The organism is Caldisericaceae bacterium, from assembly GCA_036574215.1.
Taxonomy (GTDB): domain Bacteria; phylum Caldisericota; class Caldisericia; order Caldisericales; family Caldisericaceae; genus Caldisericum.
Genome location: JAINCR010000046.1, coordinates 1 through 53,156, shown reverse-complemented (window position 1 = coordinate 53,156; position 53,156 = coordinate 1). Strand labels below are relative to the sequence as shown.

Below are 53,156 nucleotides of genomic sequence, written 5' to 3'. Positions count from 1 at the left end.
TTCTGGTAAACTGTATGATGGAAGAGTAATACTACTGAAATCTTCAACATCAGAAGATTTGGATAGTATAGAATGAACTGTTATGAACACTCCAACAGAAAAAATAATAGTTAAGATAGATAAAAATAAGACTATTCTTTTTTTCATTTTATATACCTCCTATTGCAATTATTCATTAACATTATAATATACAGCACTATCTTTGTTAGAATTTGTGAAGTAGAAATGATAATAACTATTACTTGTATATATAGTAGGATTTGCATTTTTAAAGCTATACCATCCTTCGTTCTATTTGAAGGGATGGTGTTTTTAAAGTTTTTTCCTTAAACATACGGCATTTGAAAAAGTTAAGCATGACAGAACTAAACTACTAGATTTATGAAAGACAACTTAAGCAAAAATTTCTTAGGAAGAAGATAAGATATTTTCCTCCTATTTTGTCTTTGCACCTTCAAAATCTTAGCTGTTTATGTGCCTATGAACTGATCCTTTTACCTTCACACCGTTATATATTTACTCTGGCTTTACAATGAGAAAAGTTTGATATCCCTTTAGTATGTCTTCTTTGCCAGGATAATCAAATGGTGGAGGAGGGTTAAATAAGGCATAAGGTGATTTATACATAAGAAATCTTCCTTCCATATCTATGTATTCTCCTAAGGAATCGTAATCGTAGTAAACTCTTTTCTCTTTATATGAATAGAAGGTTACACATTCTTCAGAGGTTCTTTCTTCACGATAGCTATATTGGATTCCTTTATTGCATAATGAGATCTCAGGTGGTGCAGAGGGGATATCTGAAGATGTCTCAGGCGGAAGGGAATGGGCTTCTGAATAGCAAATTTTTTCCAAACAGCTTATTTTATTTTCTTTTATATCCCATATCCATATGTCGTGACAAAGGCCATTCTTCACATAAGGCACAAGGGATAATTTACCATCAGATGAAGTTGAAACTAAGCGAAAAGGAGATCTTTCAATGACAGTTTCTTCTTCAAAGGTAGTTAAGTTTACTTTTATAATATCAGAGAGTATATACTCGTTTAAAATGTTTTTACTATTATCAAGATAAAATCTTTCTCCATATAAATAACCATTAATTGAGTATAGGGAGGGAGGATCCCACCAACTACGAAGATACTGCCTTTTATAACTATTACTTTCAAACTCTTTTGCAATTTTTCTTTTTTCTAAGTCATAAAAGATGATTTTATTTTTGAGTTGTCCCTCTTTATCATCGCCTGTGATATCTATAATTAGAATATTCTCTTCTTCAATTATATTGTAGTGTGGAATTTCAATAGGTTCGAAGTCTTTTTCAGCATCGTTGTGAGAATAGATCTCAAATATTGTATCATTAGTTATATCATATCCCCAGATTGTCCACTCTTGAGTAAATTCAAAAGAAGCACTACTCCATATTACAAATTTATCTGAAAGTTCTGCAAGTTGATTTTGAGGTAAGACGCCTTGCTCTTCTTCTTTATCAAGTGTCTTTATTAACTCAAAATCTGAATTTGTAATTGTTTTAGGAAGTGGAGCATTCAAATTCTTTCTCTTGTAAAGTTTATAGATAGGTTTTTTTGCTTTAGGGTGGGAAGGAGGGGCCTTAAAATTCCTATCAACAGTGCTTTCTAAGATGAAATCTCCTTTGAATTCTACAATACTAGTCTCTAAAAAGTCTGTAGGATTGGTAGGTTTTCCTACATACCATCTTAGTTCTCCATCAATCCAATTTTCAGGAATAGTTCTCTTATGAACAGGATAAGGTTTATCTGGAGGTGAAGCAGGTTTTACTTCAATAGGATCGTATGAAATCTTTATATCCTTTTTGCTAAAGATAGAAGAGAAATCTTTCACATATTGTGGTAGGTTATTTCTTTGAAGAACAGGATGACTTGTGCTACATGAGGTAAAAAGCAATATGGAAATAGCAAATAATATAGCTAAGGCGTAAAAAGCTTTGTTTATTTTTTTCATTACTACCTCACTAGATAATATATCCAGCGTTCCCGTTTATGCAAGTTGCCATATTTCTTGCATCAACTTCATGGTATCCAAGACAGTTTCCCCATCCGTAGTCATGATTCCAACTGTCGGCATAAAGTATTGTATGTTTTCCATCGGAGTATAGACGATAGCCATATCCTGTCACATAGTGTCCTAAAGAAACTCCTGCTTGTCCAGTCTGAGGGTCTCTATATCCAACTAACCCATACGCTTCTCCCCAAACATCTTTACCTGCTTGTAGCCAAGTATCAGTATGAAAAGCTAAAGCTTGATCATAGTTAGTAACATCCGATTTTACATAAGAATAAAGAGCATTTGCAGCATCTGTTTCATTAGATGGAAGTTTTGTGTAAACCCAATATGAAGCTTTATTTGGGTTTTTGAGCTCATTTAAAGCGTTTTTTAATCTGTAAACATAAGTTCCATTTGTTAAGTTAGTTCCCATATAATCGGCAAAATATGATTGAGTATAACAATTACTTGATCCTATCATTCCCCAGTCATAATTTAGGATTATTTGAGCAGTAGCAGGGCCGCAATAATAAGTCTTTTCTTGTTCTCGATAAAAAATTGACAACTCTCAAGATTCTTTTATTGAAGTTCCCATTAATGATAAATCGTTATTTGACAGAGGCATATCAAAATTCTTTGCATCTATTCTTGGTTGCTTTGAAAGCCATTCCCTAAACCTCTGTAATTTTTCTTCTTCCAATTTTTTCTCTTCAGCTGTTAATGGAGGGAAGGGTTGATGTCCTTTTTGAAAGTTAGGATTATCTAAACCTTCATTTTCTCCATCCGATTTGATTATTCCAGCCGGGAGTAAAACACTCACCACAAAAATAGCAATAATTAAACTGAAACTTAAAGCTTTTTTCATCTTTACCTTCTTCATTTTAGAATTTTTTTCAAATTACTTTATTTACATGATATTTTTTCTCTTTTCTCACCTCCCATCTACCTTCCTTTTTGCTCCAATATTACATCATTTCTTTTCTTTACAGTTTTTATTCCTTTTCTACTATATTTTATACTCTCTCTTGTCAACGCTTTTTAGAGGGAATTTTTTCAGTTTTTCTAAAAAATATATTTTGCTCTATTTTAAAAAGTGTTTAATCAAATTTGAATTTGGAAGTATCAAGAGAGTAAAGTTATTATTTTTATGAAGGAGATTTAAGAAGACTTTCACCCCTCGAATAAAGGATGAGATTCTTTATCGCTTGCTACGTTCACTTGTTAGAATGACAGCGCACTCAGTCATCCTGAGGAGCGATAGAGACGAAGGATCTCGTTATTTCGGGAGCATAGAGGAGGAACCTTTTATCCCCTCATATAGAAGATAAGATTTTTTGTCGGCAAAAGGCACTTCCCAGAATAACACCGTAGAGATACCTCGTAAGAATTATACCATAGAACAACACCTTGAATTTAAAAAAGAGGCCCAATTCTCTTGAGCCTCTTAAAGATCTTAAAGTAAACTTTTTACATGGTAAGAGCTAAAATTGATTTTACCGTATGTAATCTATTTTCTGCTTCATCATAAATTACAGATTTAGGACCATCGATTACTGCATCGGTTACCTCAAAACCTCTATCTGCAGGTAAACAATGCATATAAATTGCATTTTTCTTTGTTAAGTTCATTCTTCTTTCATCTGCAATCCAATCTTTATATTTCTCTGCAACTTTCTTCATTTCTTCAAAGTCGTTGCCTGCATAAACATACGCACCCCATGATTTTGGATAAACAATATCTGCATCTTTAAAGGCTTCGTCCATATCGTTTACAACCTCAAATTTTACGCCAGTCTCTTCTGCATTCTTCCTTGCAATTTCCATTGCTTCAGGAAGGAGTTCAAATTCTTTTGGCATTGCAAGAGTGACATCCAGACCAAACCTTGGCATTGCCATTATAAGGCCTTGAGGCACAGCAAGTGGTTTTGCATGACTTTTTGCATACGCCCAGGAGATTACAAACTTTCTTCCTCTTAAGTCATTATTGAATTTTTCTTTAATGGTCATAATATCTGCAAGAATTTGAAGTGGATGATCCCAATCTGATTCAAGGTTAATTACAGGAATTGTTGCCCATTTTGCAACTTCTTCCATATACTTGTGTCCAACACCTAAATATATATCGTCTCTTATTGCAATTCCATGGCCGTATCTTGAAAGAATAATACCAATTTCCTTTGCCGTGTCTCCGTGAGAAATCTGAGAGGATTCTTCACTGATATAATGTGCATGTCCTCCAAGCTGGGTCATTGCAGCTTCAGTTGAGTTTCTTGTTCTTGTGGATTTATCTTTAAAAATCATAAAAAGTGTTTTATAGAGAAGGTAAGGCGTTGGTTCTCCAAGAGCAAATTTCTTTTTGAATTCAAAAGCAAGATCTAAAACTTGCTCAAGTTCTTCAAGTGTCCAATCGTTTGTTGAGAGAAAATCTCTCCCTTTAAGTTTTGTATTCATAATGCCTCCTACTTAATTTTTTCTAATAATTTGAAAGGTAAAAGTGCATAAAATTCTGTTGCCTTTGGTAGATCTGATACTCGCACGTATTCATCAACGGCATGGGCTAACCATTCATCGCCAGGTCCAAAACCAATTGATGGTATATGGAATCTTCCCATAGATGTTACACCGTTTGTTGAAAATATCCATCTAGAAATTTTCACATCTTCATTTGGTCGGACAAGTTTTGCAGTTTCAAAACCTGCCTTAACAAGAGGGTGATCTTCTTCGAGGATCCACGTTGGGAAATACTTTTCCTGAGAAATGAGTCTGCCCTTCCATGACTTTGTTTCGTATGTAAGAACTCTAATCTCTGAATTGGCCTTATCTACAAGACACGACTCAAATTCTTTAATAGCAGACTCTTTTGTTTCACCAACCGTGAGCCTTCTATCAATAAAAATTTTTGCTTCATATGGAACGGAATTAATCGATGGAGCTTTAGATTCAATATGAGAAACAACTGCTGTTCCTTTGCCAAGGAAAAGGTCTTCTTTGAAGTTTTTGGTCATTTCTTTAATATTTAAAACAGTTTGTGCCATTTTATATATTGCGTTATCCCCTTTATCTGGATGTGCTGCATGGGAAGACTTACCTTTTGTAATAATCTCAACTTCAACTCTTCCTCTGTGTCCACGGTAAACATCAAGGCTTGTTGGCTCTCCTAAAACTACAAAATCGGGCTTAACAACCTCATTAAATGTGTAATACATGGAAAGGCCATCGCAATCTTCCTCCTGCACAGAACCCAAAATATAAAGGCTTATTTCTTTAGGAATACCAATTTCTTTTAGGATTTTTGCTCCATAAATCATACAACCAATTGCAACCTTTTCATCAGAAGAACCTCTCCCGTAGAGTTTACCGTCTTTGATCTCGCCAGAAAAAGGGTCAACGCTCCAATTTTCTCTGTCTTCTGCTTTTACTGTGTCAATATGCGCATCGTAGAGAAGTTTTACAGGGCCATTTCCTACTCTTCCAATGATATTACCAGTTTCATCAATTATTACCTCATCAAAACCAAGTTCTTTCATCTTATCCTCAAGGAGTTTAACTAATTCAGCTTCTTGAGAAGAATAAGATTTAGTTTGCACAATTTTTTTAGAAAAGTCGATAATATCACTTTCGTATTTTTTTACCAATTCTTTTATACGTTCTTCCATTTTTAATCGCCTACTCTCTTACAATTGTTGTGCCTGCTTTTCCTTCAAGGGTTTCAAGGTATCTTGAGGTAAGTGAAATATATGCCTTTTTACCACCGCCCTCAAGGAATTTTATACAGGCAAGAATCTTTGGTCCCATACTTCCCGCTGGAAAGTGACCCTCTTCATAGAGTTTTTTTGCTTCTTCAAGAGTAAGATGTCTTAAATCTACCTGGTTTGGTTTTTGATAGTTAAGTTTTGCTCCATCTTCTCCTGTAAAAATCGTAAGAGTTACGTCTAAATCTTCTCCGTGTTCTTTTGCCCATTTAATAAGCATTACTCCAAGAAGTGCTGAGGCAAGATCTTTATCAATTACTGCTTCAACGCCTCTGTATACTTTTGCGTTTTTGCCATTTTTAAAAACTATGCCATAATTAGCTTGGAAATTACCGATGTCATCAGGCTCAACTTCTACAACAGGAATTCCTCCACCACCAACTGTTATGGGGATAAAACCTGATTCAATTGCATTAACTATGGTTTCAAACTCAACAATATCAAGTGGAACTGGAGATGGAACGACCTTTCTCCATATCTCGTTACCCAATTCATCTTTTTTGTAAAGCTTCATTATCCAACCGTCTTCTTTCATTCTTTTCTCTGCTTCTTCCTTAGTGTAAGAGGGCCCTATGTATTTTGTTGGATTTTGAAAACCTGGATCGTTTTTGTCAACAACAACCTGCGTTACAATTCCTACAATTGTTTTATTTATACCTCTTGTTCTTAACTCATTTCCAAGGATTTGGGCAATCATGTATCCCATTGCACCTTGAGTATCTGAACCTGCAACATCAAGAGGAATTGGAGGAAGTATAGGTCTTGAATACTCGCTTCTTAAAAACACATTCCCAACCTGTGGCCCATTACCATGGGTAATTACATAGGTATCATTTGGAAATGATTCGACAATCTTTGCAATATGCTTTGATGTCTCATGGGTTCTTGACCATTGCATTGCAATATCAGGGATCACAGGTTTTCCTTTTTCATCAACAAGACCAACAGGGGAGACTTCATTTCCACCAAAGGCAAAAATTCTTACTTGCTTAGCCATATTTTCTACTCCTTTCGCTCTGTAAATTTATATACATTTTAACAAATTGGCAAGATTTAGTCAAATAAATTTAAAAACAAAATTAAAACTTTTAAAAGACTACCTTATAAAATCTTTAAACCAGTCAACTGCTTTTTAACCGTTTTTAAAAGAAACAATTCAACCTGTTGTAAATTTGTAAATAACGTGATAAAATTAGACAATTTAGGGGTGCAAAATGGACAGCAAGAACATTAGAGAAAGTTTTTTAAATTTTTTTGAGAGTAAAGGACATTTAAGGTTGAAAAGTTTTTCATTAATTCCGCAGGATCCTACTTTGCTTTTTACTGCAGCAGGTATGGTTCCTTTAAAGGCATATTTTTTAGGTGAAGAAACACCACCAAATAGAAGGATTACAACCGTTCAGAAATGTGTAAGAACAAACGACATTGAAAACGTTGGCAATACACCCAGGCACCATACCTTTTTTGAAATGCTTGGAAATTTCTCAATAGGAGATTACTTCAAAGAGGAAGCAATTGCCTTTGCGATGGAGTATATCTTAGATTACTTAAAACTACCCAAAGATAGGCTTTGGGTGACGATTTACAAAAATGACATTGAAACAAAAGAGATCTGGAAGAAACACGGCATTAAAGAAGAAAGGATAATCCCTTTAGGAGAGGAAGATAATTTTTGGATGATGGGTCCTGTAGGCCCATGCGGTCCTTGCTCTGAAATTTATTATGATAGAGGCGCAACAAACGAAAAAGAAGAGCATGAACTCCCAGGAAGTTCCGAAAGAAGGTTTCTTGAATTTTGGAACCTTGTCTTTACACAATTCAATAGACTTGAAGACGGCACACTAAAACCCCTTGCACGAAAAAACATAGACACAGGCATGGGCTTAGAAAGAATCACGAGTATTATTGAAGGTGTTGAGTCAGACTTTGAAACAGACCTATTCGTCCCAATCATCAATAAAATCGAGGAACTTTCAAAAGTTCACTATAGAGAAAGTGAAAAAAGCACTAAAGCGATGCGTGCCATTTCCGACCATATTAGAGCAATTACATTTCTCATTGCAGATGGAGTAATTCCGAGTAATGAAAAAAGAGGTTATGTTGTAAGAAGACTTTTAAGAAGGGCAATGCTTTTTGGTAGGTATATAAATCTCAATGAACCATTTCTCCACAAACTATCCTACACAGTAGCGGATACCATGGGTGACATCTACCCAGAAGCGAAAGACAGCATTAATATTGTCGCAAATACCATAAAAAACGAGGAAGAGCGATTCAACTCCACCTTAAAAGAAGGATACTTCTACCTTGAAAACGCTGTTGAAACCCTAAAGAAAAGAGAAAAAAACATATTAGATGGTGAAATTGTCTTTTACTTATACGATACTTTAGGTGTCCCTGTTGAAATCACGGAGCTATTTTTAAAGGAAAACGGTTTTTCATTTGGCAGAGAGAAATTTGAGGAACTCTTAGAGGAACAAAGAGAAAAGGCTCGAAAAGCATTTAAAGGCAACGAAGCCTTCCTTGAAAGGGTGTCGTTTAATAATATCAAAAAAATAGTTAACAAAGTTGAATTTGTAGGTTATGAGAAACTTGAAGAAGTGGGTAAAGTTTTGGCTATCGTTGTTGAAGGAGAAGTAGTAGAAGAAGCAAGTAATACGCAAGCAATGTTAATAGTAGATAAAACACCTTTTTATGCAGAAAAAGGTGGGCAAGTTGGTGATACTGGGATAATAATAGGTGAGAACTTTGAATTTATCGTGGAGGATACACAAACACCAATTGAAGGTATCATCGTCCACATAGGAAAACTTAATGGTTTTGTTAAAGTAAATGATACTGCAACACTAAAAGTTGATGCTTTAAGAAGGCAAGCAATAAAACGTTCACACACTTCTACGCATATTTTACAAGCAGTTTTGAGGAAGCATTTTGGAGAATATGTTAGACAGCAAGGTTCACAAGTAAAAGATGACGAGTTTAGATTTGATTTTAATTTTGGTGCTACTTTGGAGCAAGAGAAACTTTTAGAAATTGAAAAAGAAATAAACGAAATAGTCCTTAAAAACATACTCGTAAAAGTTCACACAATGAGTCTTGAAGAAGCAAAAAATTTTGGGGCGCTCTCCTTCTTTGAAGAAAAATACGGAAATATTGTAAGAGTAATAGAAGTTGAAGGTATTAGTAAAGAACTTTGTGGTGGCACACACGTTTCAAATACAGGAGAAATTGGTTTGGTGGCATTAGTTTCTCAAAAGACAGTTGCTTCACAAATTAAAAGAATAGAAGGCTTAACAGGTTTAAAAGCATACAACTATTTAACAGAAAAAAGAAAACTTGTGTTAACAATTGAAGATGTGCTAAAAACCCAAGAAGAAAAACTTGTAGATAAAATAAAAGAAAACCTCACTAAAACTAAAAATCTTGAAAAAAACATACAGACTTTAAGAAGTAAAATCTTTGAGTCTATTATTATGAATTTTAAACCCAACCTTACTTACAATGATACACCAATTTTTATACACAATTTCGAAAATGCGGATTTAAATGATCTAAGAAAAGCATACGATACTGCAAAAAGATACCTGAAAGTTGGTAGTGTGATATTTGTTTCAAACACGCAACAGAACTCCTTTATTCTAATTGGAAGCCTCGACGATAAGATTAAGCCTTTTGAATTGTTCAATAAAATAAAAGAAGTAGTGGAAATAAAAGGTGGTGGCAACGAAAGAATTGCACAAGGTAGTGTAGATGGTAAAGTTGATTTAGAGAAAATTATAAAACATTTATGGAAGTGATGGAAGAAAAAGCTTTAAAACCAGTTTTAGCGCTTGATATTGGTAATGTGAACATTGGAATTGCAATCTCTGATAAAGAGCAAATTTTTGCCATTCCTCTTGAGATAATTAAAAGAGATGGAAACGAAATTGAAAAAATAAAAGAGATAATCAAATTAAAAGATGTTGAAACTGTTGTAGTAGGCCTTCCTAAAAACCTTAACGGAAGTATTGGTCCACAAGCACAAATGGTCCTTAATTTTATTGATGCACTAAAAATGGAACTTCCAAATATCAATTTTATTTTATGGGACGAGCGTTATACGAGTGTTATAACTCACAAAATGTTAAAGTTTATTGGGATAAAATCTAAAAAGGAAAGAAAGATTAAAGACAAATTTGAGGCTCTATTTATTCTTGAAAGTTATCTTGAATATTTAAGGAGGAAGAAATAAAAAGGGTTTTTCTTGGATTAATTATTTTGTTAATACTTCTAGGAGTTTTAGGTTTTACCATCTTTGAGCCAACAATGATTTTTACAAGCCCTAAAACGATTGAAATAAAAGACGGTGCAACTCTTAACGATATAGCAAAAACTCTTCAAGATAACGGAATTATCCTTGAGTCTTACTCATTCAAAATATGGGCACATCTTACAGGGAATGAACGAACATTTAAAAGTGGTATATATGAAATTATGCCTGTAAGAACTGTATTTGATCTTTTCTCAACTCTATCAAAAGGAGTAAAACCAAAAGAAATACTTGTAACGATCGTTGAAGGTTTTACAACAAAAGATGTAGCAGAACGTCTATTTGATAAAGGAATTGTTAAAAACTTTGACGACTTTTATAATTTTATAAAAAAAGACGAAGGTTACCTTTACCCAGACACTTATTATTTCTATGAAAATGAAAGTTATGAGAGTATCGTCTCAAAAATGAAAAAAAGACTTTTAGAATTACTCCCTCAAAACTTCAAAGAACTTGCCCAAAGTAAGGGGCTAACAGAAGGAGAGGTAATAGTTCTTGCTTCGATTGTAGAAAAAGAAGCAAAATTTGATGAAGATAGATCTCTTATAGCATCGGTATTCTTAAATAGACTAAAGATTGGCATGCCACTTCAAGCAGATTCTACTATCCTTTATGCTTTGGGTTTGCACAAAGAATGGCTTTCAAAGGAAGACTACAAAATTGATTCACCTTATAACACGTATAAATATACAGGTTTACCTCCAACTCCCATATGCAATCCGAGTATAAAATCTATACTTGCAGTTTTACAGGCACCTAATACCAACTACTACTACTTTATGACAACTCCCGAAGGACATGCGATATTCTCAAAAACTCTTGAAGAGCACGAGAAGAATTTGAGGAAATACTATGGAAGACATTAATGAGGTGAAAAAAAGAGAAGTAGTTAGACGAATAAAAATGAAAAAAGAATGGATTTGGTTTGTTCAAGCAATCTTTGAAGATACACATATGGCAGCAATTACGTTGGGAGACTCAGAAAGTTTAACGTTTTTTTACGATAAGAAAAACGAAGATTTTATAAACGAGTATCTCTCAAAAGTTTTTGAATTCCTTGAAAGAATTGGTCTTTAAATTAGTATTCACCTTTTAAATGGATAAAGTCTGCTTCGGTAATCTTTACAGGAATAATTTCTCCTTTTGAAATGTTTTTTCCCGAACTTACTATGACAAGTTTATCTTGGGGGATACGCCCGTATGCAATGTTTCCTTTCACATTTTCAACAAGCACGCTGTAAGTTTTACCAACATAACTTAAGTTTTTCTTTAAACTTATCTTGTTTTGCACATTTAATAGGTAATTCAGACGCTCCTTTTTTACCCTATCTTCTATCTGTCCTTCCATCTTTGATGCAGGTGTATTTGGCCTCTTTGAATATGATGCAATAAAACTTTTATCAAATTCAACAGTTTTTACTAAAGAAACCGTTTGCAAAAAATCTTCATCAGTTTCTTGTGGGAAACCAACTATAATGTCAGTTGTTATAGAAGCATTGCTAAACTCACTTTTTATGACATCAATAAGAGAAAGATACTGTTCTCTTGTATATTCCCTTCGCATTAAATTTAAAATTTTATCACTCCCAGACTGGACTGGAAGATGAAAATGTGGCATAAGCGTCTTTAAGTTCTTCATCCTCAAAATTAGCTCCTTTGTAAATAAAGCAGGATGAGGTGTAAGGTATCTTAATCGCTCTAAATGGGGCACTTTATCAATATCTTCAAGTAGTTCAATAAAACCATTTTTGTTTCCAAAATCATAACCGTAGTGGTTGATGTTCTGTCCTAAAAGCACGATTTCTTTAACACCTTCTTCAACGTATTGTTTTACTTCATTAACGATTTCATTTAGAGGGCGAGACTTTTCTCTACCCCTTGTTGCAGGCACTATACAGTATGTGCAAAAATTATTACAACCAAAGATCACTGGCACATAAGCAAAAACTTGACTTTCTTTCTTTTCTCCACTTTGGGAATGGAAAGATAAATACTGAAAGAGTGTCTCCCTTAACTTGTTAACTCTATCATATATAAGTTCATAACCTTTTGAAATTGAAATAAGGCTATTTTTTGCAATGTTTTTAATTTCTTTTTCTTTGATAGATGCAACACAACCTGTCACGATAACATAAGGACGTCCAAATTTTTTAAATAGGGAGTACGCATACCCAACACTACTTAACAATTTTTGTTCGGATTTACTTCTAACTGCACAACTATTAAATAAGACAATGTCAGCTTCTTCTATGTTGTTAACCTCGTAAAGCCCGAAGTCATAGAAAACCTCTTTTAATTTTTCTGCCTCATACTCATTCATCTGGCAACCAAAACTAACTACCAAAAATGTTTTCATATACTTCCCTCAATTTCTCTTTTAATGCCAATTTGTGCGCTATTGCAATATCAACTTTTTTTGTATTCTTAAACTCAGTAATATCATCAAAATCTACTTTTGTGTTAGCAAATGCCCTCAACAATAACAAATATTTACTGATCTTCTCAAGAGGATAACGTGCAACTACATTTAACATTATATATATTGTTTTTTTGTGATTCTCAAAGTAAACTTCAAAAAGTTCATCAAAATCTTCTTTAATCTCTTTTTTTAAAAAATTCATGATTACATTTTCCTTCTTTGATAATCCATAGGTAAAATTTTCAAAATCTAACGAAACAAAGTAAAGTTTAAGTAAATCTGAGTAAGTTACTCCAAAGTTCACTTCTCCATAAAATTCTTCAATCGAGTAAGATAAATGAATCCTTTCTTTGCCTTTCAAAGTAAATCCTTTATAAACTTTTGATAATGCTTTTTCAATAGTTTCACTATCCAAACTTAGAAACTTAAAGAGTTCTTCTCTTGCTCTTTCTTTCTTACTATGCGAGTATAATCTTGCATCCTCTACAAGAATTTCTCTTGTTTTTTCTTCAACAGTTAAATCAAAATTTGCAATAAATCTAAAGGCACGCATATACCTAACAGGATCAATCTTAATTGAGTTTGTGCTTACAACATTTAAAATTCTATTTTCTAAATCAAAAAAAGATGAAGCATGACTAATAAAATTAAAATTAGAAAGATTCACATAGATAGCGTTTATTGTAAAGTCTCTGTGCATTAGGTCGGTCTCTAAATCGTCGTAGAATGTAAAATCAAAAGTACCATCCTTGTAAAATACCCTCAAAAGGGGAAATTTTCTTGGATTTAGATAAATAAACTTAAATCCTTTCTTACTAAAATAACTTATTAAATCATTAAAATACTTTCTTTCTACTACGATATCAAAATCGTTAGGTTCAAGGTTAAACAAAAAATCTCTTACTGCCCCACCAACAAGAAATGAAGTATCAAGTAAAACTGGCTTCAAAATTTCTTCAGGAATTAAACTCGCTAAGTATTTGAAGTTTTTTTCCACTTTCCCCGTTCAATCTGTGTTGCTAATCCACTTGAATCTATATCAATTACAACATAGTGTAATGTTGCACTTCCTTCTGCAGGTTTGAAATTCCACGGCATACCAGTTGTGAACCTCTTTATAGCAATCTCCTTATCAAGCCCTATAACAGAGTCTTCAACTCCACACATGCCTACATCTGAAATGTAAGCAGTTCCATTGGGAAGAATTTTTTCATCTGCCGTTTGCACATGTGTATGAGTTCCCACAACAGCAGAAACCATTCCGTCAAAATAGTAACCTAAAGCCTCTTTTTCAGCTGTTGCTTCGGCATGAAAATCTACAATGATATAGGAAGTCTTCTTTCTAATCTCTTTAATAATATTCATCCCAATTTCAAAAGGGGAGTCAATTGGTTGCATCTCCACCCTTCCTTGTAAATTCAACACACCAAGAGCAAGACCGCCTTTTTCTATCACAACATGGCCTTTACCTAAAGCACCTAATGGAAAATTTGCAGGCCTTAATAGATACGGGAACATTTCAAATTTATCCCAAAAGACCTTTTTATCAAAAGTGTGGTTTCCACCTGTTATTACATCAACCCCATAAGAATGAATTTCAAGAGCAATCTCGTAAGTTATACCAGCACCATGAGCAGCATTCTCACCATTTGCAACAACAAAATTCGGCTTGTATTTCTCTATAAGTTCTCTTAACCCATTTTTAACTGCGTTCCTCCCAGGTTCTGCAAAGATATCTCCTAAAAAAACGACCCTCATATACTCTTCCTTTCTTTAGTATTAAAAAAACATGGCTACCCATTTATTGAAGGTAGCCAAAGAAACAATTATAGAACACTTTCGCAAATTATTTCTCTTTCTTTTCTTCTTTTACTTCGCCTTTACCTGTTTGAGTTGAAGCACTTTGAGGTGTAGCAGTCTCTCCCTCTGCCTCAGGCGCTGGTGCTGCTACTTCTTCTTCTGTAGCTGTAACTACTGAAACAACAACTGCCTCAGGGTCAGTATAAATTTTTATCTTATCTCCAAGATCAATGTCTTTCACGTATATTACATCTTTAATATCAAGATTTGTGACGTCAACTTCAACTTTATCTGGAAGATCAGTAAGTAACCCCTCAACTTCGACTTCACGAAGGGATTGATCAAGAATGCCGCCTTTCTTCACGCCAATAGATTCACCTTTAATAACGACTGGCAAATTTACATAAACGGGCTTTTCAAGATCAACAGCCTCAAAATCTAAATGGATTACATTTCTCTTTATGGGGTCTATTTGAACCTCTTTAACAACGGCTGGATATATTTTCCCACTAATGTTGATATCAAAGATTGCAGTCCTACCAACTTCCCTTGAAAGTTTAGAAAAAGCCCTTCCATCTACTAAGATAGGAAAAGTATCTACAATTTTACCATACACTATACCTGGAATTTTTCCTTCCATTCTGTAAGCTTTTAAGTTACCCTTAGTGTTAATAGGCCTTATTTCAGCGTTTATAGCAACTCTTTTCACATCTTCCTCCCAAATAAAAAATTTACCTAATTATTATACTTAAATTTCCTATTTTTCAAAAAGTTCAGAAATAGACTCATGCATGATAATTCTTTTTATTGCTTCACCAATAAGGGGGGCAACACTCAAAACTTTTACTTTACTTATTAAATCGGGTCTTGACAAAACAGGAAGGGTATCTGTAACTACTATTTCTTTAATGAGTGAATCTTCGAATTTTTTCAAGGAATCTTGGGCAAAAATCCCATGTGTTGCTGTTGCATAAACTGCTTTTGCTCCTCTTCTTAAAACCTCATTTGCTGCGTTAATAAGGGTATTACCTGTGTGTATTGCATCATCCACAAGAATAACAGTTTTGCCTTCTACATCTCCAATGAGCCTTGTTGTGTCAACCTCGAATGGACTTAGTCTTTTTTTAACAAAAATTGCTTGAGTTGAGTTTGGTATCTCTTTTGCAAAATCAGTTGCCCTCTGCACAGCACCAACATCAGGAGCAACAACTACGGGATTCTCAAGGTTAAGTTCCCTAAAGTATTTACCTAAGATTAACATTGCAGTTAAATTATCGGTTGGAATATCAAAAAACCCTTGGATTTGGGCTGCATGTAAATCAACTGCAACAACTCTTGATGCACCAGCAGTTGTTATAAGGTTAGAAACGAGTTTTGCTGAAATTGGCTCTCTTGATTTCGTTTTCCTATCTTGCCTTGCATAACCAAAAAAGGGGACTACAGCAGTAATACTTCTTGCAGAAGCCCTTTTTACAGCATCAATAAGGATAAGTAGTTCAAGAAGGTTTTCTGCCGGAGTTTGAGTTGACTGAATGATAAAGACATCTTTACCTCTTACACTTTCAAGACAACGAACCTGGATTTCTCCATCAGGAAACCTTGAAACAATCGCAGAACTTAAACTAACACCAAGATAATTAACTATTGCTTGAGCAAGAGGTATATTAGAATTTCCTGAAAAAAACCTTACATCTTGTTTTAGAATTGTATTAACCATTTTGTTCTTTCCTCCTCTTAACCCACCCTACTTTATTTACTTGCCGTGCTCTTCCAATTGCAAGTGAATCTTCTTCAACTTCGTCAGTTATAACAGAGCCTGCCGCTGTATAGGCCCCTTTTCTAATAATAAGTGGAGCAACGAGGGTTGAATGCGAACCAATAAATACTTCATCTTCAATGTAAGTTGGATTTTTCTTATTTCCTTCTAATCCAGAGTAATTACACGTGATTGTCCCTGCTCCAATATTTACATTCTTTCCAACTGTTGCATCTCCAATATATGACAGATGTGGCACTTTTGTATTTTCACCAAAGTGTGATTTTTTTACTTCAACAAAAGTCCCAATTTTTACATTGTTTGATAAAATATTTTCTGGTCTTACATAGGCAAAAGGTCCAATTGAGCAATTCTCACCAACGTAAGACTCAATAACAACAGATTGCTTAACAGAACTTTTTTTAGAAATATGGGAGTTAATTATCTGTGTATAAGGACCAATAATACAATCACTTTCAATCTTTGTTTTACCTTCTAAAATACAACCAGGGAGCAACTCTACATCCTCACCAATTTCAACAGAATAATCAATTTTCTGCGTTTGTGGATTGTGGATGGTAACGCCATTTAGCATGTGCTTTTCTATAATCTTTTTTTGGATAATTTCTTCTGCCATTGATAACTCAATTCGATTATTTACTCCATATATTGGAAGTTTTTTAGGTAGTTTGTAAACCGAAACGTTAAACTTCTCTTCCAACGCCTTATATAAAATGTCTGTTAAGTAGTATTCTCCTTGTGCATTTTTGTTTGAAATTTTCTGTATTAAGTTTTTAAGGATACTGAATTTTGCAAAATATACGCCAACGTTAATCTCCTTTATTTTCTTTTCTTCATCACTTGCATCGGCTTCTTCTACAATCTTAATAAATTTCCCTTCACTTTTTATTACTCTTCCTAAATTAGATGGGTTGTCGGCTTCAGCAGAAATAAAAGCAATATCTGAGTTAGTTTCTTTAAAAAATTTATAAAACTCCAAAATATCGTTTGGTTCAAGAAGTGGATTATCACCTGTTGTTATTAAGGCAATATCTGTATCCAAATCGGAAATGGCAACTTTTACTGCATCAGCAGTGCCTAAAGGCTCTTTCTGAATCCTTACAGAGTAATCAGAAAAAAGATTAGCATCCATTTTTTCATTGATAACAACAATTACGCCGCCATCTGAAATTTGTTTAACGGCATCAATTGCATAAAAAATTAGTTCTCTTCCACATATCTTATGGAGGACTTTAGGGAGTTTTGAGTGCATTCTCTTGCCAATACCTGCACCGAGAACTATTGAAGTAATCATTTTATAACCCCCAAAGTCTTGCCAATCTCTACAAATTTCTTTATTCCAAAATCGATGTCTTCTTTTGAATGGGCTGCAGAAACCATTACCCTTATTCTTGCTGTCCCTCTTGGCACAGTTGGGAAAACAATACCTTGAGCAAAAATACCTTCTTCAAACAACAATTTACTAAACTCCATAGTTGTTTTTTCATCTCCAATAATAACAGGAGTAATCGGTGTTTGAGAGTGTCCAATATTAAAACCGTATGATTTTAGTTGTTCCTTTATGTAATTTCCATTTTCCCAGAGTTTTTTGACTAAAGAATCATCTTCTTGCAAAATATCAACCACTTTGATTAAAGCGGCAGTATCTGCAGGACTTAATGGGGTAGAAAATAGAAATGGTCTTGCTCTTTGTTTTAAATAATCAATTAAAGTTTGGCTTCCTGCTACATATCCACCTATAACTCCAAAAGCCTTTGATAAAGTTCCAACATCAATATCAACTTTTCCTTCAAGGTTAAAATAACTCAATATTCCCCTTCCATGGTCTCCCAATACACCTTCACCGTGAGCATCATCAACCATGGTAATTGCTCCATAAGTCTCTCCCAGTTCAACAATCTGTGGAAGTGGAGCAATATCTCCATCCATACTAAAAACACCGTCTGTTACAATCAACTTTCTTACTTTATAGTCCTTGTAGTCTTCTAACTTTGATTTAAGGTCATCTACATCAAGATGCTTGTATCTTACAATAGTTGCTTTACTCAATCTACAGCCATCAATAATTGAAGCGTGGTTTAACTCATCAGAAAATATTAAATCCCCTTCAGAAACAACAATAGGGATAACTGCAATGTTTGTGATAAGGCCTGATTGGAAAAGTATTACCGATTCAGCATGTTTGAAGGCTGCAAGTTTCCTTTCAAGTTCCTCATGTAAAGTTAAGGTGCCTGCAATCGTTCTAACAGCCCCTGCTCCAACGCCAAATTTGTCAACTGCTTCTTTTGCTTTAGCTTTTACTTCTTCGTTTGTAATAAGCCCCAGATAATTATTTGCACATAAATTTAGCATCTTTTTACCGTTGATCGTAACCCAAGGACCTTGTGCACTTTCAAGCACTCTTATGGTGTTATAAGTCCCCTTTTCTTTAAGTTCGTTTAATTCATTTTTTAAAAAATCAAATTTTGCCATTTAATTCACCTCCTAAGGATAAAGTAAAATTTTCCCCGATTGATGGCTCTTCATTAATTCAATGCCTTTGTCTATATCTTCAAACTTCATTTCGTGTGTTATGATGGGAGATACATCAAGCCTTTTACTTGAAAGAAGCAAAGATACGGTTTCCCAAGTTTCAAAAATACGCCTTCCTGTAATTCCATATATACGTAATTTTTTAAAGATTACATCATTTGTTAAATCGATATCTATAGATTTATCAAATAAGCCAAGAAGAGAAACTCTTCCAAGGTATTTTGTAAGTTTTAGTGCATCACGGAGTGCGTTTTTACTTCCAGACATTTCAAGCGAAACATCAACACCAAGCCCATGTGTTTCTGATAAAACAATATCGTAAATGTTCTCCCTCAATGGATTAACTACAACATCTGCACCAACTTTCTTTGCAATTTCAAGATGGTAGTTAGATAAATCAGTTGCAATGATTTTTGTTGCACCAAATATTCTTGAGACAGCTATTGCAAGAAGACCAATAGGGCCTGCACCTGTGATAAGGACAGTTTTTCCCGAAATGTCCTCTGCAAGGACGGTATCAACGGCATTTCCAAGTGGTTCTTGAATAGAGGCAAACTTATGTGGAATTTCTTTTGGGTTTACCCAGGCAACCCTTTCAGGAATTTTTACATACTCTGCAAAAGCACCGTCTATATCGACACCAATTATTTTAAGATTTCTACAAACTTCTCTATGATTCATAAGGCACATATCGCAGTGATTGCAATAGATATGAGTTTCTGCGGATACAAAATCACCAACATTAATCCTTTTAACTTCTTTTCCTTTCTCTACGACAACACCAGCAAATTCATGACCGACCACGATAGGTGGTTTAATTCTATTTTGAGCCCAATCATTCCATTCGTAGATATGAACATCAGTGCCACAGATTGAAGCAACTTCAACCTTTACAAGTATTTCATCATCACCAATTGAAGGTGTGGGAATTTCCTCTATTACAAAACCAACCCCTTTCTCTTTTTTTAATACAGCTTTCATACTGCCTCCTTTCCTTCATGCCAAAATACATTAACTAAAACTTTCATTAAACCACTATATTCTATGATTTTTTACATTTTTTAAAATACTTTTATGTGTTAATTAGAAAGGACCAAGTAAAAGAAAATAACAAATTTTTATTAGTTTGAAAAAGAGTGTTATATAAACCTTTTAAAAGTTGTATTTACAAATTTGTTATTTCTTTGGCGATTTTAACATCAAGAAATAATTGATTGGTTTCTCATTAAAACGTGTTTAAAAAAATCTATAAACAAATTATACAAATCTCTTAAATTAATAGAACTTTTTTGTAAGTTTTCGTATCTAATATATGAGGAAAAGGAATTTTGATTAAAGCAAAATATATTTAGAAAAACTAAAAATTCCCTTTAAAAGGTATTGACGTAAGAGAGTATAATGTAGTAGAAAGGAGTATAATTTATAAGATAAGAAAGCCATATCGTAAAGTTTTAAAGGAGGTAGTCGTATGAAAGAAAAAGAACTTAAAATTTTTTTAGTAGCACTTTTGGTTGTGTTATCTGTAAGCATTATATTAAATGTAGTTTTGGCTAAGAAAAATGTTGATATGTTTAAAGAAATTACTGAAAATAAAAGTGAAGTTGCAAAACTTAAAAGTAGGGTCTCTTCTATAAACCACTTGTATATGGCAGCAGTCAAATCTTATACAAACATATTAGTTTCTAATCTTTCGTCTTTTTTGTTAGCATGGCAAAATTCTAATGCAAAGACAGAATTATACACTATTAGCAAAATTGAGAATATAGTTAATACATTCAGTATGTTTGGGACAATTCCTGTGTTTTTTGTTGAAGAAGAGATTCCAAATGAAAAAGAGCTAACTAACTTTCCAGAAGTATCTGTAATGAGAGACTATGTGAGATTTGCGCTGAGCATTGACACTAATAAGAAAATTATAAATCGCATTGTTAATCACATAAAAGACGGGGAAAGTTTAACCGACAGTGAAATTGCTTATTTAAAAAATTTTAAATCCTTCTTAGAGCAGGCCCGAATGGTGATGGTTGAACCAGTTAACACAGGTTCACAATATTCGAAGATAGAAGACCCCTTATATAAGGCTGATAAAGACGCACTTAACAAGCAACTAATGACCTTAAAAGATATTACACGAAATTTGGATAACTTAACCCTGAAAAGTTGGTAATTTTATAACGCCTTTTTCTATTGCACTTCTTATTTTTATTGAAGACCTTTTTGCAAGTTCTTTAAGAAATAGTTTTTTCTCTTTTTCTTCCATTAATTTTGGTTGTGAATTTGTTAAGTCAATAGGGATAAGTATAAATTCTTGGTAATCTTTATCTTTAATTAACCCCACTGCAAGGCCCATCTGAGTTTCTTTTGAAAAGTATTGGTCAAATATAAAATTACCAAGTGAATAAAAAATTAGTGAATCTTTGTTTCTTCCCTCTGAGTGGTAAAGTTCTACTTCTTGAACAACATGTGGATGACTGCCAATGATAATATCTCCCCCTACATCAATGATTTGGTGGGCAATTGTCCTTACATAAGAAGAACTAATGGGAATGTATTCTTCTCCCCAATGCACAAGGACGATTATAAAAGCATCTTTGTATGTTTCTCTTACTTTTTGCACAGTTTTTATCGCAGTGTTATCAAAAAAATACGTAAAATTAAAAGCTAAAAAAAGTGTGTTATTTTCTTTGTATGTAAATTTGTCATTAAAGTATAATGGATCCCCTATAGGTGTGATTGAATGAGCCTTTAAAATTTCTCTTGTTTCTGTAAGCCCTTTAGCACCCGAATTGTCGGTGTGGTTATTTGCAAGGCTTAAAATATTGAAGTGAGTAGATGACAGCACTACTGCAGTTTTTTTGTCAAATGAAAAGTTAAGTGAGTTTCTTATGTAAGGTTTTTTATTGTAAAGGATTGGTCCTTCAAGATTCCCTACAACGTAGTCTATAGAGGAAAGAGTTTTTGTAATTTTTTCAAAAGGGTAATCAAATCCAAACGCTTGCATGAGTTTATTAACACTTCTATCAAGCATGATATCACCTGTAAAAATAAACGTTTCGGTTGTTTTTTTGGTAAGTTCTTCTTTTAAGCCTTTCCCTATAAGAGCGCTAAAATAAGATGTAGTTTGTGGCTGTTTCTCTTTAAGATAGTTGTTGGAATTTTCTTTACCAATTACAGTAAAGGAATCTGCACCCTTCAATTTTGCAAAATACCTTGCAATAAAAAGGGCCTGTGGAGAATCTACATCAATGTTTGAAAACCCTTCTTCTTCAAAATTAAGAAAAAGTCTTATGCTTCTTTCATCGTGGAGTTTTGCAATTTCTTCAGGTAGGTCATGAGAAAAATCAACACTTGCAATAACTGTTGTTTTTGCTTTTGACAAAGTGAAGAGTGTTTCGGTGAATTGTTTTGCCTTTTCAAAAGTTAAACTCCGTGAGATAATAACTGGTACCAACTTTATATGAGGAAAGTAAAGTTTTAAAAATGGTAGTATATCGACGATGCCATGGTCTAAAGAAAGCATTGCGTTATTTTCAAGCAATGAAAAATTATTTGCAAGACCTTTGATGACTCCTCTTTCAACTTGAAAGTCCTTAAAATTCGTTAAATCTGTAGTTATAAAATCAACACCTTTTGAATTACACTGATAAAAATGGTCTACCGAAAGAAGAACTATTACATCGCTTTCATCCATCCTTAGGTTTTTAAAAAAGTTTAAGATGATATCTGAAGCAAGAAGGTGATGCGGCACAACCCCTGCATAAATTTCTATATTCTGTTTTGGGGCAAATAACGTTAAAGGAAAAATGACTAAAGAGAGCACAAATATCAAAGTAATGAAGATAACTATAAATTGTTTTTTCATCCCTTTAACTTACTTGCCCCTTTTTAATTTCATCGGTTTTAAAAATTAGTTTCCTTTATACGATTTAACCCATACAGGCTCTTCAGGGACATTTCCTTTTAAAAGCATTTCCTTCCATTTTTCGTCTGTGAGTCTATCCTCCATTTTTTCTTTAAATTCGTAATATGAAAAGACAGGTCCTACAGTAATGTGTATGTTTCCCTCAGGAGTTTTAACGGCAACAAGCATCGTGTCTATAAAACCTGTTCCTTCTTCAAGGACAAGTTTTGTGTTTCCCTCTGTATGGACATCTGCAACTACAGAAGATTCAAGAAGTTTAAAGTTTGATTCCTCTCTAAAAATGAACTTAATTAAGCCTTCAAGTCTGTCTCCAAAATACCCAATAAAATAGGCATCACTTACATCAAGTGGGGTGCCTGTAAGTTCCTTTTTAGAAATTTCGTAGAGTCTATTCAGGTTCTCTAAAAACATTTCCAATTGGTAGTTAATCCCCGATTTTGTTTCTTCATCTGGAATTAATTTATTCAATCCGTCTTTAGCAATGTTAACCATGTTTATCATCCTTTTATAGAGTTGTGGCATCGGTTCTACATAACCTGTAATAGGCTCTTCTAAATCTCCACCTTTTTCAGCCATTGTATAACTCTGTTTCACATAGAGGATTGTATCGTGTCTAAGTTCTGTCCATGAAGATAGTGCGGTTGTAAGTTCTTTGTCTTGCCATGCTTTAGTTTGCATAAACGTAGGGTATCCTTTATCAAAAGGTTCAAGAAGTGCCTTTAAGGAATATAGCCAACTTGTGTATAGATTTTTGTTCCACTCTTCATATGAAATTGAGTCAAAATAAGATTTAATTTCTTTGAATTTTTTATCGTAATCTGAGTAGTTTGTATCACCTATCTCTTTTAAGATTTCGTAAGCCCTTTCAGAGCCCATAACTGCCATAAGATCAAGCCCTCTTGGGAATCCTCTTACTTCTCTTCCCGTGTTTCCACAGAATTTTACGAGCGTCTTAACCCATGTAAATGGCCTATTTTCTTTTTCGTCAGGGTATTCATCATTCCATGTATAGGTAAATGGCAGGTTATCTGTTGGAAGAGGAGATTTTTCTCCCGTGTATTCTCCCGAGTAAGGAGATACAATTTCAGAAAAAGCCCAAGAGTCAATTGTAAATCTCTGCCCCATTAATCTAAAGCCTTTTGTTTGTGAAAGTAGTTCTTTTGCCTCTACCTTTAATTTTTGAATATCTTCGTCAGTTAACGGTGGACAAGGCATTACCATCTCACACTCTCCAAGCCCACTGTAAATTTTTGGTTCGTATGGAAGCTTCTCTAGAGTGCTTTCAATTTGGGGAAGTTTTTTAGTTAAATCATCTATATTTACTGTATCTTTTCCTAAAATTTCAGCAATACTTTTACCATACTCTTCGGGTCCAAGATCATCTGAAACTCCCACAAAAAAGCTTGTTAATGCATACATGGAAGACCATTTTTTCTGAACATCTTCATTTGCAAGGAAATGTAGAGTAATAAGAGAAGATTGCAATGTTTGAATCTTTGCATCGTAAGTTGATATAATCCCTTCATATCCCCCACATTCAGTTTCTCCGGGTTTTATCTTATTAGAACCTTTTAAAAGAAAAGTCATTCTTCCATACCACATTAAGGCTTTAAAGTAGTTTTTAAGTAATTCTTTTGAAGTATAGTGTCCTCTTGGGACGTATTGTGAATAATCTTCTTTATAGATGAATATTGGTGATCGTGCAAAACCAGAGTGATTTTCAATAAGAGAAAGTTCTTTATTAACCAAATCTTGAACATAAGAAGGTGTTGTAAAAGAGTAGCGTAAAAGAGAATCTTTTGAAAAAACATTTAAATTCGTTTTTTGCATTTCAATGATCTGCTTACACTCTTCATCTGACATCCATTCCTGACAGTATAATTCTTTTAATTTTTCATCTGTTAAAATTTGATCTTCTTTCGGTTTTAGTAAATTTAAGGCAACGGCAAAGTAGGCAACGTTTCTTTTAGAAGCTTCTTTAAGTTCTCCTGAAGAAGTTTCATAATCTTTTACCGATTCATCAAATAAAGTTTTGCTTATGTCCCATAGGTAATTGAAGAATGTTTTTTCTTCTATTTGCTTGAGGGTTAGGTCAAAAAAGATGTGAAAAAGGTGAAGAACTGAGTCAGAAGTTATAAATACAGGTATTTTGTTATCGTTCAAGGCTCTATAAAAGGCTGTAAAATCGTTTTCAGGTGAAAGTGGGGCAGTTTCAGAGTAAGCGGTGTATATTTTAGTATCTTTAAGCAAGCCTGCGGTTTTAAACACAACAAAACCATTTTTTGAAAGTAATTCATCTGGAATTTCTTTAATTTCAAGCTTATTGATAACTGTATTGAGATTTTTAATTGATGATAAATTAAGTGGCAGTTGGTATTGAGGTGCATTAATAGAAAAATCAAGTTTATCACTTGGAAGGTTGTTTGCACTTACAATGCTTTTTGTTAAAAATTGACTACCTATAAGAGTTAAGTTATTGGTTGGCGTATTTTTTCCAAAGAAGTTAAAGATTAATACTCCTCCTAAGGATACAAAAACAAAAATTATCACAATGGTAATCAATAACGATTTTTTGATAAATCCTTTCAAATTCCACCTCCTACCAACTTATTATATTGACTTTTTACAAAAAAATAAAAACCTCCTTGCAAGTTTGCAAGGAGGTAAGGTAAGAAAAAAGTACCAGTGTAATTTTACGGCCTTCCTACATGTGGAGTAGTTTCTACTCTTTCTTTTACTCTTGCTTCAAGATTTGCAATCATGGCATTGTATCTATCTTGTGTAATCTTTCCAGTTTTTAAAGCATCGTCTAAGATTGCTTTCTCTTTTGCTACGATGAAGTCAATGAGTTCTTGTTCTGTTTTACCATGTTCGGTTGCAATTGCTGCAAGAGTTTTACCAGACTTTACTTCACTTCTCAGTTGGTCTAATGTAATTCCAAGGAAATTTGCAACATCTTGGTTTATACCATACTCTACACCAAGCCTAAAACCTCTTTTAAAAGCTTGTTTTACTCTTGATCTTGCTTTAAACTGTGCGGTTGTTTCTACTCTTTCTTTTACTCTTGCTTCAAGATTTGCAATCATGGCATTGTATCTATCTTGTGTAATCTTTCCAGTTTTTAAAGCATCGTCTAAGATTGCTTTCTCTTTTGCTACGATGAAGTTAATGAGTTCTTGTTCTGTTTTACCATGTTCGGTTGCAATTGCTGCAAGAGTTTTACCAGACTTTATTTCACTTCTCAGTTGGTCTAATGTAATTCCAAGAAAATTTGCAACATCTTGGTTTATGCCATACTCTACACCAAGCCTAAAACCTCTTTTAAAAGCTTGTTGTACTCTTGATCCAAAACCAGAGAATTCTTCATTAGGGTTTCCCCATGCATAGGCATTAGTTGCTGTAAAAATAGAAGCAACAATACCAAAGACCATTACACCAACAATTAATCCTAACATCCATTTTTTCATGCTTCACCTCCTATGAATTTTTTAACTGCAATTGATTATAACTTTTGATTGTGAAGGAATTATGAAAGAAGAAATGATGTTGAAAAATTTTAAAAATATACTTTTATAGAGTCCACATTGTGCTCTTGAAAGAATGCTTTTGTTATCTCTATATCTTTTGCAACCTGAAGACGCAAAGCTTTTAAATTGTCAAATTTTATCTCTTCTCTTATTTTTTGTATAAAATGTACCCTTGTAAATTGTTCGTAAAAATTTCCTTCTTTATCAATGATATGTGATTCAATGTGAATGCGTTTTTGATCTTCAACAGTGGGGTTAAAGCCAACGTTTGTAACACTTCTAAATATTTCTTTATCTATCTCTGTTAAAGTTATGTATATTCCGTTTGGTGGTAATAACTTGTTGTGATTTTCAAATTTTAGGTTTATTGTAGGAAAGCCAAGATGTTTCCCTAATCCCTTACCTTTTTCAACTACTCCTTGCACGAAGAATGTGTGTCCCAAAAGTTTATTGGCTTTTTCTATGTCACCTTCCTTTATTATATCATGTATAAGAGAGCTTGACACAATATAACCATCTACCGTTATAGGCTCAACAGTAATAACTTTTATTTTGAATTGGTTGCCAAGTGTAATTAGGGTGTTTATATCTCCACTTTTCTTATATCCAAATCTGAAATTTTCTCCTACAACGACTACTTTTGTATTGAGCCTTTCAATTAATTCTTTTTCAACAAACTCTAAAGGGGATAATTTCATAAATTTGTTATCAAGGTTAGCAACATAACAAACATCAATCCCGAGTTTTTCTACTAAAAATAATTTTTCGTTTAATGTTGTGATGAGTGCTCTTTTTTTCTCTTTTAGTGGATGCATTGAAAATGTATAAACCAATGGGACTAATTTTAACTCTTCGCTTTGATTAAAGGTTTCTTCTATTAGTTTCCTGTGTCCGATATGGACACCATCAAACATTCCAATTGTAACTGCTGTGCTATGTTTAAAAGTGTCAAATTGTTTTAGTATCTTCATCAATAAGTATCTTAGGTGTAATACTATTCTCTTCTACTTTCCCAATACCAATAAAAGAATTCTTATCGTCAAACACGAGCACATTATCAATTGATTCTGGTTTACCTAACATATAATTAGTTTTGTTTCTTAAAATAACTGATGGAAGCGAGATTACTGACATAGGGTTAATAATACCTTTTGAAAAGTCATTATTTCTAAGTTTCGTTAGTGTGGTTGCATCTTCAATTGAGAGATTGCCTATCTTTGTCCTTACAATTGCAGAAAGTGTAGCAGGGACATTTAGCTTTTCTCCTATTTCGTATGCAAGTGCTCTCATGTAGGCACCCTTTTCAGACGCTACTTTTAAAATGAGTTTATTGTTTTTAAAGCACATATATTCTATATCAAGTATCTTTGCTCGTTTGAAAATTTCTATAAACGTCTCTTTTCTTGCAAGTTTGTATAGTTCAATGCCTTTGATCTTTTTTGCAGAAAAAAACGGCACTTTCTGTTTAATTTCACCCACAAATTGTGGAAGTATCTTAAGAAGATCATCTTCTTTGATATTTACAGTTTCCTTCTTAATGATTTTCCCTTGTGTGTCCCAAGTATCAGTTTCTATACCAAAAGTAATTTCAATGATGTATTCTTTTGTATCTAAATCAACATAGGGAAGAAGGCGAGTATATTTTCCTGTTGCAATAAACAATAGCCCAGTTGCCATTGGGTCAAGTGTTCCAAGATGCCCAATTTTTTTGATGCTCAATGCTTTGCCAATTTCGTTTAAAAGTTTCCTTGAAGTAATCCCGTATGGTTTAGAAACTAATAAGAAAGCGTTTTTCAACTTTTCCATTTTTTAATTGAACTCCTTCTGCCGTAAGTAGTTTTTCTTTAAGATAAAGTCCACCTGTAAAACCGTGTAAAGTTAAATCAAAACCAACAACTCTATGGCATGGTATTACAATTGGCAGCGGATTTTTTGCAAGGGCAAATCCAACAAAACGCGAATATCTCTTCGTTTTAAAGACTTTTAAAGATATATCACCGTAAGTTGAAACAAAGCCGAAAGGAATTTTTGCTACTTCAAATAGAATGTCTTTTATATCTGGTTTTATTACATTAAAATCTATTGTAAAAATGGATTTTTCACCTTTTACGAGTTTTTCAAATTCTTCGTTTTTGTAATGAGAATTTGCATCTTTAACAAATCTAACTCCTTTTATTAGGTAATGTTCTGTATCTACTTCTATTGGGGTACCTGCATAATCAATTTTTAATGTTTGCATACTAATATATTCTAACCTCTAAGCTTGACGGGGTGATAGTTTCAAGAATAACATCTTGAGGGACTCCCAATACAACTACTGGAAGGGTATAAGAGCCGTTATCAAGAGAAGAAGCATCAATAGAACATTTTATTGAATCTGTTTGCAAGGAGTCAATAACGCTCTTAAAGCCTTTTAAGACTATGTTTACATTATCCTGTGAAAGGGAGAACTGTTTTCCTTGTTGTGTAGTCACACTAACAGGAATGGTAAATGTTTTTGAAACAAGTGGTTCTACATCTATTGTTACACTGCAAGTATCAAAAGGATATGTGATGTTTTCAATTTTAGCCAATTTTACATCAAGTTTTGTTGATTGGGTAATTTTGGATGCATCTATTGGTTGCGTTTGAATTGATTGCAAATTGGAAATTATGTTTATAGGTCCACTTACAGTTATTACAGATGGGTCAACACTTATATTTTTTATTCCAAAGTTATACAATGGCGCAGAAGAAATTTCTGGAATAATTGGAAGTGTTATAAATGCAGTACTTGAAGATATGTTTAATTTTACAACAACATTAGATGGATTTAGGTAAATATTCTTTAAAGTGCTTGCATCTGTTGTTTCAACCAATAGTGGAAGGGTAAGCGTTGTTGCAGTAGTAATTTTTGATAGATCAATTTGGACATACACTCTTTTAATTTTTTCGAGTTCTGAAGTTGGTCCGCTAATCAAAGTTGTTGATGGTGTTATAATTGGGATTGATGGGTAAATCTGCTGTAGTAAAGGTGTATTAACAAATTCGCTTGTAATAGTGAATGTTTTGCTTGTAATAGTTTCAACTGCTACAAAGACTTTTTGGGGACTATATGATTTAATTTTTATTGCATTTGTTGGAGGTCGCACTTCGACATCGAGGTTGTAATTACCTTCTGCCTTCCCTGATAGGTCTACTGAGGCAAAGAAATCTGTATTATGCAAACCAAGGATGATTTTACTTGGTCCTTCAGCAACAATAGAAATAGGACTAATGTTATTTTGTATGTATGTTTCCTGCGGTAAGTTTATGGGGACAACTGGAACATTGTTAAATGTTTTTGTAATTAGTGGACCTTGAGTAATGCTTACATAATACCAAAGTGCAATACCTATAAGCACGGCAACCACTTTAATGTTAAAGATTCTATGTAAAAATTTCATCCCTTCTTCACCGTTTCCTTTTTTTCAAAAGCAGGTCTTACCATTACCAAAAGCATTCCCCTTAGTTCAAGAGGAGATAGATATCTTGTTAATTTTCCTCTTACTGCAAGTGAAATTATACCAGTTTCTTCTGAAACAACTATCCCAACTGCATCACTTTCTTCAGTTATACCACATGCCGCCCGATGACGAGTCCCGATGTCTTCTTTATCAAGTTCTTTATCCATTGAGAGTGGTAGAACGCATCTTGCTGCAGCGATTACTCCTTTTCTTATTATTACTGCTCCATCGTGAAGAGGAGAACTTGGGAAAAATATCGTTGTAAGAGTTTCTGCTTTTACTTTTGCTCCAACTTCAACACCTGTTTCAAGATATTCAGAAAGTGGGACCTCTCTTTCTATAACGATAAGTGCCCCTATTTTATTTAAAGACATTGTATTTACACTCTTTACAATTTCTTCAATAATTGACCTATAATCTTCTTCTGTTTCTAATTCTTGTAGTTTAATACCCTTTCCAAGGCCTGTAAACCATTTTCTCAATTCTGGTTGAAAAACCACCACAAGTAGGTATGGAAGGAAGGTAAAAGAGTAGTTTATTAGATTACTTGTAAGGAAGTGAAGTGTTGTTAAGCCAAGTTTATCTGATAAATAAGAAATGATAAATATACCTATAAAGTAAAGTGCAATTCCTTCTGCAAGTTGTAAAGTCCTTGTGTTGTAAATGGCTTTTAAAACAAAGTAAAATATTAAACTCACTATGAGGATATCTATTACACTTAGAACGATGGTTTTTGTCCCAATGCTATTAATTATGTCTAAAAATATTTTCATCCCAATCTATTTTCTCAAAAATCCAATTTTTTGCAAGTGTTTTAAATATTGTTTGTCTTATAAGGCTATAAATTAAAAAATTCTTCAAAATTTGGTAAAATAGTTGCGTGAAGAAAAAAGTAGTTGTGCTTTTAGGACCAACGTCAACAGGAAAAAGTGATATGGCTCTTAAACTCGTAAACGACTTTCCATTTGAGATTGTCTCTGCAGATTCTATGCAATTTTATAAAGGTATGGATATTGGCACTGCAAAAATAGATGCATCCATTAGAAAAAATTATTTCCACTATTTTATCGATATTATTGATGTAACCCAAGAATACAGTATTGCAAACTACAAAAGGGATTTTATGGAATTACAGGAGACTATTTACAAAAAAGGAAAAATTCCTCTAATTGTTGGGGGGTCAGGTCTTTACATAAGAGTCATTACTGAGAATTTTCCAGTTGAAAGATCTGCATCCAAAAGTGAGGATTTAAGAGAAAATTTAAACAATCTTTCACTTGATGAATTAAGAAAAATTGCTTTTGATTGTGACCCTATCCAAACTGAAAAAATTGGCTTTAGAGATAAAAAAAGACTTATTCGGCTTATAGAATATTGCAAACTTGCCAACTTAAGAATTTCTCTCGTTAAAAATGAGCCACCACTGTTTGAGTTTCTAAAAATCGGTCTAATAAAAGATAGGGCTAAATTGTATGAAGATATAAACTCAAGAGTTGACAGAATGATAGAAGTAGGACTTGTAAATGAAGTGATAAGATTAAGGGAGCATTATAAAAACTGGTCAATAACTGCAAGGCAAGCTATAGGATATAAGGAGATTTTAGATTATTTAGACCAAAAAATTACTTTAGAGGAAGCAATTGAACTTATTAAGAGGCATACAAGAAACCTCGCAAAAAGGCAGATAACTTGGTTTAAAAAAGAGAGAGATGTTAATTGGTTTGATGTGTATAATTTTGAAGAGGCATTTAACAAAATAAAAATTTTAGTGGAGAGTTTTTTGCATGAAAAAGATTGATGAGAGTTTAATTAAAAAGGGAGAAGCAATCGAAAAAGTAGTTGAGCCGCAATTTAAAAGTGTCGATAGTATTAGAGAGAAAAATTTTTTAAAGGTGCTCATTGCCTTTCAAACTGCTTTATTGCATGATTCTGATTTTGGTTTTACTTCTGGCTATGGTTATAACGACATTGGAAGAGAAAAGGTAGAAGCAATTTTTGCTAATATTTTTAAGGCAGAGGCTGCAATAGTGAGGCCACAAATAGTTTCAGGCACGCATGCAATTTCTATTACTCTTTTTGGTTTATTAAAGCCTAATGATACTTTAGTATACGCAAGCGGAAGGCCTTATGAAACAGGAGAAGGTATTATTGGTATAAGAGATATCAAAGGCTCATTAAAAGATCTTGGCATAAAATATGCGCAGTTTGATTTTAGAGAAGGTTTCAATGAACACCTCATAGAACAAGCAAGAGTTGTTGCATTCCAGAGATCAAAAGGTTACACGTTTAAAGATTCTATTACCATTCCTCAATTAAAAGAGGCAATTGTAAAAATAAGGGAAATAAATCCAAAAGCTATTATTTTTGTTGATAATTGTTATGGTGAATTTGTAGAAGAACATGAACCTACTGAAGTTGGTGCAGATGTTGTTGTTGGCTCATTGATTAAAAATGCAGGTGGAGCCATCGCTTTTACTGGTGGTTATGTAGTAGGTAGGGAAGAGCAAATAAATAGTATTGCTTCACGTCTTACTGCACCTGGTGTTGGAAAGGAAATTGGTCCTATGCTTGGTCTTACAAGAAATATCCTTCAAGGTATATTTTTTGCTCCACTTGTAGTTTCAAATGCTTTAAAAGGTGCAATTTTTGCTTCTAAATTGTTTGAAGACGAAGGATTTGAAGTTAAACCTCGCTATACCGATAAGAGAGGCGATATTGTTCAGGCGATTAAATTTGGGAATAAAGAACTATTGATAGCTTTTGCTCAGGCAATTCAAAACTTTTCACCTGTGGATTCAGATGCATTAATTGAACCCTCTCCTCTTGCAGGTTATAGTAATAAAATCCTAATGGCATCGGGTTCATTTATACAAGGCTCTTCAATTGAACTTTCCTTTGATGCCCCCTTAAAACCACCTTATGTAGGCTATCTTCAGGGTGGTGTGTATTATGAACATGTTAAATACGCTTCTCTTTATGGTTTGAATTACATTAGAAAATTTAAAAGTAAGTAAAATTGCCTTCTTTCTAACTCAAAATAAATCTTTTAAAAATTCAATAAAAATGGCATAAAACTATTGCATTTTTCTCAAATTTTGGTATAAATTGTGCGATAAGGTAAACTTACCTTACCACCTCTCTCTGCAAAGCACTCTTGCTTAAAGAGTGGCTAACGCAGGCAAACATGGAGAAGGAAAACTCCAGTTTAAAAAACCCTACGGCTGGACTGGTCGGAGGTTATGCCTGGATTAACCCAGGAAGCCCCTCATTAAGCAGGGTGGTTGTCACTAATTCTTTGGAAGGGGGTGGATGAAATGCGCACAGAAGGTAAACACATTATTATGGATGCATCTGGATGTGCTCCAGAACTTCTTAATGATTTGGATTACCTTAGATCTCTTCTTGTTGATGCAGCAAGAAGGGCTAATGCAACAGTATTGAATGTTGCGTTTCACCACTTTACTCCTCAGGGAGTTAGTGGAGTGGTGGTAATTTCCGAATCACATCTTTCGATTCACACGTGGCCAGAGTTTGGTTATGCTGCGCTTGATTTTTATACCTGTGGCGATATTGATCCTAAAGTTGCTTGTGAGTATGTTGCAAAAGAACTCAAGGCAACTTATGTCAAAACAACCGAAATTGCCCGTGGAGAAGTTAGCGAGGAAGGGAAATACAGCCATAAAACATTGTCTGTGAAAGAAAAAGTTTATGGAGAAGAGTTATCTTTACTTCCATGACCGTTTTGGAGGTGATGAAGAGCACCTTCATGGGATTTCAAAAGTTATCTATGAGGTGAGGACTCCCTACCAGTATATTCAAGTGGTAGAGAGTCCTACCTTTGGTAAATTACTCATTATCGATGGAGATGTTCAATCATCTCTTGCTGATGAATACATCTATCACGAATCTCTTGTGCATCCTGCAATGCTATGTTTAGAAAATCCAAAAGTAGTTGTGATTTTAGGTGGAGGAGAAGGCTCTACCCTAAGAGAAGTGTTAAAACACAAAAGTGTTTCAAAAGCGATTATGGTTGATATTGATAAGGACGCAACTGATATTGCAAAAGAATACATGAAGGAGTGGCACCAAGGAAGCTTTGATGACAAAAGAGCTACTCTTCTAAATACTGATGCAAGAGAATTCGTTGAAACAAGCCTTTCAAATAGTTCTGTTGATGTGTTCATTAGTGATCTAACAGAGCCGTACGAGCAAGGGCCTTCTTATAAACTATATTCGGTTGAGTTTTATAAAACGATTTTTAATCGATTAAAAGAAGACGGAGTTTTTGTTTTGCAAGCCTCGCTTTTGAGAATTACAGACTACAAAATGCATACAATCATTAGGAACACCTTAAAAAAAGTCTTCCCTATTGTGAGAAGTTATTTTGCATACGTGCCTTCATTTGATACTACTTGGGGGTTTGTTATTGCATCAAAAAAACATGATCCTAAAAACCTTACAAAAGAGGATGTTGATTACAGACTAAAAGAGCGTATTTCTTCAACTTTAAAGTTTTATGACGGAGAGACTCATTTAGCTCTTTTTAACTTACCTAAAGATATAAGAGCAATAATCGAAAAAGATACTGATGTAATAACCGACGAACATTACCTTCCTCTTAAAAGAAAAGAAAGTCTATGATTCTTATAAAAAATGTTTCTGCAATTCTTGATAAAGAGACCTACAGAGATTCTGTTAATATAGTAATAAAAGATTCAAATATTGCTTTTGTAGGTGATAACCCTCCTTATAGTGAGTATTCTCATATTATTGATGGTAGTTCTTACATTGCCTTACCTGGCTTTGTCAATACACACTCCCATCTTGCAATGACTCTCATGAGGGGTTTGGGAGAAGATTTACCGCTTAAAGATTGGTTAGATAAAGTTATTTTCCCCCTTGAAAGTAAATTGACTTACGATGTTGTTTATTTTGCTTCTCTTCTTGCAGCAATTGAGTCTATAAAAACTGGTACAACTACAACGGCCGACTTCTACTTTTACCCCAACGCTACTCTTAAGGCACTTTCCGAAATTGGTATGAGAGCTAATATTGGTATAGCGTATGCCTCAAAACCTTTTATGGATAATACAATCATTAAGAACGTAGAGACAAAGTTTAAAGAACTTGTAGATAAAGATAGCAAAATTCTTATAAGCCTTGCTCCACATGCACCTTACACAGTTTCACAAGAACTATTTAAGTTGACCTTAAATCTTTCTAAGAAACTTAATATAAAAATCCAAGTCCATCTACACGAAACAGAGCAAGAAGTTTTAGATTATTTGAAAACTTATACTAAAACTCCTATTGAGTTTCTTGCCTCTATTGGGTTTTTAGATGAAAACGTTATTGCTGCTCACTGTGTTTGGGTAAGTGAAAAAGATATCAAACTTCTTAAAAGAAGAAATGTATGGGTCTCTCTTAATCCCGAAAGTAATTTGAAGTTAGGGTCTTTCATCCCTCCTATTAACAAATTCGTTGAAGATGGTCTAAGACTTACTGTTGGAACTGATGGTGTTGCTTCTAACAATAATCTTTCAGTTTTAGAATCGATAAGACTAACTAGCATGCTTGCAAAAGGCATCTCAAGAAACCCAAAGCTTTTAACCGCAAATGAAGCCTTTGAGATCCTCACATACAATGGAGCGCAAGCATTGGGTTTTGAAAACGTTGGCAAGATAAAGAAAGGTTTTAAGGCAGATATTATTCTTGTTGATAAAAATACCGTAAATTTTATACCAAACCATTCACCAATCTCAAATGTAATCTATTCAATGTACCCAACTGATGTTGATACAGTAATAATAGGTGGAGAGATTGTTATGCAAAATAAGAAAATACTTACCATTGAAGAAGAGATTGTAAAAGAAGAGTTTAAAAAAATTTTTAAGAGTTTCTTTGATTAAAATTTAGGCTTTACTTTTCTAACAATTAAAATTGCAACCCCAGAACTTAGAGAGATGCTTACCCTGTTTTCATTTGCAAAATTACTCAGTGTGAGAGTTTCTCCTAAAGTAACCGTCTTGTCTTTTAATTTGTAATATAAACCTTTTGATTCTGTGAATTTCAAAGGAGGCAACATTGGAAAGACAGATATAATATCGTTTATCTCTGTTTCAATTTCTATGTGTTTATCAAAAATGTATATTTCTTCCTTGTTTTCAAGGATTTTCGCTGTTTTGCCAAGTCCAAAAACTTTGTAGAGGAGTGAAAGATTAAAAAGAATGTGGTCTGTTCTTCCACCAAGCATGTTTGTAAAGATAAGTTCATTAAATCCTTTTTCTACTGCATGATTTATTGCAATTTCAGTATCTGAGTAATCTTTTTCTTTTGGGTATTCAAGATAATCGATGTTTTTAAGTAAGTTTTTATTCTTTATTGAATCAAAATCACCTATTGCAAGATTTACTTTTACCCCAGATTCAAGGAGATACTCTGCGCCAGCGTCTATACCAATTACAAAATTAACTTTCTTAGATAGTTCTCTTAAAAACTGAGGTGGATTTCTGGTGCCATTTGCTACCAGTAAGCAACTTTTCATAATAAATTATACTATAAAAATCTCTTGGGTATAAATTTCAACTTTTTAAAAATTTTGAATTCATAGTAAAATAGGAAGAAAGGAGGTAAAAATGAATAAGTTATCTTTACCTACGTTTAATTTTTTGCAATACAACATGCAGTTTATAATCTCTGCAATTTTATTGGGTATTTTTCTTTTATTCGGAATACTAACTGCAATTGTTGCAAAGAAAAAGGGTAGAAATTCCTTTGGATGGTTTATACTTGGATTACTTATTGGCCCGTTTGCTTTAGCCATTATTCTTATTGCATTGCCTATCCATTATTATATTAAGGGTGGAGATGATGACTTATGAGAATTTTTATTGATAGCGCCGATCTTGAAGAAATTAAAACTGGTATCTCTTGGGGTATTATAGATGGTGTAACAACAAATCCTTCCCTTATTAAGAAGGCAATTGAAAAGTATGGAAAAGGTAACTTTTCTATGGAAGATTACATTAAAGAGCTCTTACGTGTTGCAGGAAGGTTGAGGCCTGTTAGTCTTGAAGTTGTTAGTGTAGATACAAAGAATATGGTCATAGAAGGTGAAGTGCTTTATACCAAATTTAACTATGTTGCAAATAACGTCGTAATAAAAATTCCTATTAATCCAAACATTGGTGCAGGAAATAACTTTGATGGTTTATTAGCCGCAAAAGAGCTTAAAAATAGAGGCATTCCAGTTAATATTACACTTGTAATGACTGCAGAGCAAGCAATGTTAGCAGGAAAAATAGGAGCAGATTATGTAAGCCCTTTTATAGGAAGAATAGACGACTTTTTAAGAACAAACGCAAATTTACCTTTTAAAAAAAGCGATTATTACCCAGAAGAAGGTATTTACTTAGGAGATAAGTTGTTGGAAGATAACGGTGCTGTAAGCGGAGTGCATATGCTTTCCATGATTAAAGAAATCTTTGAAAATTATCACTTCAATACTAAAATAATAGCAGCATCCGTAAGAAACGCAAGGCAAGTAAGAGAAGTTGCGCTACTGGGGTGTGATATTGCAACTGTGCCTTTTTCTGTTTTGGTAGATCTTGTTAATCATCCAAAGACAGAGGAAGGAATGAAGAATTTTATAAAGGATGTAGAGGAGGAGTACAAGAAAATTTTTGAGAAAGGAGTGTAAAGATGGTTGAAAACGAAAAAGAACTAATACACTATGAGAAAGTTGGAGACATAGTCGACACACTTATTGACTTAATGCTTAACTACAGACAGAGTGGGCATCCAGGTGGTTCAAGATCAAAGATGCACATGTTCGTCACTCTTATGCTTTCGGGCTTTCTTAAATACGATATAAGAAATCCTGAGAAGAGATTCCAAGATCGTTTTATACTTGGAGCAGGGCATACCATACCCCTTGTGTATGCTACACTAGCAGTCTTAAATGGTATTTTACAAAAGAAATACGAAGAAACTGGTGACGAAAAGTTTAAATTAAGAAGAGAATTTGCACTTCTACCTGAAGATTTACTTGGTTTTAGAAGAAATAGAGGGCTCTCTGGACATGCTGAGTTTGAAGGAAAAACCCTCTTCCTTAAATTTAACACAGGCCCATCTGGACACGGAATTACTGCAGCAGTAGGAGAGGCGTTTGCTTTAAAAAGAGCAGGGTTAAATAAAAATAAAGTGGTAGTCATTGAAGGTGATGCGGGCTTAACTCCAGGTGGTTTCCATGAAAGTATTAATTCTGCTTGGGCATTGGGTTTAGATAATCTTTTCTTCCTTATCGATTGGAACAACTACGGTATTGATGACCATCCTGTTTCAGAGACTGTTTATGGTACACCAAAAGAATGGTTTGGTTGTCATGGTTGGAGGGTAGTTGGGACAGAAAACGGAAGCGATTTTATAGAAGTTTATAAAACAGAACAAGAACTTTTTGATGAAAAGAATATTCAAAAAAACATTCCTAATGTTGCATATTTCAAAACAAGAAAAGGAAGAGGTTATCTAAAGTATGATAACGCTTCCCATGGTGCACCTCATAAGATGAACGATCCACTCTTCTGGGAAACTAAAAAAGACTTCCAAAGTAAGTATGGAGTCCAATTCGTTGGTTTTGGGGAACCTGCACCCAAAAACCAAGAGGAAATTTACAAACAATTTAAAGAAAACATTGAAGTGGCAATGAGTGTTGCTTTTAGCGATAAAGAATTACTTGATTTTGTTGCAAATAGACTTATTGATATTGCAAATAGTATCCCAGATACAGTTGAAACCTTTGAGCTTTTAGGAGAAAATCCAATTAAGGATCCTGCCCTTTACGACTATAAAAATTATCCAAAGGATCTCTTTTTTGCACCTGGGACAAATGCAGCAAATAGAGAAGCTTTTAGTAAATGGGGTGCTTGGATTAATTCGTATGTAGGAAAGAAGTATGGACGTCCACTTTTCTTAGCAATGTCAGCAGACCTTGCAGATTCAACACAGATATCAGGTTTTGCAAAACCCTATGGTGATTTTCCAGGGTTTGGCTGGTTTGATAAGGAACACAATGAAAAAGGTATTCTCCTACCGCAAGAGATTACAGAATTTGTTAACTCTGGTATTTCTGTTGGGGTTGCTGCCGTCAACTTTGCTAAGAATCCGTTTGAAGAATTTAATGGTTTCTACACGGCTTCTTCAACTTACGGCTCTTTTGCCTATTTAAAATACGGAATGATGAGGCTATTTTCACAGTTAGCTCAAGATTGTCAACTTAAAGTTGGTAAAACAATTTGGGTTCTTGGACACTCTGGTCCTGAAACTGCTGATGACTCAAGGACTCATTTTGGTATATTCGCTCCAGGTGTTAGAGATTTATTTCCACAAGGCCATGTGATTGATCTTATACCTTGGGAGGCAAATGAAGTTCCAGTTTTGTTAGGTAAGGCACTTTCCCTTGATGCGCCTATTATTGCTCTTGTGCTCACAAGACCTCATGTTCCAATACCTAATAGAGAAGAGTTAGGTTTAGCTTCTTACTTTGAAGCTGCGCATGGAGCTTACATTTTGAAAGATTTTGACCCTAATTTAGAGATAATGGGGACTGTGATTGTTCAGGGAACAAGTTCTACTCTGTCAGTTATTAAAGTCCTACCACAACTTAAAGAGGCAAAACTCAATGTGAGAATTGTTTCTGCTCCTTCTTATGAACTCTTTAGAAGAGAACCACAATCATATAAAGATACTGTTCTTCCTTGGAAACTTTTCCATGATGCAATGGTTATTACAAATGAGTCTGTTAAACTTATGCATCATTGGATTGCTAACCCTATCGTAGAAGAATATTCGCTTTCTTCGGATTGGGATAATCGATGGAGAACTGGTGGCACTGTAGATGAAGTTGTTGAAGAGGCTCACCTTGATCCTAAACATGTATTTGAAGGAATTGAGCGGTTTGTTAAAGACCGTGAAAAAAGGTTAAGAAGAATAGAAGAGATTGTAAAATAATTTTTAGTTTCTTTTCATAAAAGGGGCTAACTTTTTAGCTCCTTTTTGTATTTATTTTGAAGAATATTTTGCAAAGAATTTTGCTGAAAATCGTTAAAAATTTAAAATTTCTTTGTAAATGTTAATTGATGATTTTATCACTTTAACTTTTGTTGTAGTTCATAACCCTTATTTATGCCTCACCTTTGTCATTTCAATTTTCTTCATCACTCTGACTTGTTGTCTTTTGCATTTGTGAAGTCATTGTTAACGAAGTGAAGAATCTCATCCTTTTGCAGTTTTTTCATTATTCGGGAGAGTCTTAAAGGGGTTCTGTTTTCCCATTTAACTTTTATATACTTCGTTATGGAGTTTACACTTAGCAAAGCGAATGTGTTTAGGATGACTACAAAGACTCATTATAATGGTGCAAAGCCCACTTTTTTATTCCAAAGTGAAAACTTACTCTGCTATTCTTCTTGAAAGACATTTACCGAGAGAGAATCTTGTTTGAAAAATTTTGAGAAATTTTTAACTGTTCAAAGAAAATCTGTTTGTAACTTAACAATCGCCTAATTAGTGCAAATTAAATCAATTTTCATTTTTTGATAAGCTATTGACAAAAAATATTTTTATATTAAAATATTAATTGTGAAAATAATATTTAATATAAAGAAAAATTTAGGTAAAAAAATAGTTTATACGTTAATAAAATTAATAATAAAGAAAAAATTAACTAATTTTAATAGTTTTACGTGTAATTACCGATACTTTTTAGTGTTAAGTAATTTAAAAATTAAATTTCAAATAATCCAGAAAGGGGGTTATTAAAATGAGTAACGAAATTAAGCCTAACTACACATTAGACGAAAGAGGTGAGGTGTGTCCAATTCCTGACGTGGACACAAGGAGAAAACTTAAGGAGATGAAGTCAGGAGAAGTCCTTGAGGTATTGATTGATTATGCACTTTCTAAGGAAAGAATTCCAGAAGGCGTTAAAGAGGTCGGTGGAGAAGTTCTTTCTATCGAAGAAATTGGCCAGAGCGAATGGAGAATTCTTATTAAAAAAATTTAAAGGAGGTATTCAATGGATCCAAGACTACAAGGTCTTTTGGTTGGCATTCTTTTCGGTGTAGTTTTACAGAGAAGTAGAATGTGTTTTAACTCAGCAATAAGAGACGTTAAGTTAACTAAGGATAATTACCTTTTTAAAATGGCAGTTCTTGCAATCCTTGTAGAAACTATTGGCTTCCAACTTGCAGCATCACTTGGTTGGATAAAGTTAAATCCACTTCCTTTTGTGCCATTAGCTCAGATTATTGGTGGTTTTCTATTTGGTATGGGAATGGTGTTAGCAGGGGGCTGTGCAAGTGGTATTACTTACAGAATAGGTGAAGGTTATATTACCGCGTTTGTTGCAGCAGTATTTTTTGGTATTACAGCCTCGGCCGTAAGAGGCGGGCCATTGACATTCTTTAATAAGTTATTAGGCACCCCTATAACAACTACAAATAACCCTTCTAATGTTTACGCAACAGCAGATGGAAAAGCAAACTTAACAATTGCAAACCTTTTTAATATCAATCCTTGGATCATTGCTATCGTTTTTGCAATAATACTTTTAATTGTATTAATACTTTTGAGAACAACCGAGAGAAAAGTAACTGGTCTTAACTGGATTTACGGTGGCATTGCGTTAGGTATCGTTGGAATTATCGGATACCTTTCTCAAAAAAGTTATGCTCTTGGAATCACTGGTGGCTGGGTAAATCTTTTTAGAGTTACTACTGGAACTGTTGATTTAACAAAACCCGTTCCATATAACTGGATAGGAATGGAAGTTTTTGGAGTAATTATTGGAGCTTTTATAGCAGCTCTTTTTTCTAAAGAATTTAAGTTGAGGATGCCTAAAGATCCCAAGACTTTTTTACAGGTTGCTTTAGGTGGTGTCTTAATGGGTTTTGGCGCAGCCGTTGCTTATGGATGTAACGTCGGTCATGTTTTGTCTGGTCTTCCACATTTAGCGATTAGTTCAATCGTATTTACAATTTTTGCTGTTGCTGGTAATTGGTTAATGGTTTGGTATCTGTTTGAAAGAAGATAATTTTTTCATTGATAGGAGGTATATAATGCATATAACAATTCAAGCAAATGTTCCACCTTATACCAATGCTGATTTAGATACTGCAATTCATTTTGCTGAAGCTTTCTTGAAAAGAGGGCATAAGGTTTCAATATTTTTATTTTCAGATTCAGTTCTTGCGGTAAATAAACTAGTTAAACCAATGAGAATTGACAGAAATATTCCTGAGAAGTTGAAAGAACTTGCACAAAAAGGCGTTGAAATAAATATTTGTGGACTTTGTGCTGACTATAGGGGACTTACAAATGAATTGAATATCGAAGGTTCAGTGTTCTCAGGTGTTCCCGAAATGGCGCACCTTTTGTTTGTGTCTGATAGATATATAAACCTTATGCCTTAGGAGGTTAAAATGAAAAAAGTGTTATTTATTGCTTACAATTCTCCTTCAGGATCTATTTGGATAAACGAAGCTTTTAGAAGTGCATTTGGTATGTATGGAGAAGATGTAGAACCAGCTGTAATGTTAGTTAAAGATGCAGTATTAGTCTTAAGGTCTACATGCAAACCTGAATTATTAGGTTGTTTATCTTTAACAATACTTGATAGATATCTTGATAAATACAATACAACCGTTTATGCACTTAAAGAAGATGTAGAGCACTTTAACATCAAACAAGAAGAAATTGATAAGAGATGGAAGATACTACAGTTTGTTTCAAAAGATGATTTTCCGAACTTTTTGCACTCTTTTGATAGAGTTGTAATTTTTTAAGGAGGCTTTAAAATGGCATTAATAATTGTGAAGAAGAGCCCAAATGAAAAAATTTCTGAATTTTTGTTGAGTAGTGCGCTACCAGGTGATAAAGTGCTTTTCATACAAGATGGTGTTATTTTCTCAATTTTCCCTTCTGTAAAAAGTTTAGTGAAAGAAGGGGTAGAGCTTTTTGCAATTAAAGAAGATTTTTTAGCAAGAGGTTTTCAAGAAAATACTTCGCAAGTTTCTCTTATTGACTACGATGGTTTTGCAGAGTTGGTGGAGAAAGAAGAAAAAATAATATCTTAATTTGAATTCAATAAGTAAGTAAAGTGCCTGGGTTTTAATAAAGACTTAGGCACTTTTTAATTTTTTAAGGTATAATTCAACATGAAGTTCAAAGAAAAGCCATTGTATAGAAAAGAAGAAATTGGAAATAGTATTACTCACGGTGTAGGGACTGCTTTAAGTATTGCAGGGTTAGTGCTCCTTATTATTAAGGGCGTAAAGAGTAATAATCCAGTTGCTTTATTTTCTTATTTAGTTTTTGGAATTACCCTTATTTTGTTGTATTCGTCTTCAACTTTCTACCATTCTTTTTACATCAACGTAAAAAGTAAAAAAGCTAAGTATTTTTTAAGGCTTTTAGACCATTCGGCAATCTATCTTTTAATTGCAGGGACTTATACTCCATTTTCTCTTTTAGGTATCAAAGGGGCTCTTGGATTTCGTATTTTTATTGCAGTTTGGCTAATTGCAATTATCTTTATAATTTTAAAAATTTTCTTTGTTGGCAGGTTTCCCGTCCTTTTCACTTTGAGTTATCTAATAATGGGGTATTTGGTTGTTTTTTCTTTTAAAGCACTTGTAATGAATATAAGCGAAGGATGTTTAATACTACTCATTGCAGGTGGACTTGTTTACACGCTTGGTGTTGTTTTTTATGCACGTCAAAGTTATAGATACAACCATTTTGTATGGCATTTCTTTGTAATAGGAGGAAGTGTCCTCCATTATTTAGCAGTATTGCTTTTCCTCTAATTTACAAATCAATTATTACAAAATAGGGTTTTTAAAGTTTTTTAAACAGAAGTTATTCTTCTACCTCTTTTACAATTAGTTTTACTCCATCTATCCTTACAACAATAACTTTTTTATTCACAGGGATTGTTTTGCCATCTTCACTTATTGCAGTCCAGTATTTGCCATAAATAAATACTTCACCATCATGGTTTAAATCTCCTACCTCTTTTGTTACAAAACCAATTTTTCCGATAATAGATTCCACATTCGTCTTGTAAGGCTTTTTGATGAGATTGAGTTTTCTTTTTAAGATAAATTCAGAGGCTAAAATTAGCACTAAAGAGGTAAGTATAAAAATGGCAACTTGAACGGGTAAGCTCACCTCTAAAAAATTAAAAATTAGAGTGATAATTGCAGCCACACTAAACCAGATTGCAAAAAATGTTGGAGTTATAACCTCGACAATTAGGGAGATAACGGCAATGATTATCCAAGTATTTGTTATTTCTTTCATATTAATTCCTTTTATTTGTTTGTTTCTCCACCTTTATTTTCTTCTTTAAATATCTCTTTAATTGTGCCTAAAGAACCAAGTAGTGCCGATGATTCATATGGGAGGAATATCTTCGTTGATTTTCCATCCGCTATTTTCATTAGAGTGTCAAGGTAATTAATTGCAATAATATCTTTTGTGGGGTTGCCTTTGTGTATGCCTGTAAAGTACACTTCCACTCCCTCTCCTCTTGCTTTTGCAACAGTAATGATTGCCTGTGCCTCACCTTCAGCTTTGAGGATTTGTGCTTGTTTTTCTCCTTCTGCGCTAAGGATTTTTGCTTGTCTTTCACCTTCTGCTTTAAGAATGGCAGCTTGTTTAACGCCCTCTGCCTCAAGAATAGTTGCTCTTTTATCTCTTTCGGCTTTCATTTGTTTTGTCATCGCTTCTTGTATTTCAGGTGGTGGCATAATTGATTTAATTTCAACTCTACTAACTTTTATTCCCCATGGATCTGTTGCGATATCTAAGTCATGCCGCAAGGTTTCATTAATCTTTTCTCTTGAGGTAAGAAGTTCGTCAAGCGTTAGATCGCCGCATACATTTCTTATAGCAGTTTGAGTGAGTTTTAAGATGGCTTGATCAACGTCTTGCACTTCATATACGGCTTTAACAGGATCAATTACCATATAGTACATGACGTTGTCAATTTTAACTACAACATTATCCTTTGTAATTATTTCTTGTGGTGGATAGTCCCACACTTGTTCCCTAAGATCAACTATCTTCTTCACATTTTCAAAGAAAGGAATTATTACATGCAATCCGGGAGTAAGAACCCTTGAAAATTGCCCCAGTCTTTCAACGATTGCTGCTGTTGCCTGATGAACAATGATTACTGTTTTAGAAGCAACCGAAATAACAAATGCGATTAAAATTACATACAAAATATACGTTAACATTTTTACCTCCTTCTATTTTTATTTTATTACTAATTTTTATTTTTATCAATACTCCAAATTGCTTCACTAAAAATCAGTTCAAAATTAAATTCACCTTGCATAAAAGTCTATTCAAAACTTCAAAGAAGAGTAGGATAAAATTAAGAAATTTTAAAGAAAATGGGAGAAGAAGATTTTATGATTTTATACTTAAAAGAGCTAAGCGGTTATGAAGGAAAAAGTAACAAGATACCAGAAAATGACAAAGAAGAAAGGTTATATACTTTAAGAATTTGTAGAACTCATAGGTTGACCAAGATGTCTTGCTTTATGCTTTGAAATTGTATTGAAAAAAGTTTTTGTGATTTAAAAATAGAAAAGTTTCGTGTGTTAATTTAAATGAGGCAACCAAATAATATTTCGTAGAATCGCATGAAAAGACTGCGATTAGAAAAGAGTAAAGAAAATTACTTAAGACAACACAGTAATTATATAAGGTTCCTAAGAGATCGTAACTTATGCAGATACTGAATTGAGAAACAAAACATTATTTTTCCTGTTGGAGAATAGAGTTAATTCTTTTGTAAAAATCATTCTCCAAAAGTAAATCTTCGTGAGTTCCAACTCCTTTTATCTTCCCATTTTCTAAGACTACTATTTTATCTGAAATTTTTGCAGTAGAAAGTCTATGAGCAATGATAATAACTGTGCTAATATTTTTAAGCTTCATAAAAGCATTATTAATTTTATTTTCAGTTTCTAAGTCAAGAGATGAAGTAGGCTCGTCAAAAATGAAAACTTTTGGAGAAAGTATTAATGCCCTTGCAAGAGCTACCCTTTGCGCTTCTCCTGCTGAAAGGTTAATACCTTCTTCACCAATTATAGTATCAAGGCCATTAGGAAGTTTATAAAGAAAATCTAAAGAAGATTCTTTTAAAGCCCATTCTATTTTCTCTTTACTTACATTTGTTGAGCCATAAGTAATATTTTCATACAAAGTGCCATTAAAAACATAGTTGTTGGAAAGAAATAATTTCACTGCTTTCCTAAGTGAAGTTAATTTAATATCCCTTATATCAACTCCATCTAAAAGGATTCTACCTTCCTTTGGATCAAAGAACCTTACAAGTAGTTTTGCAAGAGTCGTTTTACCAGAGCCAGTAGGACCTACAATGGCAGTGATTGAATTTGGATGAAATTCAATATTTATGTTTGATAAAACATTTTTATCTTCGTAGCTAAAAGAAACATTCTCTACACTAATCCTTCCTTCTTTTGGAACAAAATCTACTGCATCAGTTTTTTCTACTACATCTCCCTTAATTTCTAAGTACTCTTTTACTCTCATAAGATTTACCCGCACTCTCTCTAATGAAAGAATTAGATTCGTAAGAGTTGCAATTGGTTGGTAAAGAATGTTCATAAATATTAGAAACCCCGTTAATATTCCAACTGTTGCCTTTCCATGTATTGCAAGTAATCCACCGTAGAAGAGAACAACAAAAGAGCAAGTATTATAGACAAACCACTGCAGAGTATCAGAGAATCTGGAAATCATAAAAGTTTTTATTTCTATTTTGATGAGTTCCTGTAGTCTCTTAAAGAAATTCTTCTGCTCAACTTCTTCTGCAGAAATAGCCCTAATAAGTTGGATTCTTATAAAATGCCCAACTGTATAACCATTAATCTTTTCTCCTTTTTCTCTTGATTTCTTTGTCCAGTTAAGGATTGGTCCTCTAAAACGAGCTACTATGAATGCCTGTATAACAAGAAGTATAAATACAAATATTGCAAGTGTCAAATTCCACTTGACCATAAAAATAGCACTTGTAAGAAGCACAAGTTGCATCGGAACTGTAACAAGAATTTCCCTCCATGAATCTACAAGCGAGTCACTATCTCCAAGAAGACGAAAAGTTATCCCTCCACTTGCTTCCTTCTCATAGAAAGTCAATGATGCATATTGAAGATGCTTAAATATGTCGAGTTTGAGTTTTGCTGCAATTTGCTTAAAGGCCTTAACTAAAACGAAGTCTGAAATAAGGAAAGTAACTAAAAAGACAGGAAGCAAAAGAAATGAAAAGAGGACTAATGGTTTAAAATACGAATGATTCTTACCAATAATTACAAAATCAATCAAGAACCTTGTGATTAAAGGGAAAATTACCCAGCATATTTCCCCAATAATACCGAAGATAACACCTACAATAACGTCTCTTAAGTGACCCTTAAGATAGTGAAACAGCAAAGAAAAATATGCTTTTATATCTTTTTTCATTTGAATGTGCTCTTAATATAACTAACAATCAATGTAGAGGCTTGCTAAGAAGCCTATACAATCAATATTTATTGAGATAGAATTTGAATTAGACAACTTTTAAGCACCTCTACTTGCTATTTCAACCCTATTTACCCGCTCTATCGAAAGCCATGTGAATATGAGAACCCAAAGAATTCCAAAGACCCATGCAAGTTTTGTTGGATTCTCAAAAAAGAAATTACGAACAACAAAATCCATAACTTTACTATCCTTGTAAGTATGATAAAGGTCAGCCATAATTCTCATTATTATGAAAATTGCACCTATAGAAGCAATGCTACCTATTACAAGTTTACCTGGTAAGAGTGTTGATACAAATACTGCAAAGCTAACAAACATAAATATCCTTAAGGTGTTTAAACCTATTCCTCTTACCAACTCTGTTGTTTTCATATTGTATACCGTTTTATCTAATTCTTTCAACCCTTGTAGACCAAAATGTCCAAGTAATGCACCTGTAACTAATGATATTAAAACAAGAGTAATAAGAATTTGAAGGAGGATAAACATATAAAAGGTTATAGATTTTTTTAGCATCCAAACTCTTCTACTTTGCCCACAGGTTAAATGCGTTAAAAATGTTCCCTGTAGATACTCAACATTGAATAGAAGGTCTGAAAAGAGAATGAAAAAAATTGGGATACCATACTCCGTAGTGCTAGCAATAAAATGCAAACCCATTGCTAATCCACCTACCGGTTCTTTGGTATGTGCTTTAATAGATATCCCTGCTATGATACTTATAATCACAAATATTGCCTGTATTACAATCCACTGTTTTTGTTTAAAAAGAACCTTCATACGATTACCTCCTTATGGATTGTTTTGTCTACAAGATCTCCGTAGAGATCGGGATTTGTCCCTGCTATAATAATTGTCTCTCCTTTTGATTTGTAGTCATGTAGGAAGTTTAACAAAATTCCTTGCCTTTTTTCATCAAGTGCAAGTTCAGGTTCATCCCATATGAAAACCTGAGGGTTTGTTAAGAGAGATAGTGTTAGTTGCGCTATTCTTCTCATACCATGAGAACCTCTCTTGTATAGAGTATTAAAATCTATATCCCAAATTTTTATATACTCATCCAATGTTTTCTCTACTCCATCCTTTAATCCCTTTTCTTTTGCAAAGATAAGCACATTTTCTTTCAAACTGAGATCGCTATAAAATCCCATTCCATCAATCATTACTCCAACTTCCTTTAGAACCTTTGGATTGCGGTGTGGATCTTTACCTAAGAGACTTACCCTACCCTTTTGAGGAGGGATAATACCACACATAATCCTTAACAGTGTGCTCTTACCTGCCGCATTCTTACCAACAATGTAAACAAACTCTCCTTTCTCTACCTTTAAAGAAAAATCTTCTACTATTTTCAGTACTTTAGAGAACCGAAAACTCACATTTTCCATTAAAACTTCTGTCATTTTTTTACCTCCGTTTCCAAATTTTTTTGAGTATATTCCATTTTTGAATTTTTGTCAATAAAAGAAGATAGTTCTTTAATTAATTTTTATTTGCTCATTATCTTTTTCCTTTTTATTTCAAATCCAAAACTGCATTTTTGCAAAGCCTGGATTTAGTTTTCTTAAATTATTGAGGAGTTTGTTTAAAAAAGGCGATTTAGAGAAGTTTATCTTTTTCACTTTCGTTGGAAATTTTTCTTCATAAAGAGTGTTTGCATAATAAATAATATAAAGTAGCAACACGATAAAGAGAAATAGTAATAAGGCGTTAAAAACTTTTGCATAATAATCTGAATGAGTCAACAATAGTAAGAAAAGGTGGACAAGTGAAACTGTGCATAAAATTTTTGAAGCTTTTTTGTGTGTTTTCTTCCAAATTTCCGGGTCTGAAAGTGTTGCAGGGATCCTAATCCCCAAAATTGGGTTCCTCTCACTTACCAAAAAGATAAGGCACAATACTAAAATAATTCCATCAATCCAAATAGAAATTAAGTATAAGTTCATTTCACATTAATCTCTTTAAGAAACTTATTTATCTCACCCTATGGGGTATGGGGGTTCCGGTACACCTGTTACTGCATGCCAAATCCAAATATACATAAACTCTGAAGCAACAACAAAATCTACAAGTGCTAACACAACCTGTGGCTCTAATTCATTTCCACTTCCTCCCGCACTCTCAATCGTCGGGCTTTCTTAGTTTTGCATTTTAGTTTACCTCCTTTAAACTAATGTATATATCTTCCTTTAACTTATCATTGTTCGCTTAACTCTTTATCATTTTTTCAATCAACTTATGTTACTTTGTCGCAACTTGTTTCGTAGAATCTAATTTTTTTAAGACTATAAACTTCGAAATTATTATTACGATACTTGATGTAATAACAATGAACCATACTGAGATTGCTCCCTGTAAATTAGTAATAATTGGAGTTGCAATGATAAATGTTTGGATTACCACTGCAAGAAGGAAGTAGAGTATTATTCTCTCTTTTATAAGTCCATAAAAAATTAGAATCATAAGGCTTGTACTTAGGCCAATTTTAAAGACCTCCTCTGCAAAAATCATGTTGTAATTTGAGTTAGTTAATATTGAAATTACTGATTCAGTAAACCCAAAAAAAGCACCGCACAAACCACCAAGAATCAAAGGATTATTCCTTTTGACTTTAAAAATAATAAACGGGAATAATGTCTTTAAAAAGTTTTGAAAAAGGACAATTATAAAAGAAAATAGAATTATCCAAAGGACCGAATTCGAAAAAGAAAATACTCTTAGAACAAATGTTTTTAAAAAGAAAAATATAATAGCACTTAAAGCTCCAAAGATTGCCGAAAGAAAATTAATAGGCGAAAATTTCAAAAATGGATAAGGGAAAAAGAAATAAATCCAGATAAAAGTAACTCCAAGAAATATCATCGATAATAAAATATAATTATTCATATCCTCACCTATTTCCTTTTATCCTTGCCTCAAGTTCTTTTAAAAAGCCTTCTTCATCTGCAGGTGTTATACCGTACTGCTTCCCATCGCTGGTTTTAATAAGTAGAATGTTTTTAAGGGCACTTGTAGAATACATTTTTATAATACCTTTATTTCCATATGGAACATTAAACAAAGCATATCCTGGTATTCTCCAGCTTGAAGTAACATCTAAAGTTAAATCAGTTTTTTCTAAACTTTTAATCTTTCCATAATCAATCTTTGAATAAAATGGTCCACAGACAAGATAAAGTCCATCATCTCTGATTTCATATCTCATTGTATGATAAATAAGTAAACCAAAAAGAAGAAAAATTAAAAGAAGCCCAAAAGGTATACTTCTTAAAATAATGGTAGTTATTGCCGATCCCTCTTGCTTAAAAACCCAAATAACACCTCCTAACACAAGCGCCACAAATATAATGATCAAAGAAAGAAATACATAAGCCCATTTTGAATACTTAGGTCTAAAGATTAGAGAACCTCTAATCTCTCCTAACTGTTCTGTCGTTGAACTTTTATAGTTTTTCATTTTTACCTCCTCGTATTATTACATATTATTACAGTTAGAGATCAATGATCAATATACCTATGGACCTGTATCCAAAGAGTATCGTAACTTACTACCGCGGCTGCAGTCGCCACTATTAGTGACCATGCTACTGCAGCAAGCATAACAAAAATAAAACCATCTGGATCTGTTCCTCCACTTCCTACTGCACTCTCAATCGTCGGGCTTTCATTGTTTTGCATTTTAGTTTACTTCCTTTCTTATTATATCTTTAAGCATAAATTAAACGAATTCCTTTCTTTGTTTTTCTACTTTTTCAATAAATTCTTTAGCATAGGAAAGAGAATAAATCACTAAATCTTTTCCAAAACCAAGTTCGTTTTTCAATTCCCCTTCTTTTACAAATCCTTCTTCCAACAAGAACTTCTTGAGAGTATCATTTACTGGTTCTGTATCTGTTTCATAAAATTCAATCTTTGAAATATGCCTTACAGCTAAATACGGAAGATAATCTCTTGAATATTTAAATAACTCGCTTAAAAACTTCTCAGGGCAGATTACCAATCTCAAGGCAGCACTAAATTCCTTTGGGTGAGCAGGTAATGAAATACTTATCATTCCCTTTATCTCCGAATCCTTCCTTAACAGGAAAAATTCTTCAAAAAATTTAAAGAGTTTTTGCCTTAATACTAATTCGGAATATTCACCTTGCGTAATTAATGGATTCTTGTAGAAAACTATTCCTCCTTGAAGACCCTGTACATCTTCCATTAATTTAATAAAACTTTCAAGATCTCTCAGGTTGTCTTCTTGAGCAATGAAAAGAGAGTAGCCGTCAGTAAGAGGTTCTTCTTTCTTATAGAGGAAAGGATTTTCGCCATCCCACTCTACAATTCCCAGACGTGTAAAGGAACTTAAAGTCCTAAAAATATCAGCCTTAACTTTCTCTTTAGGCACTCTAAAATATTTGTTGATAAAATGCAATTCTATCTCATTCATTGTTCTGCTTCCATCGGTAAGTTCTAATATTTCTCTTGCAGTAGGGTTGATTATTAGCTCCCTTGCTTCAGGATGCACTTTTGAAGTAATGGTTCAATATCCCTCTTTCTCTTCTCTTTCATAAAGGAGGTTCTCTTTCTTAAACATTGGTTTTGCTTCTTTCATCTACTCCTCCTAAAAGATTATCGTCTATAATATCTATTGCAATGTCTTCATCAAACCAAACAACCGGTATCTCCTCATCGCTTCTTCCCATATCCTTAACACATACAATTCTTTTTGCAAACTCCTTTACTTTTGTAATTTCTCACATCCTTGCTAAACCCTTATCCCAATATTCACTGAATTTGTGTCTTCTTATATTACCAACAGTTATAGGAAGATATGGCGAAACTTGTATAGAACCATCTGCTTTTACTCCCACAAATGTGCTACAATGCTCTACAATTGTTGGAAAACGGATTAGATGGTCAACTGGATCTCCCCATTCAATGTTCGTATCATGATTCAATGGGATTGAAAATTCACTCGTTATTCCTACTTCAGTGAGTTCTACATTATACCTCCTTATCTAAAACTTTCTCTTTTCTAAACTTTTCCATACCTAACTAACCCTCATCTAATGATAGGATATTTTTTTTTTTTTTTTTTTTAAAAGTCAAGAGTTTTTTGAAAATTTTGAAAAATTTTTTATAAATTCTTTGGAAACCAAACAATAAAAATTATGAAATAGGCTTTTAAAAGAAACTTATCTAACTAAACCAGATTAAACACTCTTTTTGCTTCTTAACCCTTCTTTAGATGAATCACTACTTTTATTCCAGTAATCTAAGACTACATATTTCACTTCCAAACAACAATCTATTTTTTCTTCTTCAATCCAATGAAGCGTATAAAAAATTATCAAAAATATTTTCTATCAAAACTTATTTGCTTTGGAAAAAAATGATTCAGTTAAAAGAGTTTCATAGAAGACATTTTTTGTAAATATTAAAAGTTTTTGATAAGTCTTTTTTTTGTATAATTTAAGTAGAAGATTATTTGTGTAATAAATAACAATTAATAAGGAGCGAAGATGAAAAAAATTATTATAATTTTTATTTTGATTTGTTTTTTTGTTTACTTAGTACCATCTTCTTATGGGTTATCTTTTTCTCAAGTAAAAACAAACGCCTTAAATATTATTTCAAAAGATGCTAATGTTGTAGCAAAAACTTTTGATTTGCCTTTAGGTTCGGTAAGTTGGACTAATCTTGAGGTAAGGGATTTTTTAGCTAAACAGTTAAACGATGCTTTTATCTTATCGCAATCAAATGGTAGCATTTCTTGGGCAAAAACCTATGGCGGTAAAAGTGATGACTATGCTTACTCTATCCAAAAAACTCTTGATTCTGGATATATTGTTTGTGGTCAAACCTCCTCGTTTGGAGCAGGTGGTTGGGATATTCTTATCTTAAAACTCGATAAAAATGGTGGTATTACATGGGCAAAAACTTATGGTGGCAAAAGTGATGACTATGCTTACTCTATCCAAAAAACTCTTGATTCTGG

Annotated in this window: 53 protein-coding genes; 20 read left to right on the top strand and 33 right to left on the bottom strand. The window is 33.5% G+C overall.

The genetic code is table 11. The features are described 5' to 3' along the window. Positions 1-516 precede the first annotated feature (516 nt). From K6343_02590 to K6343_02565, 6 genes are all read right to left on the bottom strand, one after another. The gene (locus tag K6343_02590) at positions 517-1,983 is read right to left on the bottom strand and encodes a hypothetical protein (protein ID MEF3244858.1); all 1,467 of its coding nucleotides are present in this window, start codon (positions 1,981-1,983) and stop codon (positions 517-519) included. A 10-nt stretch (positions 1,984-1,993) separates the two neighbouring features. Next, the gene (locus K6343_02585) at positions 1,994-2,506 is read right to left on the bottom strand and encodes a hypothetical protein (GenBank protein ID MEF3244857.1); all 513 of its coding nucleotides are present in this window, start codon (positions 2,504-2,506) and stop codon (positions 1,994-1,996) included. 87 nt (positions 2,507-2,593) lie between these two features. Continuing rightward, positions 2,594-2,890, bottom strand: a complete 297-nt coding sequence (locus tag K6343_02580) for a hypothetical protein (GenBank protein ID MEF3244856.1) — start codon at positions 2,888-2,890, stop codon at positions 2,594-2,596. Between the two features lie 602 nt (positions 2,891-3,492). Further along, positions 3,493-4,476, bottom strand: coding sequence for an ornithine carbamoyltransferase (locus K6343_02575; protein MEF3244855.1), 984 nt, complete (start codon positions 4,474-4,476; stop codon positions 3,493-3,495). Positions 4,477-4,484: 8 nt separating this feature from the next. Further along, positions 4,485-5,681, bottom strand: coding sequence for a YgeY family selenium metabolism-linked hydrolase (locus K6343_02570; protein MEF3244854.1), 1,197 nt, complete (start codon positions 5,679-5,681; stop codon positions 4,485-4,487). A 10-nt stretch (positions 5,682-5,691) separates the two neighbouring features. Continuing rightward, on the bottom strand, positions 5,692-6,774 hold the full coding sequence (locus K6343_02565) for a carbamate kinase (GenBank protein ID MEF3244853.1): 1,083 nt from the start codon (positions 6,772-6,774) through the stop codon (positions 5,692-5,694). A 217-nt stretch (positions 6,775-6,991) separates the two neighbouring features. Here K6343_02565 and alaS point away from each other — a divergent pair, with 217 nt between their 5' ends. Genes alaS through K6343_02545 form a run of 4 tightly spaced genes read left to right on the top strand, consistent with a single transcriptional unit; the run spans position 6,992 to position 11,163 of the window. Next, entirely contained in the window at positions 6,992-9,574 is a 2,583-nt protein-coding gene (alaS, locus tag K6343_02560) for an alanine--tRNA ligase (protein MEF3244852.1), read from the top strand. Beyond that, positions 9,574-10,008, top strand: coding sequence for a Holliday junction resolvase RuvX (gene ruvX, locus K6343_02555; GenBank protein ID MEF3244851.1), 435 nt, complete (start codon positions 9,574-9,576; stop codon positions 10,006-10,008). The genes alaS and ruvX overlap by 1 nt, the downstream gene beginning before the upstream one ends. A 26-nt stretch (positions 10,009-10,034) precedes the next feature. After that, positions 10,035-10,952 carry an endolytic transglycosylase MltG gene (mltG, locus tag K6343_02550; protein ID MEF3244850.1) on the top strand — a complete coding sequence of 306 codons (918 nt, stop codon included), beginning with the start codon at positions 10,035-10,037 and terminating at the stop codon, positions 10,950-10,952. Continuing rightward, on the top strand, positions 10,939-11,163 hold the full coding sequence (locus K6343_02545) for a hypothetical protein (GenBank protein MEF3244849.1): 225 nt from the start codon (positions 10,939-10,941) through the stop codon (positions 11,161-11,163). Before mltG ends, K6343_02545 begins: the two co-directional genes overlap by 14 nt. A 1-nt stretch (position 11,164) precedes the next feature. On the opposite strand, the gene miaB is transcribed toward K6343_02545, so the two are convergent. The 8 genes from miaB to tdh form a co-directional block, all read right to left on the bottom strand. Further along, positions 11,165-12,442: a tRNA (N6-isopentenyl adenosine(37)-C2)-methylthiotransferase MiaB gene (miaB, locus tag K6343_02540; protein MEF3244848.1), complete on the bottom strand. Its 1,278-nt coding sequence runs from the start codon at positions 12,440-12,442 to the stop codon at positions 11,165-11,167. Continuing rightward, positions 12,420-13,502 (bottom strand): hypothetical protein, encoded by a 1,083-nt coding sequence (locus tag K6343_02535; GenBank protein ID MEF3244847.1) that lies wholly within the window; start codon positions 13,500-13,502, stop codon positions 12,420-12,422. The genes miaB and K6343_02535 overlap by 23 nt, the downstream gene beginning before the upstream one ends. Next, positions 13,478-14,263, bottom strand: coding sequence for a TIGR00282 family metallophosphoesterase (locus K6343_02530; GenBank protein MEF3244846.1), 786 nt, complete (start codon positions 14,261-14,263; stop codon positions 13,478-13,480). The genes K6343_02535 and K6343_02530 overlap by 25 nt, the downstream gene beginning before the upstream one ends. Positions 14,264-14,351: 88 nt before the next feature. After that, entirely contained in the window at positions 14,352-15,014 is a 663-nt protein-coding gene (locus K6343_02525; protein ID MEF3244845.1) for a 50S ribosomal protein L25, read from the bottom strand. 48 nt (positions 15,015-15,062) lie between these two features. Continuing rightward, the gene (locus K6343_02520; protein ID MEF3244844.1) at positions 15,063-16,022 is read right to left on the bottom strand and encodes a ribose-phosphate pyrophosphokinase; all 960 of its coding nucleotides are present in this window, start codon (positions 16,020-16,022) and stop codon (positions 15,063-15,065) included. Then, positions 16,015-17,376: a bifunctional UDP-N-acetylglucosamine diphosphorylase/glucosamine-1-phosphate N-acetyltransferase GlmU gene (gene glmU, locus K6343_02515; GenBank protein ID MEF3244843.1), complete on the bottom strand. Its 1,362-nt coding sequence runs from the start codon at positions 17,374-17,376 to the stop codon at positions 16,015-16,017. Before glmU ends, K6343_02520 begins: the two co-directional genes overlap by 8 nt. Then, positions 17,373-18,554 carry a glycine C-acetyltransferase gene (locus tag K6343_02510; GenBank protein ID MEF3244842.1) on the bottom strand — a complete coding sequence of 394 codons (1,182 nt, stop codon included), beginning with the start codon at positions 18,552-18,554 and terminating at the stop codon, positions 17,373-17,375. Before K6343_02510 ends, glmU begins: the two co-directional genes overlap by 4 nt. 12 nt (positions 18,555-18,566) lie before the next feature. Continuing rightward, positions 18,567-19,595, bottom strand: coding sequence for an L-threonine 3-dehydrogenase (tdh, locus tag K6343_02505; protein ID MEF3244841.1), 1,029 nt, complete (start codon positions 19,593-19,595; stop codon positions 18,567-18,569). 487 nt (positions 19,596-20,082) lie between these two features. Between tdh and K6343_02500 the strand changes: the two genes are divergently transcribed. Further along, positions 20,083-20,781, top strand: coding sequence for a hypothetical protein (locus tag K6343_02500; GenBank protein MEF3244840.1), 699 nt, complete (start codon positions 20,083-20,085; stop codon positions 20,779-20,781). Here K6343_02500 and amrB read toward each other — a convergent pair. The 8 genes from amrB to cdaA all read right to left on the bottom strand — a co-directional run bounded on the left by amrB (position 20,761) and on the right by cdaA (position 30,321). Beyond that, positions 20,761-22,476: an AmmeMemoRadiSam system protein B gene (gene amrB / locus K6343_02495; GenBank protein ID MEF3244839.1), complete on the bottom strand. Its 1,716-nt coding sequence runs from the start codon at positions 22,474-22,476 to the stop codon at positions 20,761-20,763. The two genes, K6343_02500 and amrB, sit on opposite strands and share 21 nt — an antisense overlap. A 45-nt stretch (positions 22,477-22,521) precedes the next feature. After that, positions 22,522-25,125, bottom strand: a complete 2,604-nt coding sequence (locus tag K6343_02490; GenBank protein ID MEF3244838.1) for a DUF3160 domain-containing protein — start codon at positions 25,123-25,125, stop codon at positions 22,522-22,524. 104 nt (positions 25,126-25,229) lie between these two features. Beyond that, the gene (locus K6343_02485) at positions 25,230-26,003 is read right to left on the bottom strand and encodes a hypothetical protein (GenBank protein ID MEF3244837.1); all 774 of its coding nucleotides are present in this window, start codon (positions 26,001-26,003) and stop codon (positions 25,230-25,232) included. A gap of 89 nt (positions 26,004-26,092) precedes the next feature. Then, entirely contained in the window at positions 26,093-27,034 is a 942-nt protein-coding gene (locus K6343_02480; protein MEF3244836.1) for a bifunctional riboflavin kinase/FAD synthetase, read from the bottom strand. Next, a complete protein-coding gene (gene truB / locus K6343_02475) occupies positions 27,012-27,869 on the bottom strand; it encodes a tRNA pseudouridine(55) synthase TruB (GenBank protein MEF3244835.1) in 858 nt (285 codons plus the stop codon). Before truB ends, K6343_02480 begins: the two co-directional genes overlap by 23 nt. Then, complete coding sequence (locus K6343_02470) at positions 27,832-28,302, bottom strand: MGMT family protein (protein ID MEF3244834.1); 471 nt, start codon at positions 28,300-28,302, stop codon at positions 27,832-27,834. The genes truB and K6343_02470 overlap by 38 nt, the downstream gene beginning before the upstream one ends. A 1-nt stretch (position 28,303) precedes the next feature. Then, positions 28,304-29,488 (bottom strand): hypothetical protein, encoded by a 1,185-nt coding sequence (locus K6343_02465; GenBank protein MEF3244833.1) that lies wholly within the window; start codon positions 29,486-29,488, stop codon positions 28,304-28,306. Next, entirely contained in the window at positions 29,485-30,321 is an 837-nt protein-coding gene (gene cdaA, locus K6343_02460) for a diadenylate cyclase CdaA (GenBank protein ID MEF3244832.1), read from the bottom strand. Before cdaA ends, K6343_02465 begins: the two co-directional genes overlap by 4 nt. 107 nt (positions 30,322-30,428) lie before the next feature. Between cdaA and miaA the strand changes: the two genes are divergently transcribed. From miaA to K6343_02435, 5 genes are all read left to right on the top strand, one after another. Beyond that, positions 30,429-31,346, top strand: coding sequence for a tRNA (adenosine(37)-N6)-dimethylallyltransferase MiaA (gene miaA, locus K6343_02455; protein MEF3244831.1), 918 nt, complete (start codon positions 30,429-30,431; stop codon positions 31,344-31,346). Next, positions 31,333-32,562, top strand: coding sequence for a methionine gamma-lyase family protein (locus K6343_02450; protein MEF3244830.1), 1,230 nt, complete (start codon positions 31,333-31,335; stop codon positions 32,560-32,562). The genes miaA and K6343_02450 overlap by 14 nt, the downstream gene beginning before the upstream one ends. A gap of 291 nt (positions 32,563-32,853) precedes the next feature. Next, complete coding sequence (speD, locus tag K6343_02445) at positions 32,854-33,285, top strand: adenosylmethionine decarboxylase (GenBank protein ID MEF3244829.1); 432 nt, start codon at positions 32,854-32,856, stop codon at positions 33,283-33,285. Further along, positions 33,257-34,189 (top strand): fused MFS/spermidine synthase, encoded by a 933-nt coding sequence (locus tag K6343_02440; GenBank protein MEF3244828.1) that lies wholly within the window; start codon positions 33,257-33,259, stop codon positions 34,187-34,189. The genes speD and K6343_02440 overlap by 29 nt, the downstream gene beginning before the upstream one ends. Further along, entirely contained in the window at positions 34,186-35,457 is a 1,272-nt protein-coding gene (locus K6343_02435) for an amidohydrolase (protein MEF3244827.1), read from the top strand. The genes K6343_02440 and K6343_02435 overlap by 4 nt, the downstream gene beginning before the upstream one ends. On the opposite strand, the gene K6343_02430 is transcribed toward K6343_02435, so the two are convergent. Next, on the bottom strand, positions 35,454-36,092 hold the full coding sequence (locus K6343_02430; protein MEF3244826.1) for a thiamine diphosphokinase: 639 nt from the start codon (positions 36,090-36,092) through the stop codon (positions 35,454-35,456). The genes K6343_02435 and K6343_02430 overlap by 4 nt on opposite strands. 91 nt (positions 36,093-36,183) lie before the next feature. Between K6343_02430 and K6343_02425 the strand changes: the two genes are divergently transcribed. The 9 genes from K6343_02425 (at position 36,184) to K6343_02385 (ending at position 43,413) form a co-directional block, all read left to right on the top strand. Beyond that, entirely contained in the window at positions 36,184-36,429 is a 246-nt protein-coding gene (locus tag K6343_02425) for a hypothetical protein (GenBank protein MEF3244825.1), read from the top strand. Beyond that, positions 36,426-37,247 carry a transaldolase gene (locus K6343_02420; protein MEF3244824.1) on the top strand — a complete coding sequence of 274 codons (822 nt, stop codon included), beginning with the start codon at positions 36,426-36,428 and terminating at the stop codon, positions 37,245-37,247. The genes K6343_02425 and K6343_02420 overlap by 4 nt, the downstream gene beginning before the upstream one ends. Positions 37,248-37,249: 2 nt before the next feature. Further along, positions 37,250-39,556, top strand: a complete 2,307-nt coding sequence (locus K6343_02415) for a transketolase (GenBank protein MEF3244823.1) — start codon at positions 37,250-37,252, stop codon at positions 39,554-39,556. A gap of 811 nt (positions 39,557-40,367) precedes the next feature. Then, positions 40,368-40,610 (top strand): sulfurtransferase TusA family protein, encoded by a 243-nt coding sequence (locus tag K6343_02410; protein ID MEF3244822.1) that lies wholly within the window; start codon positions 40,368-40,370, stop codon positions 40,608-40,610. Between the two features lie 12 nt (positions 40,611-40,622). Next, a complete protein-coding gene (locus tag K6343_02405; GenBank protein ID MEF3244821.1) occupies positions 40,623-41,639 on the top strand; it encodes a YeeE/YedE family protein in 1,017 nt (338 codons plus the stop codon). A 25-nt stretch (positions 41,640-41,664) separates the two neighbouring features. Continuing rightward, positions 41,665-42,018 (top strand): DsrE family protein, encoded by a 354-nt coding sequence (locus K6343_02400; GenBank protein MEF3244820.1) that lies wholly within the window; start codon positions 41,665-41,667, stop codon positions 42,016-42,018. A 9-nt stretch (positions 42,019-42,027) separates the two neighbouring features. After that, positions 42,028-42,390, top strand: coding sequence for an intracellular sulfur oxidation protein (locus tag K6343_02395; GenBank protein MEF3244819.1), 363 nt, complete (start codon positions 42,028-42,030; stop codon positions 42,388-42,390). A 12-nt stretch (positions 42,391-42,402) separates the two neighbouring features. Further along, positions 42,403-42,681, top strand: coding sequence for a sulfurtransferase complex subunit TusB (tusB, locus tag K6343_02390; GenBank protein MEF3244818.1), 279 nt, complete (start codon positions 42,403-42,405; stop codon positions 42,679-42,681). Positions 42,682-42,762: 81 nt separating this feature from the next. After that, the gene (locus K6343_02385) at positions 42,763-43,413 is read left to right on the top strand and encodes a hemolysin III family protein (GenBank protein ID MEF3244817.1); all 651 of its coding nucleotides are present in this window, start codon (positions 42,763-42,765) and stop codon (positions 43,411-43,413) included. 52 nt (positions 43,414-43,465) lie between these two features. On the opposite strand, the gene K6343_02380 is transcribed toward K6343_02385, so the two are convergent. From K6343_02380 to K6343_02335, 10 genes are all read right to left on the bottom strand, one after another. Then, positions 43,466-43,909: an NfeD family protein gene (locus K6343_02380; protein MEF3244816.1), complete on the bottom strand. Its 444-nt coding sequence runs from the start codon at positions 43,907-43,909 to the stop codon at positions 43,466-43,468. 11 nt (positions 43,910-43,920) lie between these two features. Continuing rightward, entirely contained in the window at positions 43,921-44,850 is a 930-nt protein-coding gene (locus K6343_02375; GenBank protein ID MEF3244815.1) for an SPFH/Band 7/PHB domain protein, read from the bottom strand. 526 nt (positions 44,851-45,376) lie between these two features. Beyond that, positions 45,377-47,107 carry an ABC transporter ATP-binding protein/permease gene (locus tag K6343_02370; GenBank protein MEF3244814.1) on the bottom strand — a complete coding sequence of 577 codons (1,731 nt, stop codon included), beginning with the start codon at positions 47,105-47,107 and terminating at the stop codon, positions 45,377-45,379. A 99-nt stretch (positions 47,108-47,206) separates the two neighbouring features. Continuing rightward, entirely contained in the window at positions 47,207-47,950 is a 744-nt protein-coding gene (locus tag K6343_02365; protein ID MEF3244813.1) for a hypothetical protein, read from the bottom strand. Then, complete coding sequence (locus K6343_02360; GenBank protein MEF3244812.1) at positions 47,947-48,573, bottom strand: ABC transporter ATP-binding protein; 627 nt, start codon at positions 48,571-48,573, stop codon at positions 47,947-47,949. The genes K6343_02365 and K6343_02360 overlap by 4 nt, the downstream gene beginning before the upstream one ends. Positions 48,574-48,690: 117 nt before the next feature. Further along, positions 48,691-49,116, bottom strand: a complete 426-nt coding sequence (locus tag K6343_02355) for an SdpI family protein (GenBank protein ID MEF3244811.1) — start codon at positions 49,114-49,116, stop codon at positions 48,691-48,693. Positions 49,117-49,411: 295 nt separating this feature from the next. After that, positions 49,412-50,056: a hypothetical protein gene (locus K6343_02350; GenBank protein ID MEF3244810.1), complete on the bottom strand. Its 645-nt coding sequence runs from the start codon at positions 50,054-50,056 to the stop codon at positions 49,412-49,414. Between the two features lie 4 nt (positions 50,057-50,060). After that, positions 50,061-50,627 (bottom strand): PH domain-containing protein, encoded by a 567-nt coding sequence (locus tag K6343_02345; GenBank protein ID MEF3244809.1) that lies wholly within the window; start codon positions 50,625-50,627, stop codon positions 50,061-50,063. A 261-nt stretch (positions 50,628-50,888) separates the two neighbouring features. Continuing rightward, on the bottom strand, positions 50,889-51,605 hold the full coding sequence (locus K6343_02340) for a hypothetical protein (protein ID MEF3244808.1): 717 nt from the start codon (positions 51,603-51,605) through the stop codon (positions 50,889-50,891). Between the two features lie 307 nt (positions 51,606-51,912). Then, positions 51,913-52,116: a hypothetical protein gene (locus tag K6343_02335; protein MEF3244807.1), complete on the bottom strand. Its 204-nt coding sequence runs from the start codon at positions 52,114-52,116 to the stop codon at positions 51,913-51,915. Positions 52,117-52,680: 564 nt separating this feature from the next. On the opposite strand from K6343_02335, the gene K6343_02330 reads away from it, so the two are divergent. After that, the coding region (locus K6343_02330) for a hypothetical protein (protein MEF3244806.1) at positions 52,681-53,156 on the top strand (476 nt) is incomplete at its 3' end.

Bases quoted from the DNA above. Each gene is read 5' to 3' on its own strand.
- K6343_02590 (MEF3244858.1), bottom strand. From the start codon at position 1,983: ATGAAAAAAATAAACAAAGCTTTTTACGCCTTAGCTATATTATTTGCT.
- K6343_02585 (MEF3244857.1), bottom strand. From the start codon at position 2,506: ATGATAGGATCAAGTAATTGTTATACTCAATCATATTTTGCCGATTAT.
- K6343_02580 (MEF3244856.1), bottom strand. From the start codon at position 2,890: ATGAAAAAAGCTTTAAGTTTCAGTTTAATTATTGCTATTTTTGTGGTG.
- K6343_02575 (MEF3244855.1), bottom strand. From the start codon at position 4,476: ATGAATACAAAACTTAAAGGGAGAGATTTTCTCTCAACAAACGATTGG.
- K6343_02570 (MEF3244854.1), bottom strand. From the start codon at position 5,681: ATGGAAGAACGTATAAAAGAATTGGTAAAAAAATACGAAAGTGATATT.
- K6343_02565 (MEF3244853.1), bottom strand. From the start codon at position 6,774: ATGGCTAAGCAAGTAAGAATTTTTGCCTTTGGTGGAAATGAAGTCTCC.
- alaS (MEF3244852.1), top strand. From the start codon at position 6,992: ATGGACAGCAAGAACATTAGAGAAAGTTTTTTAAATTTTTTTGAGAGT.
- ruvX (MEF3244851.1), top strand. From the start codon at position 9,574: ATGGAAGAAAAAGCTTTAAAACCAGTTTTAGCGCTTGATATTGGTAAT.
- K6343_02545 (MEF3244849.1), top strand. From the start codon at position 10,939: ATGGAAGACATTAATGAGGTGAAAAAAAGAGAAGTAGTTAGACGAATA.
- miaB (MEF3244848.1), bottom strand. From the start codon at position 12,442: ATGAAAACATTTTTGGTAGTTAGTTTTGGTTGCCAGATGAATGAGTAT.
- K6343_02530 (MEF3244846.1), bottom strand. From the start codon at position 14,263: ATGAGGGTCGTTTTTTTAGGAGATATCTTTGCAGAACCTGGGAGGAAC.
- K6343_02520 (MEF3244844.1), bottom strand. From the start codon at position 16,022: ATGGTTAATACAATTCTAAAACAAGATGTAAGGTTTTTTTCAGGAAAT.
- glmU (MEF3244843.1), bottom strand. From the start codon at position 17,376: ATGATTACTTCAATAGTTCTCGGTGCAGGTATTGGCAAGAGAATGCAC.
- K6343_02510 (MEF3244842.1), bottom strand. From the start codon at position 18,554: ATGGCAAAATTTGATTTTTTAAAAAATGAATTAAACGAACTTAAAGAA.
- tdh (MEF3244841.1), bottom strand. From the start codon at position 19,595: ATGAAAGCTGTATTAAAAAAAGAGAAAGGGGTTGGTTTTGTAATAGAG.
- K6343_02500 (MEF3244840.1), top strand. From the start codon at position 20,083: ATGAAAGAAAAAGAACTTAAAATTTTTTTAGTAGCACTTTTGGTTGTG.
- amrB (MEF3244839.1), bottom strand. From the start codon at position 22,476: ATGAAAAAACAATTTATAGTTATCTTCATTACTTTGATATTTGTGCTC.
- K6343_02485 (MEF3244837.1), bottom strand. From the start codon at position 26,003: ATGAAAAAATGGATGTTAGGATTAATTGTTGGTGTAATGGTCTTTGGT.
- K6343_02480 (MEF3244836.1), bottom strand. From the start codon at position 27,034: ATGAAGATACTAAAACAATTTGACACTTTTAAACATAGCACAGCAGTT.
- truB (MEF3244835.1), bottom strand. From the start codon at position 27,869: ATGGAAAAGTTGAAAAACGCTTTCTTATTAGTTTCTAAACCATACGGG.
- K6343_02470 (MEF3244834.1), bottom strand. From the start codon at position 28,302: ATGCAAACATTAAAAATTGATTATGCAGGTACCCCAATAGAAGTAGAT.
- K6343_02465 (MEF3244833.1), bottom strand. From the start codon at position 29,488: ATGAAATTTTTACATAGAATCTTTAACATTAAAGTGGTTGCCGTGCTT.
- cdaA (MEF3244832.1), bottom strand. From the start codon at position 30,321: ATGAAAATATTTTTAGACATAATTAATAGCATTGGGACAAAAACCATC.
- K6343_02450 (MEF3244830.1), top strand. From the start codon at position 31,333: ATGAAAAAGATTGATGAGAGTTTAATTAAAAAGGGAGAAGCAATCGAA.
- K6343_02440 (MEF3244828.1), top strand. From the start codon at position 33,257: ATGGAGAAGAGTTATCTTTACTTCCATGACCGTTTTGGAGGTGATGAA.
- K6343_02435 (MEF3244827.1), top strand. From the start codon at position 34,186: ATGATTCTTATAAAAAATGTTTCTGCAATTCTTGATAAAGAGACCTAC.
- K6343_02430 (MEF3244826.1), bottom strand. From the start codon at position 36,092: ATGAAAAGTTGCTTACTGGTAGCAAATGGCACCAGAAATCCACCTCAG.
- K6343_02425 (MEF3244825.1), top strand. From the start codon at position 36,184: ATGAATAAGTTATCTTTACCTACGTTTAATTTTTTGCAATACAACATG.
- K6343_02420 (MEF3244824.1), top strand. From the start codon at position 36,426: ATGAGAATTTTTATTGATAGCGCCGATCTTGAAGAAATTAAAACTGGT.
- K6343_02415 (MEF3244823.1), top strand. From the start codon at position 37,250: ATGGTTGAAAACGAAAAAGAACTAATACACTATGAGAAAGTTGGAGAC.
- K6343_02410 (MEF3244822.1), top strand. From the start codon at position 40,368: ATGAGTAACGAAATTAAGCCTAACTACACATTAGACGAAAGAGGTGAG.
- K6343_02405 (MEF3244821.1), top strand. From the start codon at position 40,623: ATGGATCCAAGACTACAAGGTCTTTTGGTTGGCATTCTTTTCGGTGTA.
- K6343_02400 (MEF3244820.1), top strand. From the start codon at position 41,665: ATGCATATAACAATTCAAGCAAATGTTCCACCTTATACCAATGCTGAT.
- K6343_02395 (MEF3244819.1), top strand. From the start codon at position 42,028: ATGAAAAAAGTGTTATTTATTGCTTACAATTCTCCTTCAGGATCTATT.
- tusB (MEF3244818.1), top strand. From the start codon at position 42,403: ATGGCATTAATAATTGTGAAGAAGAGCCCAAATGAAAAAATTTCTGAA.
- K6343_02385 (MEF3244817.1), top strand. From the start codon at position 42,763: ATGAAGTTCAAAGAAAAGCCATTGTATAGAAAAGAAGAAATTGGAAAT.
- K6343_02380 (MEF3244816.1), bottom strand. From the start codon at position 43,909: ATGAAAGAAATAACAAATACTTGGATAATCATTGCCGTTATCTCCCTA.
- K6343_02375 (MEF3244815.1), bottom strand. From the start codon at position 44,850: ATGTTAACGTATATTTTGTATGTAATTTTAATCGCATTTGTTATTTCG.
- K6343_02370 (MEF3244814.1), bottom strand. From the start codon at position 47,107: ATGAAAAAAGATATAAAAGCATATTTTTCTTTGCTGTTTCACTATCTT.
- K6343_02365 (MEF3244813.1), bottom strand. From the start codon at position 47,950: ATGAAGGTTCTTTTTAAACAAAAACAGTGGATTGTAATACAGGCAATA.
- K6343_02360 (MEF3244812.1), bottom strand. From the start codon at position 48,573: ATGACAGAAGTTTTAATGGAAAATGTGAGTTTTCGGTTCTCTAAAGTA.
- K6343_02355 (MEF3244811.1), bottom strand. From the start codon at position 49,116: ATGAACTTATACTTAATTTCTATTTGGATTGATGGAATTATTTTAGTA.
- K6343_02350 (MEF3244810.1), bottom strand. From the start codon at position 50,056: ATGAATAATTATATTTTATTATCGATGATATTTCTTGGAGTTACTTTT.
- K6343_02345 (MEF3244809.1), bottom strand. From the start codon at position 50,627: ATGAAAAACTATAAAAGTTCAACGACAGAACAGTTAGGAGAGATTAGA.
- K6343_02340 (MEF3244808.1), bottom strand. From the start codon at position 51,605: ATGAATGAGATAGAATTGCATTTTATCAACAAATATTTTAGAGTGCCT.